Origin of the sequence: Pseudomonas sp. xss_2 (assembly GCF_043104195.1) — a bacterium.
Taxonomy (GTDB): Bacteria; Pseudomonadota; Gammaproteobacteria; order Pseudomonadales; family Pseudomonadaceae; genus Aquipseudomonas; species Aquipseudomonas urmiensis.
Genome location: NZ_JBICKL010000055.1, coordinates 1 through 55,209, shown reverse-complemented (window position 1 = coordinate 55,209; position 55,209 = coordinate 1). Strand labels below are relative to the sequence as shown.

General features: G+C 62.6%; 57 protein-coding genes (1 of these 57 only partly in view). 31 read left to right on the top strand and 26 right to left on the bottom strand.

Features of this window, described 5'->3' with window-relative positions; genetic code table 11:
* Together gatA and gatC are read right to left on the bottom strand one after the other, a co-directional pair.
* On the bottom strand, nt 1-806 hold the 5' portion of the coding sequence (gene gatA, locus ACF8K2_RS13290) for an Asp-tRNA(Asn)/Glu-tRNA(Gln) amidotransferase subunit GatA (RefSeq protein ID WP_368973067.1). Its footprint begins 646 nt before the window's first position; the window shows 806 of its 1,452 coding nt (coding positions 1-806); the start codon lies at nt 804-806; its stop codon lies off the left edge, out of view.
* 15 nt (nt 807-821) lie between these two features.
* A complete protein-coding gene (gene gatC, locus ACF8K2_RS13285) occupies nt 822-1,109 on the bottom strand; it encodes an Asp-tRNA(Asn)/Glu-tRNA(Gln) amidotransferase subunit GatC (RefSeq protein ID WP_186554038.1) in 288 nt (95 codons plus the stop codon).
* A 201-nt stretch (nt 1,110-1,310) separates the two neighbouring features.
* Here gatC and mreB point away from each other — a divergent pair, with 201 nt between their 5' ends.
* From mreB to tldD, 8 genes are all read left to right on the top strand, one after another.
* Nucleotides 1,311-2,348, top strand: a complete 1,038-nt coding sequence (gene mreB / locus ACF8K2_RS13280; protein WP_003255163.1) for a rod shape-determining protein MreB — start codon at nt 1,311-1,313, stop codon at nt 2,346-2,348.
* Between the two features lie 225 nt (nt 2,349-2,573).
* Entirely contained in the window at nt 2,574-3,581 is a 1,008-nt protein-coding gene (gene mreC, locus ACF8K2_RS13275) for a rod shape-determining protein MreC (protein ID WP_392465200.1), read from the top strand.
* A complete protein-coding gene (gene mreD / locus ACF8K2_RS13270) occupies nt 3,581-4,069 on the top strand; it encodes a rod shape-determining protein MreD (RefSeq protein ID WP_186554037.1) in 489 nt (162 codons plus the stop codon). Before mreC ends, mreD begins: the two co-directional genes overlap by 1 nt.
* Nucleotides 4,070-4,102: 33 nt before the next feature.
* Nucleotides 4,103-4,702 (top strand): Maf family protein, encoded by a 600-nt coding sequence (locus tag ACF8K2_RS13265; RefSeq protein ID WP_392465199.1) that lies wholly within the window; start codon nt 4,103-4,105, stop codon nt 4,700-4,702.
* A 66-nt stretch (nt 4,703-4,768) separates the two neighbouring features.
* Complete coding sequence (gene rng, locus ACF8K2_RS13260; RefSeq protein ID WP_186554035.1) at nt 4,769-6,226, top strand: ribonuclease G; 1,458 nt, start codon at nt 4,769-4,771, stop codon at nt 6,224-6,226.
* 73 nt (nt 6,227-6,299) lie between these two features.
* On the top strand, nt 6,300-10,121 hold the full coding sequence (locus tag ACF8K2_RS13255) for a YhdP family protein (RefSeq protein ID WP_392465198.1): 3,822 nt from the start codon (nt 6,300-6,302) through the stop codon (nt 10,119-10,121).
* Between the two features lie 8 nt (nt 10,122-10,129).
* The gene (locus ACF8K2_RS13250; RefSeq protein ID WP_186554033.1) at nt 10,130-10,981 is read left to right on the top strand and encodes a carbon-nitrogen hydrolase family protein; all 852 of its coding nucleotides are present in this window, start codon (nt 10,130-10,132) and stop codon (nt 10,979-10,981) included.
* Nucleotides 10,982-10,983: 2 nt separating this feature from the next.
* The gene (gene tldD / locus ACF8K2_RS13245) at nt 10,984-12,423 is read left to right on the top strand and encodes a metalloprotease TldD (protein ID WP_186554032.1); all 1,440 of its coding nucleotides are present in this window, start codon (nt 10,984-10,986) and stop codon (nt 12,421-12,423) included.
* A 36-nt stretch (nt 12,424-12,459) separates the two neighbouring features.
* Here tldD and yjgA read toward each other — a convergent pair whose 3' ends face one another.
* Nucleotides 12,460-12,981 (bottom strand): ribosome biogenesis factor YjgA, encoded by a 522-nt coding sequence (yjgA, locus tag ACF8K2_RS13240; protein ID WP_186554031.1) that lies wholly within the window; start codon nt 12,979-12,981, stop codon nt 12,460-12,462.
* A 108-nt stretch (nt 12,982-13,089) separates the two neighbouring features.
* Between yjgA and pmbA the strand changes: the two genes are divergently transcribed.
* From pmbA to ACF8K2_RS13210, 6 genes are all read left to right on the top strand, one after another.
* Entirely contained in the window at nt 13,090-14,436 is a 1,347-nt protein-coding gene (gene pmbA / locus ACF8K2_RS13235; RefSeq protein WP_186554030.1) for a metalloprotease PmbA, read from the top strand.
* Between the two features lie 218 nt (nt 14,437-14,654).
* A complete protein-coding gene (locus tag ACF8K2_RS13230; protein ID WP_186554029.1) occupies nt 14,655-15,056 on the top strand; it encodes a FagA protein in 402 nt (133 codons plus the stop codon).
* Nucleotides 15,049-16,425 (top strand): class II fumarate hydratase, encoded by a 1,377-nt coding sequence (locus ACF8K2_RS13225; protein ID WP_392465195.1) that lies wholly within the window; start codon nt 15,049-15,051, stop codon nt 16,423-16,425. The genes ACF8K2_RS13230 and ACF8K2_RS13225 overlap by 8 nt, the downstream gene beginning before the upstream one ends.
* Nucleotides 16,426-16,449: 24 nt before the next feature.
* Entirely contained in the window at nt 16,450-16,911 is a 462-nt protein-coding gene (locus ACF8K2_RS13220; protein WP_186554027.1) for a hypothetical protein, read from the top strand.
* A gap of 1 nt (nt 16,912) precedes the next feature.
* A complete protein-coding gene (locus tag ACF8K2_RS13215; protein WP_392465193.1) occupies nt 16,913-17,524 on the top strand; it encodes a superoxide dismutase in 612 nt (203 codons plus the stop codon).
* 11 nt (nt 17,525-17,535) lie between these two features.
* Nucleotides 17,536-18,429 (top strand): ZIP family metal transporter, encoded by an 894-nt coding sequence (locus tag ACF8K2_RS13210; RefSeq protein ID WP_186554025.1) that lies wholly within the window; start codon nt 17,536-17,538, stop codon nt 18,427-18,429.
* A 45-nt stretch (nt 18,430-18,474) separates the two neighbouring features.
* On the opposite strand, the gene ACF8K2_RS13205 is transcribed toward ACF8K2_RS13210, so the two are convergent.
* From ACF8K2_RS13205 to ACF8K2_RS13160, 10 genes are all read right to left on the bottom strand, one after another.
* Entirely contained in the window at nt 18,475-18,747 is a 273-nt protein-coding gene (locus ACF8K2_RS13205) for an HPr family phosphocarrier protein (protein WP_186554024.1), read from the bottom strand.
* A gap of 20 nt (nt 18,748-18,767) precedes the next feature.
* Entirely contained in the window at nt 18,768-19,622 is an 855-nt protein-coding gene (gene rapZ / locus ACF8K2_RS13200) for an RNase adapter RapZ (RefSeq protein WP_186554023.1), read from the bottom strand.
* A gap of 2 nt (nt 19,623-19,624) precedes the next feature.
* On the bottom strand, nt 19,625-20,089 hold the full coding sequence (ptsN, locus tag ACF8K2_RS13195) for a PTS IIA-like nitrogen regulatory protein PtsN (protein ID WP_186554022.1): 465 nt from the start codon (nt 20,087-20,089) through the stop codon (nt 19,625-19,627).
* 12 nt (nt 20,090-20,101) lie between these two features.
* Entirely contained in the window at nt 20,102-20,410 is a 309-nt protein-coding gene (gene hpf, locus ACF8K2_RS13190; RefSeq protein ID WP_023629086.1) for a ribosome hibernation-promoting factor, HPF/YfiA family, read from the bottom strand.
* 78 nt (nt 20,411-20,488) lie between these two features.
* Nucleotides 20,489-21,982: an RNA polymerase factor sigma-54 gene (locus ACF8K2_RS13185; protein WP_186554021.1), complete on the bottom strand. Its 1,494-nt coding sequence runs from the start codon at nt 21,980-21,982 to the stop codon at nt 20,489-20,491.
* Nucleotides 21,983-22,166: 184 nt separating this feature from the next.
* Nucleotides 22,167-22,892, bottom strand: a complete 726-nt coding sequence (lptB, locus tag ACF8K2_RS13180; protein ID WP_186554020.1) for an LPS export ABC transporter ATP-binding protein — start codon at nt 22,890-22,892, stop codon at nt 22,167-22,169.
* The gene (lptA, locus tag ACF8K2_RS13175; RefSeq protein ID WP_186554019.1) at nt 22,893-23,417 is read right to left on the bottom strand and encodes a lipopolysaccharide transport periplasmic protein LptA; all 525 of its coding nucleotides are present in this window, start codon (nt 23,415-23,417) and stop codon (nt 22,893-22,895) included. It abuts the gene before it with no gap.
* The gene (gene lptC / locus ACF8K2_RS13170; RefSeq protein ID WP_186554018.1) at nt 23,404-23,976 is read right to left on the bottom strand and encodes an LPS export ABC transporter periplasmic protein LptC; all 573 of its coding nucleotides are present in this window, start codon (nt 23,974-23,976) and stop codon (nt 23,404-23,406) included. The genes lptA and lptC overlap by 14 nt, the downstream gene beginning before the upstream one ends.
* 8 nt (nt 23,977-23,984) lie before the next feature.
* Nucleotides 23,985-24,509: an HAD family hydrolase gene (locus ACF8K2_RS13165; RefSeq protein ID WP_186554017.1), complete on the bottom strand. Its 525-nt coding sequence runs from the start codon at nt 24,507-24,509 to the stop codon at nt 23,985-23,987.
* A complete protein-coding gene (locus tag ACF8K2_RS13160; protein ID WP_392465189.1) occupies nt 24,510-25,484 on the bottom strand; it encodes an SIS domain-containing protein in 975 nt (324 codons plus the stop codon). It abuts the gene before it with no gap.
* Between the two features lie 245 nt (nt 25,485-25,729).
* Here ACF8K2_RS13160 and ACF8K2_RS13155 point away from each other — a divergent pair, with 245 nt between their 5' ends.
* The 10 genes from ACF8K2_RS13155 to hisC all read left to right on the top strand — a co-directional run bounded on the left by ACF8K2_RS13155 (nt 25,730) and on the right by hisC (nt 33,668).
* Complete coding sequence (locus ACF8K2_RS13155) at nt 25,730-26,539, top strand: ATP-binding cassette domain-containing protein (RefSeq protein WP_186554015.1); 810 nt, start codon at nt 25,730-25,732, stop codon at nt 26,537-26,539.
* Nucleotides 26,539-27,336, top strand: a complete 798-nt coding sequence (gene mlaE, locus ACF8K2_RS13150; protein ID WP_186554014.1) for a lipid asymmetry maintenance ABC transporter permease subunit MlaE — start codon at nt 26,539-26,541, stop codon at nt 27,334-27,336. The genes ACF8K2_RS13155 and mlaE overlap by 1 nt, the downstream gene beginning before the upstream one ends.
* Nucleotides 27,336-27,830, top strand: a complete 495-nt coding sequence (gene mlaD / locus ACF8K2_RS13145; RefSeq protein ID WP_186554013.1) for an outer membrane lipid asymmetry maintenance protein MlaD — start codon at nt 27,336-27,338, stop codon at nt 27,828-27,830. The genes mlaE and mlaD overlap by 1 nt, the downstream gene beginning before the upstream one ends.
* 9 nt (nt 27,831-27,839) lie before the next feature.
* Entirely contained in the window at nt 27,840-28,493 is a 654-nt protein-coding gene (locus ACF8K2_RS13140) for a phospholipid-binding protein MlaC (RefSeq protein WP_186554012.1), read from the top strand.
* Nucleotides 28,490-28,792 carry a lipid asymmetry maintenance protein MlaB gene (locus ACF8K2_RS13135; RefSeq protein ID WP_186554011.1) on the top strand — a complete coding sequence of 101 codons (303 nt, stop codon included), beginning with the start codon at nt 28,490-28,492 and terminating at the stop codon, nt 28,790-28,792. The genes ACF8K2_RS13140 and ACF8K2_RS13135 overlap by 4 nt, the downstream gene beginning before the upstream one ends.
* A 117-nt stretch (nt 28,793-28,909) precedes the next feature.
* A complete protein-coding gene (locus tag ACF8K2_RS13130) occupies nt 28,910-29,149 on the top strand; it encodes a BolA family protein (RefSeq protein WP_186554010.1) in 240 nt (79 codons plus the stop codon).
* Nucleotides 29,150-29,172: 23 nt separating this feature from the next.
* Nucleotides 29,173-30,438, top strand: coding sequence for a UDP-N-acetylglucosamine 1-carboxyvinyltransferase (gene murA, locus ACF8K2_RS13125; RefSeq protein WP_392465187.1), 1,266 nt, complete (start codon nt 29,173-29,175; stop codon nt 30,436-30,438).
* Between the two features lie 92 nt (nt 30,439-30,530).
* A complete protein-coding gene (gene hisG, locus ACF8K2_RS13120; protein WP_264234866.1) occupies nt 30,531-31,166 on the top strand; it encodes an ATP phosphoribosyltransferase in 636 nt (211 codons plus the stop codon).
* 127 nt (nt 31,167-31,293) lie between these two features.
* A complete protein-coding gene (gene hisD, locus ACF8K2_RS13115; protein ID WP_312152997.1) occupies nt 31,294-32,619 on the top strand; it encodes a histidinol dehydrogenase in 1,326 nt (441 codons plus the stop codon).
* A gap of 2 nt (nt 32,620-32,621) precedes the next feature.
* Complete coding sequence (hisC, locus tag ACF8K2_RS13110) at nt 32,622-33,668, top strand: histidinol-phosphate transaminase (RefSeq protein ID WP_392465185.1); 1,047 nt, start codon at nt 32,622-32,624, stop codon at nt 33,666-33,668.
* A gap of 72 nt (nt 33,669-33,740) precedes the next feature.
* On the opposite strand, the gene ACF8K2_RS13105 is transcribed toward hisC, so the two are convergent.
* A complete protein-coding gene (locus ACF8K2_RS13105; RefSeq protein ID WP_186554005.1) occupies nt 33,741-33,890 on the bottom strand; it encodes a hypothetical protein in 150 nt (49 codons plus the stop codon).
* 143 nt (nt 33,891-34,033) lie between these two features.
* Here ACF8K2_RS13105 and ACF8K2_RS13100 point away from each other — a divergent pair, with 143 nt between their 5' ends.
* From ACF8K2_RS13100 to ACF8K2_RS13085, 4 genes are all read left to right on the top strand, one after another.
* Entirely contained in the window at nt 34,034-34,684 is a 651-nt protein-coding gene (locus ACF8K2_RS13100) for a FadR/GntR family transcriptional regulator (protein ID WP_186554004.1), read from the top strand.
* A 14-nt stretch (nt 34,685-34,698) separates the two neighbouring features.
* Entirely contained in the window at nt 34,699-35,979 is a 1,281-nt protein-coding gene (locus ACF8K2_RS13095) for a CynX/NimT family MFS transporter (protein WP_392465183.1), read from the top strand.
* A gap of 165 nt (nt 35,980-36,144) precedes the next feature.
* On the top strand, nt 36,145-36,615 hold the full coding sequence (locus tag ACF8K2_RS13090; protein WP_312153002.1) for a nuclear transport factor 2 family protein: 471 nt from the start codon (nt 36,145-36,147) through the stop codon (nt 36,613-36,615).
* A gap of 41 nt (nt 36,616-36,656) precedes the next feature.
* A complete protein-coding gene (locus ACF8K2_RS13085) occupies nt 36,657-36,971 on the top strand; it encodes a GIY-YIG nuclease family protein (protein WP_264234872.1) in 315 nt (104 codons plus the stop codon).
* Here the strand turns inward: ACF8K2_RS13085 and yejK are convergent.
* Nucleotides 36,952-37,959, bottom strand: a complete 1,008-nt coding sequence (gene yejK, locus ACF8K2_RS13080) for a nucleoid-associated protein YejK (RefSeq protein ID WP_186554001.1) — start codon at nt 37,957-37,959, stop codon at nt 36,952-36,954. The genes ACF8K2_RS13085 and yejK overlap by 20 nt on opposite strands.
* Before the next feature lie 403 nt (nt 37,960-38,362).
* Here yejK and ACF8K2_RS13075 point away from each other — a divergent pair, with 403 nt between their 5' ends.
* On the top strand, nt 38,363-38,644 hold the full coding sequence (locus ACF8K2_RS13075) for an HU family DNA-binding protein (protein ID WP_186554000.1): 282 nt from the start codon (nt 38,363-38,365) through the stop codon (nt 38,642-38,644).
* 50 nt (nt 38,645-38,694) lie between these two features.
* Here ACF8K2_RS13075 and rlmF read toward each other — a convergent pair whose 3' ends face one another.
* The 5 genes from rlmF to ACF8K2_RS13050 all read right to left on the bottom strand — a co-directional run bounded on the left by rlmF (nt 38,695) and on the right by ACF8K2_RS13050 (nt 45,163).
* Nucleotides 38,695-39,651, bottom strand: coding sequence for a 23S rRNA (adenine(1618)-N(6))-methyltransferase RlmF (gene rlmF, locus ACF8K2_RS13070; protein ID WP_392465180.1), 957 nt, complete (start codon nt 39,649-39,651; stop codon nt 38,695-38,697).
* 109 nt (nt 39,652-39,760) lie between these two features.
* Complete coding sequence (locus ACF8K2_RS13065; protein WP_264234874.1) at nt 39,761-42,607, bottom strand: valine--tRNA ligase; 2,847 nt, start codon at nt 42,605-42,607, stop codon at nt 39,761-39,763.
* A gap of 209 nt (nt 42,608-42,816) precedes the next feature.
* Nucleotides 42,817-43,188, bottom strand: coding sequence for a DNA polymerase III subunit chi (locus ACF8K2_RS13060; protein ID WP_368973574.1), 372 nt, complete (start codon nt 43,186-43,188; stop codon nt 42,817-42,819).
* Between the two features lie 5 nt (nt 43,189-43,193).
* Nucleotides 43,194-43,622: a DNA polymerase III subunit chi gene (locus ACF8K2_RS13055; RefSeq protein WP_264234876.1), complete on the bottom strand. Its 429-nt coding sequence runs from the start codon at nt 43,620-43,622 to the stop codon at nt 43,194-43,196.
* Between the two features lie 50 nt (nt 43,623-43,672).
* Nucleotides 43,673-45,163 (bottom strand): leucyl aminopeptidase, encoded by a 1,491-nt coding sequence (locus ACF8K2_RS13050; protein ID WP_392465178.1) that lies wholly within the window; start codon nt 45,161-45,163, stop codon nt 43,673-43,675.
* A gap of 284 nt (nt 45,164-45,447) precedes the next feature.
* On the opposite strand from ACF8K2_RS13050, the gene lptF reads away from it, so the two are divergent.
* A complete protein-coding gene (gene lptF, locus ACF8K2_RS13045; protein WP_264234878.1) occupies nt 45,448-46,563 on the top strand; it encodes an LPS export ABC transporter permease LptF in 1,116 nt (371 codons plus the stop codon).
* Nucleotides 46,556-47,617 carry an LPS export ABC transporter permease LptG gene (gene lptG / locus ACF8K2_RS13040; protein WP_368973560.1) on the top strand — a complete coding sequence of 354 codons (1,062 nt, stop codon included), beginning with the start codon at nt 46,556-46,558 and terminating at the stop codon, nt 47,615-47,617. The genes lptF and lptG overlap by 8 nt, the downstream gene beginning before the upstream one ends.
* A 210-nt stretch (nt 47,618-47,827) precedes the next feature.
* On the opposite strand, the gene ACF8K2_RS13035 is transcribed toward lptG, so the two are convergent.
* The 6 genes from ACF8K2_RS13035 to gcvH form a co-directional block, all read right to left on the bottom strand.
* On the bottom strand, nt 47,828-48,316 hold the full coding sequence (locus tag ACF8K2_RS13035) for an RDD family protein (RefSeq protein ID WP_186556448.1): 489 nt from the start codon (nt 48,314-48,316) through the stop codon (nt 47,828-47,830).
* Nucleotides 48,317-48,409: 93 nt separating this feature from the next.
* Complete coding sequence (locus ACF8K2_RS13030; protein ID WP_186556447.1) at nt 48,410-48,622, bottom strand: cold-shock protein; 213 nt, start codon at nt 48,620-48,622, stop codon at nt 48,410-48,412.
* Between the two features lie 347 nt (nt 48,623-48,969).
* On the bottom strand, nt 48,970-50,094 hold the full coding sequence (gcvT, locus tag ACF8K2_RS13025) for a glycine cleavage system aminomethyltransferase GcvT (RefSeq protein WP_392465211.1): 1,125 nt from the start codon (nt 50,092-50,094) through the stop codon (nt 48,970-48,972).
* A 23-nt stretch (nt 50,095-50,117) separates the two neighbouring features.
* Nucleotides 50,118-51,494, bottom strand: a complete 1,377-nt coding sequence (locus ACF8K2_RS13020; protein ID WP_392465175.1) for an L-serine ammonia-lyase — start codon at nt 51,492-51,494, stop codon at nt 50,118-50,120.
* Between the two features lie 158 nt (nt 51,495-51,652).
* Nucleotides 51,653-54,508 (bottom strand): aminomethyl-transferring glycine dehydrogenase, encoded by a 2,856-nt coding sequence (gcvP, locus tag ACF8K2_RS13015; protein WP_392465173.1) that lies wholly within the window; start codon nt 54,506-54,508, stop codon nt 51,653-51,655.
* 9 nt (nt 54,509-54,517) lie between these two features.
* Complete coding sequence (gene gcvH, locus ACF8K2_RS13010; protein WP_312156567.1) at nt 54,518-54,901, bottom strand: glycine cleavage system protein GcvH; 384 nt, start codon at nt 54,899-54,901, stop codon at nt 54,518-54,520.
* Nucleotides 54,902-55,209 lie beyond the last annotated feature (308 nt).

Genomic DNA, 55,209 nt, shown 5'->3' with positions numbered 1-55,209 from the left:
AGGCCGGCACCGAAATATTCTTTCGGCAGGCCGATGCGCAGGCCTTCGAGCGGCGCATTGAGGTTGGCGCTGTAGTCCGGCACCGGCTCATCGATGCTGGTCGAGTCCTTGGCGTCGAAGCCGGCCATGCCTTGCAGCAGCAGTGCGCAGTCTTCGGCGGTGCGCGCCAGTGGGCCACCCTGGTCGAGGCTCGAGGCGTAGGCGATCATGCCCCAGCGCGAGACGCGTCCGTAGGTCGGCTTGAGGCCGGTGAGGTTGGTCAGCGCCGCCGGCTGGCGGATCGAGCCGCCGGTGTCGGTGCCGGTGGTTACCGGCAGCAGGCGTGCGGCCACGGCAGCGGCGGAGCCACCCGACGAGCCGCCAGGCACGTGCTCGAGGTTCCACGGGTTTTTCACCGGGCCATAGTGGCTGGATTCGTTGGCCGAACCCATGGCGAACTCGTCCATGTTGGTCTTGCCCAGGGTGACCATGCCGGCTTCGGCCAGCTTGGCGACCACGGTGGCGTCATACGGCGCCTTGAAGTTGTCGAGCATCTTCGAGCCGCAGCTGGTGCGTACGCCGTTGGTGCAGAACAGGTCCTTATGGGCGATTGGCGCGCCCAGCAGCGCACCGGCTTCACCCGCGGCGCGGCGGGCGTCGGCGGCACGCGCCTGGCCCAGGGCCAGGTCTTGGGTGACGCTGATGAAGCTGTTCAGTTGTGGGTCGAGTTGCTTGATCCGCGCCAGCAGGGCGCCGGTCAGCTCTTCGGAGGAAAACGACTTGTCGGCGAGTCCGCGGGCGATCTCGGCCAGGGTCAATTGATGCATGGCAGGTGCTATCCCTTACTCGATGACTTTCGGAACCAGGTACAGACCGTTTTCGGTCGACGGGGCGATGGCCTGATAGCTATCGCGCTGATTGCTTTCAGTGACCTGGTCGGGGCGCAGGCGTTGGCTGGCCTCCAGGGGGTGGGCCAGAGGCTCGATACCGCTGGTGTCGACGGCTTGCATCTGGTCGACCAGCCCGAGAATACTGTTCAAGGCATCGGTGATGCGTGGCAGTTCGCCTTCATTCAGGCCCAGTCGGGCCAGATGGGCGATCTTTTCCACGTCGGAGCGTTGAAGCGCCATTGGGGATCTCCAGGGAAACAAAACGGATTAGGTCCGCGATCAGGAACATGCCAGCATTTTGGCGGTCAAAGGGCCGCGATCATCTGCAGGCTTGCTCGGAAAAACTGCCAATTTAACATATTGGCTCCTTGCCCAAAATCCCTGCCATTGTTAGAGTTTGCCGCACTTTTTTACCCACGCTTTCCCCAGGGTCACTTTCCCATGTTCAAGAAACTGCGTGGCATGTTTTCCAGCGATCTTTCCATCGACCTGGGTACTGCCAACACCCTTATTTACGTGCGTGAGCGCGGTATCGTCCTGAATGAGCCCTCGGTTGTTGCCATCCGTACCCACGGCAACCAGAAAAGCGTCGTCGCCGTCGGTACCGAAGCCAAACGCATGCTGGGCCGTACGCCTGGCAACATTGCTGCCATTCGTCCGATGAAGGACGGCGTGATCGCCGACTTCAGCGTTTGTGAAAAAATGTTGCAGTACTTCATCAACAAGGTCCACGAAAACAGCTTCCTGCAGCCCAGCCCACGTGTGCTGATCTGCGTGCCGTGCAAATCGACCCAGGTCGAGCGCCGTGCCATCCGTGAGTCGGCCCTCGGCGCCGGTGCACGTGAAGTGTTCCTGATCGAAGAGCCAATGGCTGCCGCTATCGGTGCCGGCCTGCCGGTCGAAGAGGCGCGTGGTTCGATGGTCGTCGATATCGGTGGTGGTACCACTGAAATCGCCCTGATCTCGCTCAATGGCGTGGTCTATGCCGAGTCCGTTCGCGTTGGCGGCGACCGCTTCGACGAAGCGATCGTGACCTACGTGCGTCGTAACTACGGCAGCCTGATCGGCGAATCCACCGCCGAGCGCATCAAGCAGGAAATCGGCACCGCCTACCCAGGTGGCGAAGTGCGTGAAGTCGACGTACGCGGCCGTAACCTGGCCGAGGGCGTGCCACGCGCCTTCACCCTCAACTCCAACGAAGTGCTCGAAGCCCTGCAAGAGTCGCTGGCGACCATCGTTCAGGCGGTCAAGAGCGCCCTGGAGCAGTCGCCGCCTGAGCTGGCCTCGGACATCGCCGAGCGCGGCCTGGTGCTGACCGGTGGTGGCGCCCTGCTGCGCGACCTGGACAAGCTGCTGGCGCAGGAAACCGGCCTGCCGGTGATCGTCGCCGAAGACCCACTGACCTGCGTCGCCCGTGGCGGCGGTCGTGCGTTGGAAATGATGGACAAACACGCCATGGACCTGCTCTCGAGCGAGTGATCCACGGCGTTGTCCAACGTTCGGTAATGATCGCCCGGTTTACAGGTGGCACGTGCAGTGCTACCTGTATGCGCTGGGCTGGCGTCCGTTGGGCGCTGTTTCCGTCAACCCGCAGCAGGCCGGTGCATTGCTCCATGTCCAATGACCTCCTGAATCGTCGTCCACGAGGAACGGCCCATTAAACCGCTTTTCTCCAAGGGCCCTTCGCTGGGCGTTCGCCTGCTGGTGCTGGTGGTCCTGTCGGTCGCGCTGATGGTGGTCGACTCGCGCTTTGCCTTGCTCAAACCGGTACGCAGCCAGATGGGGCTGGTGCTGATGGAATCCTATTGGCTGACCGACCTGCCGCAGCGCGTGTGGCAAGGCGTGGCCAGCCAGTTTGGCAGCCGCACCGAGCTGGCCGCCGAGAACGAGAAGCTCAAGACCGAGGCCCTGCTGCTGCAAGGGCGGCTGCAGAAGCTGGCCGCGCTGACCGAGCAGAACGTGCGCCTGCGTGAACTGCTCAACTCCTCGGCACTGGTCAACGAGAAGGTCGAGGTCGCCGAGCTGATCGGTGTCGACCCCAACCCCTTCACCCACCGCATCCTGATCAACAAGGGCGAGCGCGACGGCGTGTTCCTCGGCCAGCCGGTGCTCGATGCCCGTGGCCTGATGGGCCAGGTGGTCGAGTTGATGCCGTACACCTCGCGGGTCCTGCTGCTGACCGACACCACCCATAGCATTCCGGTGCAGGTCAACCGCAACGGCCTGCGCGCCATCGCCAGTGGCACCGGCAACCCGGAGCGCCTGGAGCTGCGGCATGTCGCCGATACCGCCGACATCAAGGAAGGCGACCTGCTGGTGAGCTCGGGCATGGGCCAGCGCTTCCCGGCAGGCTACCCGGTGGCCACGGTCAACGAAGTGATCCACGACTCCGGCCAGCCGTTTGCCATTGTCCGCGCCATCCCTACCGCCGCGCTGAACCGCAGCCGCTACATGCTGCTGGTGTTCAGTGACCGGCGCACACCGGAAGAGCGTGCCACCGAGGCGGCGATCGCCCAGGAGGAAGCCGACCGTAAAGGTGTGGCACCCGCTCCGCTTAGCGGTAGCCCGTCCACGGCGCCCGCTGCTACCTCGGCCCCGGCTGCGCCGACAGGCGCCGCACCGGCCACTCCGGCCGCACCTGCTACCCAGGGCGCAGCCCCCGTCAATCCGGCAGCGGCGCCTGTGGCGCCGAGCCAACCTGGGAGGCATTGATGGCCAGTTCGCGCAGTAAGAACGGTTGGTTCATCTGGCTGACCTTCGTCATTGGCCTGCTGCTCAGCGTTTCGCCGATGCCGCAGTTCATGGAAGTCTTCCGCCCGATGTGGCTGGCCATGCTGGTGTCGTTCTGGGCGCTGGCAGTGCCGAACAAGGTCGGCATGACCACCGCGTTCATCCTCGGCCTGGCCGAGGACGTGCTGTATGGCACGCTGTTGGGGCAGAACGCATTGATCCTGACCCTGATCACCTTCTTGGTGCTGTCGCTGCAACAGCGCCTGCGTATGTTCCCCATGTGGCAACAAAGCCTGGTGATCCTGGTGATCTTCGGCATCGCCCAGCTGATCCAGCTGTGGTTGAGCGCGCTCACCGGCAATCGCCTGCCGACCCTGGCGCTGGTCTGGTCAGCGGTGATCAGTGCCTTGCTCTGGCCGTGGATCAGCTTTGCCTTGCGCGATATTCGCCGTCGCTTGCACATCCACTGACCGGCAACGCCGCGACTGACAGGGAGCTGTCCCATGACCCCGCTGTACCTAGCCTCCGGCTCGCCGCGCCGTCGTGAACTGCTGACCCAGATCGGCGTGCCGTTCACCACGATCAGTGCCCCCATCGATGAAACCCCGTTGCCTGGTGAAACTGCTCCGGCCTATGTCGAGCGCTTGGCGCGGGCCAAGGCCGCCGCAGGTCTTGGCCAGGTGTCAGGCCCGGCGGTAGTGCTCGGTGCAGATACAGCAGTGGTGCTCGATGGGCGCATCCTGGGCAAGCCTGAGAGCCGTGAACATGCCATGGCCATGCTCGCCGACCTTGCAGGCCGTGAGCATCAAGTGCTCACTGCGCTAGCGCTGAACGATGGCCAGCGTTGCTTGAGCGTGTGTGTCAGCAGCACTGTGCGCTTTCGCCCGATCAGTAGCGACGAAGCGGCCCGCTACTGGGCCAGCGGCGAACCGCTGGACAAAGCCGGTGGCTACGCCATCCAGGGGCTGGGCGCGGTGTTCGTCACCGGCCTGGTCGGCAGCTACTCGGCAGTGGTCGGCTTGCCCCTGAGCGAAACCGCCGATCTGCTCGGTCAATTCGCCATTGCCTGCTGGCAACTGCCGGCGGCTCAGCCAGAGGATTGAACGCTTCGCTAGCCAGGGATCGGTCAGCGATCCATCATTATCCAAGACCTTTGACGAGAGCCTGCCATGAGTGAAGAGATCCTGATCAACATCACCCCGATGGAATCGCGCGTGGCAGTGGTGGAAAACGGTGTCCTGCAAGAGGTGCATGTCGAGCGCACCCAGCGCCGCGGCATTGTCGGCAACATCTACAAGGGCAAGGTGGTGCGGGTGTTGCCGGGCATGCAGGCGGCCTTCGTCGACATCGGCCTGGAGCGCGCAGCGTTCATCCATGCCTCGGAGATCTCCCAGCGCGAAGGCTCGGCGGTGGAAACCATCACGGCGCTGGTGCATGAAGGCCAAGCCTTGGTGGTGCAGGTGACCAAGGACCCCATCGGCACCAAGGGCGCTCGGCTGACCACCCAGCTGTCGATTCCCTCGCGCTACCTGGTGTACATGCCGCGTAGCAGTCATGTCGGGATTTCCCTGAAGATCGAAGACGAAGCCGAGCGCGAGCGCCTCAAGCAGGTGGTCAGCAACTGCGTCGAGCAGGAGAACATCAAGGACGCCGGTGGCTTCATCCTGCGCACCGCCGCCGAAGGCGCGCGCCAGGAAGACATCCTCCAGGACATCCGCTATCTGCGCCGCCTGTGGGAGCAGATCGGCAGCCAGATCCAGACCTGCGGCGCGCCGACCGTCATCTACGAAGATCTCGGCCTGGCCCTGCGGACCCTGCGCGACCTGGTCAACCACAAGATCGAGAAAATCCGCATCGACTCGCGGGAAACCTTCCAGAAGACCACCCAGTTCGTCGGCGAGCTGATGCCTGAGATCGCAGATCGTCTGGAGCATTATCCTGGCGAGCGACCGATCTTCGATCTGTACGGCGTCGAGGACGAGATCCAGCGAGCCCTGGAGCGCAAGGTACCGCTCAAATCCGGTGGTTACCTGGTAGTCGATCCGGCCGAGGCGATGACTACCATCGACGTCAATACCGGCGCCTTCGTCGGTCATCGCAATCTTGAGGAAACCATCTTCAAGACCAACCTGGAGGCGGCCACCGCCATTGCCCGGCAACTGCGCCTGCGCAATATCGGCGGGATCATCATCATCGACTTCATCGACATGGAAGACGAAGAGCATCAGCGCCAGGTCCTGCGCACTCTGGAAAAGCAGCTCGAACGTGATCACGCCAAGACCAACATCATCGGCATCACCGAGTTGGGCCTGGTGCAGATGACCCGCAAGCGCACCCGTGAAAGCCTTGAGCAGGTCCTGTGCGAGCCATGCGCCGGCTGCCAGGGGCGCGGCAAGCTGAAAACCCCTGAAACCATCTGCTACGAGATCTTCCGCGAGATCCTCCGGGAGGCGCGCGCCTACCAGGCCGAGGGCTATCGAGTGCTGGCCAATCAGAAGGTGGTCGACCGCCTGCTCGATGAAGAATCGGGCAATGTCGCCGAGCTTGAAGCCTTCATCGGTCGAACCATTCGCTTCCAGGTCGAGTCCATGTACTCCCAGGAACAATACGATGTGGTGCTCCTCTGACGCGTTCTGAAACCCTTCGCCAGCTGGCGAAAACCAGGCTTGGGGCCATAGTTAAGGCACGACTTGGAGGGCCATGGCCATGGGACGTCTGACCCGCGTTCTGAGCGCCTTGACCCGCTGGGGGCTGGGCCTGTGCGCCCTGTTGGCGGTGCTGGTGGCGCTGTATGTCAGCCTCGGTCGGCAACTGGTACCGCTGGTAGCCGAATACCGCGCTGATGTAGAGAGCAAGGCCGAGCAGGCCTTGGGCTTGCCTGTGCACGTAGGTGCGCTGGAAGGGCGCTGGAGCGGCCTGGCACCGGTGTTGCGCGTGCGTGATCTGCAATTGGGCGAGGGCGCTGACGCCCTGCGTCTGGACGATGTGCGGGTGGTGCCTGATCTGTGGGCCAGCCTCAAGGCCCGCGAAATACGCCTGGCACGGATTCAACTGGGCGGCCTGCAACTGATTCTGCGCGAGGACGAGCAAGGCGCCTGGGTGCTCGAAGGCCTGCCGAAAAAAGACGATAGCCCGCTCGATCCTGCGCAAGCGCTGCAACGCTTGCAGCAGCTGGGCCGTATCGATGTGTTCGACAGCCAGGTGACCCTGCACCCCTGGCAGCGCGACCCGCTGACCCTCACCTACGTAAGCCTTGGCCTGCAGGCCGGCGCCTCGCGCCAGGCCGTCGACCTGCGTGCCACCTTGCCGGACGGCCAGCCGCTGGCAGTCAATCTGCGCAGTCGCGCCAGCGCCAGTACGTGGCGTGAGGGTTCGTTGCAAGGTTACCTGAGCTTGCCGCAGAGCGATTGGGCGCGCTGGTTGCCGCCGCGCTTGCTCGGCCAGTGGCAGGCCAATGCCCTCAAGGCCGGCGGCGAACTGTGGATCGACTGGCGCAATGGCCAATTGCAGCAGGCGGCGGTTCGCCTCAATGCCCCGCAGTTACGCGGCGCCTATGGCCAGCGCAAAGCGGTAAGCCTGGAAGACCTGGCGCTTTCGGCGTGGGTCCAGCGCGATAAAGAGGGTTATGCAGTCGTCCTCGACTCGCTGGCGGCGAGCATCGGCAAGACCCGCTGGGAAACTCACCTGCAAGCACGCCAGCAGTTGGGCCAGACGCCTGCCGATGAAACCTGGTCCGTCCAGGCCGACCGCCTCAACCTGACCCCACTGACACCGCTGATCAATGCCCTGGCACCGCTACCGGAAAAAGTCATGGCGGTAGTCGATGGCCTGAACGTGACAGGTGCCTTGCGCAATGTGCATTTGGATATCCGGCCCAAGGCCGAAGGTGATCAGCGTTTGCAGTTTGCCGCCAACCTGGAGCGAGTCGGTTTCGATGCCTATCACGGTGCTCCAGCGGCCGGGAATGTCAGTGGCAGCATCGCCGGCGACCTGGGCCAAGGCGAACTGCGCCTGGACACCGATGCCTTCATGCTGCACCTGTACCCGATCTTCGCCAAACCCTGGCATTACCAGAAGGCCAACGCCCAGCTGAACTGGCGCCTGGACAAAGAAGGCTTCACCTTGATCGCGCCGTATCTGAAGGTGCTGGGCGAGGAGGGCAAGATCGCTGGCGACTTCCTCATCCGCCTGCTGTTCGAAGAAGGGCGCGAAGACTACATGGACCTGCGCGTCGGCTTGACCGAAGGCGACGGGCGCTATACCGCCAAGTACCTGCCTGAAGTGCTCAGCCCGGCACTCGATGAATGGCTGCGCAGCGCCATCGTCAAAGGCACGGTCGATGAGGGTTATTTCCAGTATCAAGGTTCGCTGAACCACGGCGCGACGCCTGAGGCGCGCAGCATCAGCCTGTTCTTCAAGGTGCGCGATGCAGCGCTGGACTTCCAGCCTGGCTGGCCGCAGGTGCAGCACGTTGCCGGTGATGTACTGATCGAAGACAGCGGCGTGCGCATCAAGGCCCAGCGCGGCCAGCTGCTCGATACCCAAGTCAGCGATGTCAGCGTCGATATTCCTCATGTCGAAGAAGGCCAGCACAGTCATCTGTATCTGGATGGCGACTTCGATGGCGGCCTGGGCGACGGCCTGAAGATCCTCCAGCAAGCTCCGATCGGCACTGGCGAGATCTTTGCGGGCTGGGAAGGCGAAGGGCCGCTCAAGGGCAAGGTCAAACTGGATATTCCCTTGGCACGCGGCGAACGGCCGAAAGTGCGGGTGGATTTCACCACTGCTGATGCGCGCTTGAAAGTCGCCCCGCCAACCCTGGAATTGAACAAGCTCAAAGGCGATTTCAGCTTCGACTTCGACAAAGGCCTGAGCGGCAAGGACATCACCTTGCAGGCCTTCGGCAAGCCGGTCAGCGCGCAAATCAGCGCCGAAGGTCAGCCTGGCCAGATGCAGACCCGGATCAATGCCTCCGGCCAGGTGGCGCTCAAGGCCCTGACCGACTGGCTGCAATTCAAGCAGACCTTGCCAGCCAGTGGTGAGCTGCCTTATCAGCTGCAGTTGAGCCTGGGCAGCCGGGACAATCGCCTGAGCGTCAATTCGTCACTCAAGGGGCTGGCCATCGATTTGCCGGCGCCGTTTGGCAAGACGGCCCAGCAGACGCGTGATAGCCGCTTCAGCATGACCCTGCAGGGCGCCGAACGACGATTTGATGCCGCTTACAGCGATCTTGCCCGCTTTGCCTATGCCGCGCCTGGCGACAAGCTGGATCAGGGCCGCGGTGAGCTGCTACTGGGCACGGGCGAGGCGCAAGTGCCTTCTGGTCAGGGTCTGCGCGTGCGCGGCCGGCTGGAAACGTTGGACCTGGAGCCCTGGCAGCAGCAGGCGCAACGCTTCGCCGGACAAGACCCTGGCGGCAGTGCCCGGCAGAATCTGCAAGGGGTTGACCTGAGCATCGGCAAGCTCAAGGCCTTCGGCATGGACTTGAACCAGGCCGTGGTGCGCCTGGCCCGCGCTGCTAATGCCTGGGACCTGCGCCTGGACAGCCGCGAAGTGATGGGCAACGCACGCATCCCCGACGCCAAGGCGCAGCCGATGGTGGTCAAGTTGCAGACTTTGCGTCTGCCGCCTGCCGATCCTGCCGAAACCCAGAGCGAGGATGGCCCCGATCCGCTGGCCACGTTCGACCCGCGCAAGGTGCCCGCGCTGGACCTGACCATCGACAAGCTGTACCGCGGCGACGATCTGTTCGGCAACTGGGCGTTGAAATTGCGCCCCACCCCGCGCGGCGTTTCTTTCGATGATATCGACATCGAAATCAAAGGCCTGCACATCGATGGCAGCGGCGGCTGGGAAGGCGATCCAGGTGCTACCGGCAGTTGGTACAAGGGCCGGTTGGACGGCAAGAACCTGGCTGATGTGCTCAAGGGCTTTGGCTTTGCGCCAACGGTCACCAGCCGAGATTTTCGCCTGGATGTCGACGGGCGCTGGCCTGGCTCGCCGGCTGCAGTGGGGCTGAAGAGCTACTCCGGCAGCCTCGATGCCGCGCTGCGCACCGGCCAGTTCGTCGAAGTCGAGGGCAGTGCCCAGGCCTTGCGGGTATTTGGCCTGTTGAACTTCAACTCGATCGGCCGGCGCCTGCGCCTGGACTTTTCCGACCTGTTCGACAAGGGCTTGGCCTATGATCGGGTCAAAGGCCTGCTGGTGGGCAGCGAGGGGGTCTACGTGACCCGTGAGCCGATCACTGTTACCGGGCCGTCGAGCAACTTCGAGCTTGATGGCACCCTGGACATGGTCCGCGACCGGGTCAACGCTAACTTGCGAGTGACCCTGCCGGTGACCAATAACCTGCCACTGGCAGCGCTGATTGTCGGGGCACCGGCCATCGGTGGCGCACTGTTCCTGGTCGATCGGTTGATCGGTGACCGGGTAGCGCGGTTTGCCAGCGTGCATTATCGCGTCGAGGGGCCATGGAAAGAGCCTAAAATCACCTTTGTGAAACCTTTCGAAAAGTCGCGCTAGGAGCTGGGATGAAGTCAGCGGTGATTCAGATGGTCAGCCAGGATGACATTTTGGCCAACCTGCAGCGTGCCCAGGCCCTGCTCGAACAAGCCGCTGAGGGCGGGGCACGGCTGGCCGTGTTGCCGGAGAACTTCGCCGCCATGGGTCGCCGTGACGCCGCAGCCATCGGTCGCGCCGAGGCATTCGGGCAAGGGCCGATCCTGCCCTGGTTGAAACGCACCGCCCGCGACCTCAAGTTATGGATTGTCGCCGGTACTTTGCCGTTGCCGCCGGTCGGCCAGCCTGAGGCCAAGTCGCATGCCTGCTCGCTGCTGATCGACGAGCACGGGGAGGTGGCCGCTCGCTATGACAAGCTGCACCTGTTCGATGTCGATGTTGCGGACAACCGCGGCCGCTATCGCGAGTCCGATGACTATGCCCACGGCAGCCAAGTGGTGGTTGCCGATACGCCGGTGGGACGCGTGGGCCTGTCGGTGTGCTACGACCTGCGGTTTCCCGAGCTGTACAGTGCCTTGCGTGCAGCCGGAGCGGAGCTGATTACCGCGCCGGCGGCTTTTACCGCCGTGACCGGTGCGGCGCACTGGGAGGTGCTGATTCGCGCGCGGGCGATCGAAACCCAGTGCTACCTGCTCGCTGCGGCGCAAGGTGGCACGCATCCCGGACCCCGGGAAACCCACGGTCATGCGGCGATTGTCGACCCCTGGGGGCGAATCGTTGCGCAGCAGGCGAGCGGCGAAGCCGTCCTGCTGGCAGAACGTGACAGCGATGAACAAGCGTCCATACGGGCGCGGATGCCGGTGATCAAGCACCGGCGCTTTTTCTCGCAGGACGCCTTGCGGCCTGCGCACACCTCGGAGTGACTATGAGCGAGATGTTAACCACTGTCAGCGATCATCTGCTGGCGCCGGGCGGTCTGACCCTCGACAGCCTGCAATCAGTGCTGGGCGAGCTGGCCGGGCCAGGCATCGATGCCGCCGACCTGTACTTCCAAGGGCAGATCTCGGAAACCTGGGCCCTTGAAGACGGTATCGTCAAGGAAGGCAGCTTCAACCTTGACCAAGGCGTGGGCGTGCGTGCCCTGTCCGGTGAGAAGACCGGCTTCGCCTACAGCAACGCGATCAACCTCGAAGCGCTGACTTCGGCCGCCCGTGCCGCCCGCTCGATCTCCCGCGCCGGCCAGAACGGCACGGTACAGGCCTTCCGCAGCCAGGACGTCGCTGCTTTGTATGCGCCGAACAACCCGCTGGATGTGCTCAGCCGGGCGGAGAAAGTCGAGCTGCTCAAGCGCGTCGATGTCGCCACGCGTGCGCTCGATCCACGTATCCAACAGGTCAGCGTGAGCATGGCTGGGGTCTGGGAACGCATCCTGGTCGCCGCCGCTGACGGCAGCCTGGCCGCCGACGTGCGCCCATTGGTGCGCTTCAATGTCAGCGTGATCGTCGAGCAGAATGGCCGTCGCGAGCGCGGCGGGCAGGGCGGTGGCGGTCGTACCGACTACCGCTTCTTCACCGACGAGCGAGTCATGGGGTATGCCCGCGAGGCCTTGCGTCAGGCGCTGGTCAACCTCGAAGCGCAGCCTGCGCCAGCAGGCACCTTGCCTGTGGTGCTGGGGCCGGGCTGGTCCGGGGTGCTGCTGCACGAAGCCGTAGGGCATGGCCTGGAAGGTGACTTCAACCGCAAGGGCAGCTCGGCCTACAGCGGCAAGATCGGCCAGAAGGTCGCCTCCAGCCTGTGCACCATCGTCGATGACGGCACCCTGCAAGATCGCCGTGGCTCGCTCAGCGTCGACGACGAAGGCACGCCGACCGAGTGCACCACGCTGATCGAGAACGGCATCCTCAAAGGCTATATGCAGGACAAGCTCAACGCACGCCTGATGGGCATGGCCGTCACCGGCAATGGCCGGCGTGAGTCCTACGCCCACCTGCCGATGCCGCGCATGACCAACACCTACATGCGTGCGGGCGAGAGTGATCCGGCGGAGATCATCGCTTCGGTCAAGAAGGGCATCTACTGCGCCAACCTGGGCGGTGGCCAGGTCGATATCACCAGCGGCAAGTTCGTCTTCTCCACCAGCGAGGCGTACTTGATCGAAGACGGCAAAATCACCGCGCCCGTCAAAGGTGCGACGTTGATTGGCAATGGTCCGGAGGCGATGAGCCGGGTGTCGATGGTCGGCAATGACCTGGCCCTGGACAGTGGTGTCGGGACCTGTGGCAAGGATGGCCAGTCGGTGCCGGTCGGCGTTGGGCAGCCGACGCTGAAACTGGATGCGATTACCGTTGGCGGAACCGGCGGGTGATTTCTGGGGCTGCGCTGCAGCCCCAAATGACGTTACTCAGCGCAGGCCGCGCTGGGTTTCGTCGAGCTCGCGGATGTATTTGAACACCTTGCGCGCAGCGGCCGGCGGTTTGTTCCGGGCCTTTTCGTGCTGGGCATGACGGATCAGCGAACGCAGGTGCTGACGGTCGGCCTCGGGGTACTCGTTGATGAAACGCTCCAGGTCTTCGTCAGTGCCGTCGACCAAGCGATCACGCCAGCGCTCCAGGCCGTGGAAACGCTCGTTGTACTGGCGGGTCGAACTGTCGATCTGATCGAGCAGAGCGAGGATCGCGTCAAGGTCCTGGTCGCGCATCAGCTTGCCGACAAACGACATGTGACGTTTGCGGGCGCCGTGCGCGGTGTGCTTGCTCGATTCGGCCAGCGCTTTGCGCAGGCCATCGGTCAGGGGCAGTAGAGCCAGGGTATCGGGCTTGAGCGTGGTCAGGCGCTCGCCCAGTTCGACCAACGCATGCAGCTCGCGCTTGATCTGGGTTTTGCTTTTTTCGCCGTCGAAGGCGTCGTCGTATGAATCAACCATGGTGGCAGTCCGCTGGAAAACGCCGCCATGATAACCAGTCGGGGGCCGCTTGTCCGGCCCGGTCGTAGAATGACCCTCGCCGTAAGCAGAATTTGAGTGGAGAAGACCATGAGTGCAGTCCAGAGCATAGGCCCCAAGGACCTGCCGGCATTGCAGGAGCAAGTCGAAGCGATCGTTGCCGAGGCGCGTCGCCAAGGCGCCAGCGCTTGCGAGGTCGCGGTGTCGCTGGAGCAGGGGTTGTCCACCACGGTGCGCCAGCGCGAAGTGGAAACGGTCGAGTTCAACCGTGACCAAGGCTTTGGCATCACCCTCTATGTTGGCCAGCGCAAGGGCTCGGCCAGCACCTCGGCGAGTGGCCCGGAGGCGATTCGCGAAACGGTTGCAGCGGCCTTGGCGATTGCCAAGCACACCTCTGAGGACGAGTGCGCAGGTTTGGCCGATGCCGCGCTGATGGCCCGGGATATCCCCGAGCTTGATCTGTACCACGACTGGGACATCGATCCGGAGCAAGCCATTGAAAAGGCCCTGGCCTGTGAAGCGGCTGCGTTCGAGGCCGATGCGCGGATCAAGAACGCCGATGGCACCACCCTCAATACCCACCAGGGTTGCCGGGTCTATGGCAACAGCCATGGATTCATCGGTGGCTATGCCTCCACGCGGCACAGCCTCAGTTGCGTGATGATCGCCGAAGGCGACGGGCAGATGCAGCGCGATTACTGGTACGACGTCAACCGCCAGGGCGAGCTGTTGGCCGACCCCCGCAGCATCGGCCTGCGTGCCGCGCAGCGTGCGGCCAGTCGTCTGGGCGCGCGGCCGGTGCCGACCTGTGAAGTGCCGGTGCTGTTCTCGGCAGAGCTTGCCGGTGGCTTGTTCGGCAGCTTCCTGGGGGCGATTTCCGGCGGCAACTTGTATCGCAAGTCGTCGTTCCTGGAAGGCGCGATTGGCCAGCGCTTGTTCCCCTCCTGGCTGACCCTCGACGAGCGCCCGCACCTGCCGCGAGCGTTGGGCAGTGCTGCCTTCGATGGTGATGGCCTGGCAACCTATGCCAAGCCGTTCGTCGAAAACGGCGAGCTGGTGTCCTACCTGCTGGGCACGTACTCCGGGCGCAAGCTGGGTTTGCCCAGCACCGCTAACTCGGGAGGGGTGCACAACCTGTTCGTTACCCATGGCGAGGAAGACCAGGCGGCGTTGATCCGGCGCATGGGCCGTGGCTTGTTGGTGACTGAGCTGATGGGGCATGGCCTGAACATGGTCACCGGTGACTACTCACGCGGTGCGGCGGGCTTCTGGGTCGAACATGGCGAGATCCAGTTCCCGGTGCAGGAGGTGACTATCGCCGGCAATATGAAAGACATGTTCCAGCAAATTGTAGCGATTGGCAGCGATATCGAAACGCGCAGCAACATTCACAGCGGCTCGGTACTGATCGAGCGCATGACAGTAGCAGGCAGCTGAGTTTAGCTCGTGGGAGCGGGCTTGCCCCGCGATGGCGTCCGCTCAAACGACCTCGTCAGCAAAGCGTTCACTATCGCGGTGGCAAACCCGCTCCCACGTTTTCCTTGAGTATCAGACCCTAACCCGGCCATCGCGCCGGGTTTTTTGTTTATCGCTCTGCACTTGAAGTGATTCTATTTATCACTTAATAATGAATATCATTATCCAAGCACCCGGCGATGATGTTCATGAAAACCGTCCTCCACGAGTTGCCCTACCTGGAAAACTGGCGCTGGCTCAGCCGGCGTATTCGCTGCGCCCTCGAACCCGACGAGCCGCGTCTGATCGAGCACTACTTGGCCGAAGGTCGCTATCTGGTGTGCTGCACCGAGACCTCGCCATGGACGGTCGCCCTGACCTCATTCCGCCTGCTGCTCGATACCGCCTGCGATCGCATGCTGCCATGGCATTGGCGCTGCCAGTGCCTGGACCAGGCCTGGCGACCACTGCTCGACCTGCGCAACCTCGACCGCCGCGAGCAAAACCTCAGGTGGCAACCTTATGCCCTGCAATTGGCCAATTGTGTGTTGCTACCTTCGATTTCTCCCGATGAACTGATGCAAGGATTTGATGATGAGTGATACCCGTATCGAGCGTGACAGCATGGGTGAACTGCAGGTGCCGGTTCAGGCCCTGTACGGCGCCCAAACCCAGCGCGCGGTCGACAACTTCCCGATCAGCGGCCAGCGCATGCCGGCTCAGTTCATCCGCGCGCTGCTGCTGGCCAAGGCCGCGGCGGCCAAGGCCAACGTCGAGCTGGAACAGCTCTCCCCGGCGCAAGGCCAGGCCATCGTCAAGGCCGTCGAGCAACTGCTGACCGAGGACTTCATCCAGCACTTCCCGGTCGACGTCTACCAGACCGGCTCCGGCACCAGCTCGAACATGAACGCCAACGAGGTGATCGCGACCTTGGCCAGCCGTGTGCTGGGCGAGCAGGTCAATGCCAACGACCACGTCAACTGCGGGCAGAGCAGCAACGACATCATCCCCACCACCATCCACGTCAGCGCGGCACTGGCCCTGCATGAGCAGCTGTTGCCAGCCTTGCGCCACCTGGTCCAGGTGATCGATGCCAAGGCCGCTGAGGTACACCAGTACGTCAAGACCGGCCGGACCCACCTGATGGACGCCATGCCGGTGCGCATGAGCCAGGTGCTCGGCGGCTGGGGCGCGCAAGTCAAAGCGGCCCAGGCGCATATCGAAGCCACCCTGCCGAGCCTGCAAGCGCTGGCGCAAGGCGGCACCGCCGTGGGCACCGGGATCAACGCCCACCCGCAGTTCGCGGCAGGTTTTGCCCGCCAGCTCAGCGGCCTGACCCACGTTGAATTCACCCCAGGTGACAACCTGTTCGCACTGATCGGCTCGCAGGATACTGCCGTCGCCCTGTCTGGCCAGCTCAAGACCACTGCCGTGGCGCTGATGAAGATCGCCAACGACCTGCGCTGGATGAACTCCGGCCCCCTGGCTGGCCTCGGTGAGATCGAGTTGGAGGCGCTGCAGCCGGGCTCCTCGATCATGCCGGGCAAGGTCAATCCGGTGATTCCGGAAGCCACTGCCATGGTCGCCGCGCAAGTGATCGGCAACGACGCCACCATCGCCGTCGCCGGCCAGTCAGGCAACTTCGAGCTGAACGTGATGCTGCCGGTCATCGCCCGCAACCTGTTGGAAAGCATCGAGCTGATGGCCAACGCCAGCCGCCTGCTGGCCGACAAGGCCATTGCCAGTTTCAAGGTCAACGACGCCAAGCTCAAGCAAGCGCTGTCGCGCAATCCGATCCTGGTTACCGCGCTGAACCCGATCATCGGTTACCTGAAGGCCGCCGAGATTGCCAAGACCGCCTACAAGCAAGGTCGACCGATCATCGATGTGGCGCTGGAGCACACCGACCTGTCCCGCGATCAGCTCCAAGCGCTGCTCGATCCGGAAAAACTCACTGCTGGCGGCATCTGATCAGAGTCGCCCTGGAGGCACGTCATGCAGCACTGGAAACGCACCACGGATTACGCCAATCGCTTGTTCGAACAAGGCGAGCTGGTCGATGCCCGGGAACATTACCTACAAGCCCTGGCCCTGGCCCAGGTGCTGCTCGAGCGCTGGCATGACGTCGACGAAGCGGTCGCCGCTTTCGTCATCGCCCACCACAACCTGGCCGATTTGCACCTGCGCCTGAACCAGCCGCACGAGAGCGCCGATTACCTGTGCGCCGCGCATCAGCGGCTGCTCCAGGCCAGCCAGGAGGCGCGCCTGCCCCAGGCCTTGCGTGACGCAGCGCTGCGTCACAGCGGGCGTACCTACACCGAGCTGCTGAACTTCATTGCCGAGTACGGCCAGTACCCGCGCACCGAGCGCCTGCTCAATCGCCACGCACCTGAGGCGAGCGAACTGGCTGCCCAGGTGGACGTCACTCATCGCCCATTAGCCTATGGAATCCACTGACATGCCGCATACCTTGCCTGCCTTGCCTTACGCCTACGATGCGCTGGAGCCGCACATCGATACCCAGACCATGGAGATCCACCACAGCAAGCACCACCAGACCTACATCAACAACCTCAATGCCGCCATCGAAGGCACCGAGTGGGCCGAATGGCCGGTTGAGCAACTGGTGGGTGCGGTCAAGCAACTGCCGGAAAAGCTGCAGGGCGCAGTGATCAACCAGGGCGGTGGTCATGCTAACCACAGCTTGTTCTGGACGGTGATGTCGCCCAAGGGCGGCGGTTTGCCACAGGGTCAGGTGGCCAAGGCCATCGATGAGCAGCTAGGTGGTTTCGAGGCATTCAAAGACGCCTTCACCAAGGCCGCCCTGACCCGCTTTGGCAGCGGCTGGGCCTGGTTGAGCGTGACCCCCGGGAACACGCTGGTCGTGGAAAGCAGCGGCAACCAGGACAGCCCGCTGATGTACGGCAACACGCCGATCCTCGGCCTGGACGTCTGGGAGCACGCTTACTACCTCAAGTACCAGAACCGCCGTCCGGAATACATCGGTGCGTTTTACAACGTCGTCGATTGGGCTGAAGTGGAACGCCGTTACCTTGAAGCCCTGAAGTGAGTTGACCCGGTATGCGCTCAGAGGTGATGTCTGTCAGCAGTGTGCGCCTGTTTCGACTGGCGCTAGGGACTTTGCTGTTGCTGGTCGGCACCGCGCTGCTGGTTGCGCGTGGCATCGACTGGTTGGACCTGGAACCGCGCATGCTGCGGGCCCTGGAGGGCGGCGCATTGTGTGCATTGGGCACGGCGCTGGGCGCAGTACCGGTGTTGGTCATCCGCAACATGCCGGTTGCCCTGGCGGACACATTGCTTGGTTTTGGCGCCGGGGTGATGCTGGCGGCCACTGCATTCTCGCTAATTATCCCCGGCCTGGATGCGGCCCAGGCCATCGGTTTCAGCCCTTGGGGCGCCGGTGGCGTGATCAGTTTTGGCCTGTTGTTCGGTGCTTTGTGCCTGTTTCTGGTCGACCTGAAAGTCTCCGGCGCATCGCCGGAAGCCTTGGTCGGCAGCGACAATCAGCCGGTGATCGCCGCGCGGATCTGGCTGTTCGTCATCGCCATCATTGCCCACAACATTCCCGAAGGCATGGCCATTGGCGTGTCGGCGGGGGGCGGTATGGCCGATGCCGACAGCCTGGCCATGGGCATCGCCTTGCAGGATGTGCCTGAAGGGCTAGTGATCGCCTTGGTCTTGGCGGGGGCGGGGATGTCGCGGTTCAAGGCGTTCTTGATCGGCGCCGCTTCTGGGCTGGTCGAGCCATTGGCGGCGGTGATTTGCGCCTGGCTGGTCAATGTCGCTGAACTGCTGTTGCCGTTGGGCCTGGCCTGCGCGGCGGGGGCGATGTTGCTGGTGGTGACCCAGGAGATCATTCCGGAATCGCGCAGCAATGGCCATCATCGTCTGGCCAGTTTGGGGCTGTGTATTGGCTTCTGCCTGATGATGGTGATGGATACGGCGATGGCGTGATTTAGTTCTTGGGGCCGCTTTACGGCCCCGACGTTCTTCAGCGTCTTACTCGCCTTCGTCGAAATAGTTGTTGATCAGCGCCACCAGCGCTTCAAGGGCATCGTGGTCCTGCTCGCCCTCGGTATGCAGGTGCACTTGGGTGCCTTTACCTGCGGCGAGCATCATCACGGCCATGATGCTTTTGCCATCGACCAGTTTGTCTGGCGCGCGGCCAACCCTCACCTGGCACGGGTAGCGCCCGGCCACGCCGACGAACTTTGCCGCCGCCCGGGCATGCAGCCCCAGCTTGTTGATGATGGTGATTTCGCGGGCGGGCATCGTTGGGTGGATCCTGTGGGCTAGAGGTCGCGGTGGCGGACCTGGACGTTTTTCAGGGTTTGCTGCAGCGACTGGCCGAGGCGTTCGGTCAGGTACACCGAGCGGTGATGACCACCCGTGCAGCCGATAGCGATAGTGACATAGGCGCGGTTGCTGGCGGCGAAGCGTGGCAGCCATTTGAGCAAGTAGCTGGAGATATCCTGGTACATCTCCTCGACATCGGGCTGTGCAGCCAAATAATCGATCACCGGCTGTTCGAGGCCGGAATGCTCACGCAGCTCTGGCTTCCAGTACGGGTTAGGCAGGCAGCGCACATCGAACACCAGGTCGGCATCAACCGGCATGCCCCGCTTGAAGCCAAAGGACTCAACCAAAAAAGCCGTGCCAGGCTCGGGTTGGTTGAGCAGGCGCAGCTTGATCGAGTCACGCAGCTGGTAAAGGTTGAGGTTGGTGGTGTCGATCTTCAGGTCGGCCAAGTCGGCGATCGGCCCGAGCAGTTCGCTTTCAACCCGGATCGCTTCAGCGAGAGAGCGATCGGCGTTGGTCAGCGGATGGCGTCTGCGCGTCTCGGAGAAGCGCTTGAGCAGCGTGTCTTCGTCGGCGTCCAGATACAGTACGTCGCATTGAATGTGCCGCGCGCGCGCCTCTTCGAGCAGCTCTGGGAAGCGCGACAGATGGCTGGGCAGGTTACGCGCGTCGATCGACACGGCAACCTTGGGTTGCATCAGTTCGGTGTTGATCAGCGCATTTTCCGCCAGCTGCGGCAGCAACCCGGCGGGGAGGTTGTCGATGCAGTAATAGCCGTTGTCTTCCAGCACGGCAAGGGCAGTGCTCTTGCCGGAACCGGAACGGCCGCTGACGATGATCAGGCGCATGTTCAGCTCCCGTTTTGTACGTCCAGGACGACCTGGTAGAGGGCCTCGTTGCTGTCAGCAGCACGCAGGCGCTTACGAACGTCCTCGCGATCGAGCATGCTGGCAATCTGGCGCAGCAGCTCAAGGTGGGCATCGGTGGCAGCTTCGGGTACCAGCAGGACGAACAGCAAGTCCACTGGCGCACCATCGATGGCATCGTAGTCGATAGGGGCATCCAGGTGCAGCAGCGCACTGACCGGCGCCGTGCAGCCTTCGAGGCGGCAGTGAGGAATGGCGATGCCATTGCCAAATCCGGTGGAGCCAAGCTTTTCGCGGGCGATAAGCTTCTCGAAGACGTCCTGCATCTCCAGCTCGGGGATTTGCTCGGCAATCACGTTGGCGACCTTTTCCAGGGCGCGCTTTTTACTGCCGCCCGGCACGTTCACGAGGGAACGGCCGGGGGTCAGGATGGTTTCAAGTCGGATCATGGATGAGGGGGATCAGCGGGCGGCTGCACCTTGCAGCAGGCTTTGCTGTTTTTCCTTATGTTTTTTCAATTGGCGGTCGAGCTTGTCAGCCAGAGCATCGATCGCTGCATACATGTCTTGGTGTTCGGCATTGGCAACCACTTCGCCGCCGGGAATCTGCAGGGTCGCTTCAATTTTCTGCTGAAGCTTTTCAACCTTCATGATCACCGTCACGTTGGTGATCTTGTCGAAGTGACCCTCCACGCGGGCGAGCTTTTCAAGCACATAGTCGCGAAGAGGTTGGGTAACTTCTACATGCTGTCCACTGATGTTGACTTGCATACAGCTTCTCCTTTGTTGCCCGTGCATAAAGAGGCAGGTATTGCACCTGCCACACAAACGCTGTGGCACATCCCGGGGCTACATCAGTCGCTTGCGTTCACTCGACGGTGCGATGCCGAGCGACTCGCGGTACTTGGCGACGGTGCGACGGGCTACCTGGATGCCTTGTGCCTCCAGTAAACCAGCGATCTTGCTGTCACTCAATGGCTTTTTCTGATTTTCCGCCGCAACCAATTTCTTGATGATCGCGCGGATCGCCGTAGACGAGCATTCGCCGCCTTCGGCGGTGCTCACGTGGCTTGAGAAAAAGTATTTCAGTTCGTAGATGCCACGCGGGGTGTGCATGTATTTCTGGGTGGTAACCCGGGAAATCGTCGACTCGTGCATGCCCACCGCTTCGGCGATGTCATGCAGAACCAACGGTTTCATCGCCTCGTCGCCATGGTCGAGGAAGCCGCGCTGGTGCTCGACGATCTGCGTGGCGACCTTCATCAGGGTCTCGTTGCGGCTTTGCAGGCTCTTGATGAACCAGCGCGCTTCCTGCAGCTGATTGCGCATGAAGGTGTTGTCGGCGCTGGTGTCGGCGCGGCGCACGAAACCTGCGTACTGCGGGTTGACCCGCAGGCGTGGGATGGCTTCCTGGTTCAGCTCGACCAGCCAGCGCTCGCTGTCCTTGCGCACGATCACGTCGGGCACCACGTACTCAGGTTCGCTGGATTCGATCTGCGAGCCTGGGCGTGGGTTGAGGGTCTGTACCAGTTCGATGACCTGGCGCAGCTCGTCTTCCTTGAGCTTCATGCGGCGCATCAGCTGGCTGTAGTCGCGGCTGCCGAGCAGGTCGATGAAGTCGGTGACCAGACGCTGGGCCTCGGCCATCCACGGCGTGTTGCCGGGCAGTTGGCGCAGTTGCAGCAGCAGGCATTCGCCCAGGGTGCGCGCGGCGACGCCGGCTGGCTCGAACTGTTGGATGCGGTGCAGAACTGCCTCGACCTCATCGAGTTCGATATCCAGCTCCGGGTCGAACCCTGCGCAGATTTCCTCGAGGGTGTCTTCCAGGTAGCCCTGCTGGTTGATGCTGTCGATCAGGGTGACCGCTATCAGGCGGTCGGTGTCGGACATCGGCGCCAGGTTCAGTTGCCACAGCAGGTGGCTTTGCAGGCTTTCGCCAGCAGAGGTGCGAGTGGTGAAATCCCACTCGTCGTCATCGTTGCTGGGCAGGCTGCTGGCACTGGTCTGGTAGATATCTTCCCAGGCGGTGTCGACCGGTAATTCGTTGGGGATGCGCTCGCTCCATTCGCCGTCCTCGAGGTTCTCGGTGGAGACGGTGCTTTCCTGGAAACTGTTGTCCTGAGCTTCGGCAGCCGGCTTGCTCTCGGCGTTATCGGCCATCGGGTCGCTGTTGTCGAAGTCCTCGCCGTCTTCCTGACGTTCGAGCATCGGGTTGGATTCCAGCGCCTCCTGGATTTCCTGTTGAAGGTCCAGGGTGGAGAGCTGAAGCAGACGAATGGCCTGTTGCAACTGAGGGGTCATCGTCAGTTGCTGGCCCATTTTTAGGACGAGCGATGGTTTCATGGCTGGGGCTTAATACCTTGTTCGCCGGCGCGCATGCGCCATCCACTACACGAAGGGCGCCGCGGCGCCAATTTCAAGCAAGTTATATGCCTTAATTTGTAGCGTTTGCCTAGAGCACTGTAGCACTTAAGCCGGGCAGAGGCCGTTTTACTGGCGTCTGACAGTGCTCAGGCAAGCCTGGGCGTCAGAGTCGGAACTCGTGACCCAGGTAAACTTCCTTGACCAGATCGTTGGCCAGGATGGTCTCGGCATCGCCTTCGGCGATCAGTTGGCCATCGTTGACGATGTACGCGGTTTCACAGATATCCAAGGTCTCGCGGACGTTGTGGTCGGTGATCAGTACACCGATACCCTTGGCCTTGAGGTGATGGATGATCTGCTTGATGTCGCCCACGGAAATCGGGTCGACACCGGCGAAGGGTTCATCGAGCAGGATGAACTTCGGCGCGGTCGCCAGGGCGCGGGCAATCTCGACCCGGCGACGTTCGCCACCGGAAAGGCTCATGCCGAGGTTGTCGCGGATGTGGCTGATGTGGAATTCCTGCAGCAGGCTTTCCAGCTCCTTGCGCCGGCCATCACGGTCGAGTTCCTTGCGGGTCTCGAGAATGGCCATGATGTTGTCGGCCACCGACAGCTTGCGGAAGATCGAGGCTTCCTGCGGCAGGTAGCCAATGCCGGCGCGTGCGCGACCGTGCATGGGCTGATGGCTGACATCGTTGCTGTCGATCAGCACGCGGCCCTGGTCGGCCTGGACCAGGCCGACGATCATGTAGAAGCAGGTGGTCTTGCCGGCGCCGTTAGGCCCCAGCAGACCGACGATCTGGCCGCTGTCGATCGACAAGCTGACATCGCGAACCACCTGGCGGCCCTTGTAGCTCTTGGCCAGGTGCTGGGCTTTGAGGGTTGCCATTTACTCGGCCTTCTTCTTCGGCTGGATCACCATGTCGATACGCTGACGTGGCGTGGACACATTGCCGCCACGGCCGGCGGTCGCCACCTGGGACTTGGTGTTGTAGACGATCTTCTCGCCTTCGGTGGTGTTGCCTTCGTTCTCGACCTTGGCGCGGTCGGTGAGGATCACCGTGTCTTTCTGCGCCTGGTACTGGATGGTCACAGCCCAGCCTTTCATCTTGTCGGGCTTGGCGGCGCTCTGCTGCTGTTCGAAGTAGGCCAGGTTGCCCACCGAGGTCACCACGTCGATGTCGCCATTGGCGGCACGGGTCATGGTCACGGTGTTGCCTTTGATCATCATCGAGCCTTGGGTGATGATCACATCGCCCTTGTAGGTAGCTACGCCTTGCTTGTCATCCAGGTGAGCGTCGTCGGCCTGGATACGAATTGGCTGGTCACGATCGTTCGGCAGGGCCAAGGCGCTCGCGCTTCCCAGTGCTGCGCTCAGGCTGAGCAAAAAGGGGAGGGTTTTAACGAGCCTCATACTGTCCTCTTACGTTGGACAGCAGGTCCATCCTGCCGTCTTTCAAATACGCTTTCATTCCTTTGCCCGTAGTTGTGCCACCGGCGCCGTCGATTCTAACGGCTTGCTCGGTCTGCGCATATTGCTTCTGCGGGAACACCGTCATGCGGGTGGTAGTGATGATGGTCTCGCGCTGCTTTTCGTCAGTGCGGGCCACTCGAACCTGGTCGATCAGTTCGACCTCGCTGCCATCCGGATTGACCTCGGCGCGCACGCTCTGCACGTGCCATGGGTAGGCGGTGCCACGGTACATGTGCAGGTCTGGGGTGGTCACCAAGGTGACTTCGCTGGCCTTGAGGTGCTCGACCTTGTCGGCAGTCATTTCGTACTGCATCTTGCCGTCAGGCAGGAACTGCACGCTATGGGCGTTGATCGCGTAATAGTCGATGGCGTTTTCATCGACCTGGGTCACCGGCTTGTCGAGAAAGCTCTCGGGGCTGATGTTCCAGTAGCCGACCGCCACCAGCAGCGCGGCGATCACGCTGAACAGTGCGATGTTTTTGGCTTTCTTGCTGAACATGTGCGGCCTTACAGGTAATTGGCGTTGGCAGCGTCCAGGGTGCCCTGGGCCTGCATGATCAGTTCACAGAACTCGCGGGCGGCGCCTTCGCCACCGCGCGCCTGGGTCACCCCATGGGCGTGCTGGCGAACGAACGGTGCGGCGTTGGCCACGGCCATGCCCAAGGCTACCCGGCGGATCACCGGCAGGTCAGGCAGGTCATCGCCCAAATAGGCGACCTGTTCATAGCTTAGGCCCAGTTCTGCCAGAAGGCCGTCGAGAACCACCAGTTTATCTTCCCGGCCCTGATACAGGTGGGGGATACCCAGGTTCTTGGCGCGGCGCTCGACCACCGGGGTCTTGCGGCCACTGATGATCGCCGTGGTCACGCCCGAGTTCATGAGCATCTTGATGCCCTGGCCGTCGAGGGTATTGAAAGTCTTGAATTCGCTGCCGTCTTCAAGGAAGTACAGGCGCCCGTCGGTCAATACGCCATCGACGTCAAACACCGCCAGCTTGATGGCTTTGCCGCGTTGCAGCAGATCTTGGCTCATTCACATTACTCCAGCGCGCAGCAGGTCATGCATGTTCAGGGCGCCGGTTGGGCGGTCATCCTGATCGACCACGACCAGCGCGCCGATCTTGTGGTCTTCCATGATTTTCAAAGCCTCGGCGGCGAGCATCTCGGCGCGGGCGGTCTTGCCGTGCACGGTCATGACGTCGTCGATCAGCGTGGTGTGCACGTCAATGTTGCGGTCCAGGCTGCGGCGCAGGTCACCGTCGGTGAACACCCCGGCCAGTGTGCCGTCACGTTCGACGACCACGGTCATGCCCAAGCCTTTGCGGGACATTTCGAGGAGCGCTTCCTTGAGCAGGGTGCCGCGTTGCACCTGGGGCAGTTCGTCCCCCGAGTGCATGACGTTCTCGACCTTCAGCAGCAGGCGACGGCCAAGCGCGCCACCAGGGTGCGAGAAGGCGAAGTCCTCGGCGGAGAAGCCGCGCGCCTCAAGCAGGGCGATCGCCAGCGCATCGCCCAGCACCAGGGCAGCGGTGGTCGATGAGGTTGGCGCCAGGTTCAACGGGCAGGCTTCCTGCTCGACCCGCGCGTCGAGGTTGACCTCGGCGGCCTGGGCCAGCGGCGAGTCGGGGTTGCCGGTGAGGCTGATCAGCTGGATGCCCAGGCGCTTGATCAACGGCAGCAGGGTGACGATTTCAGCGGTGCTGCCGGAATTGGACAGGGCCAAGATGACATCGTCGCGGGTGATCATGCCCATGTCGCCATGGCTGGCTTCGGCCGGATGGACGAAGAACGATGGCGTGCCGGTGCTGGCAAGGGTGGCAGCAATTTTGTTGCCGATATGCCCGGACTTGCCCATGCCGACCACCACGACCCGGCCTTTGCTGGCCAGGATCAGCTCGCAGGCCTTGACGAAATTGGCGTCGATGCGGGCCAGCAGGCCCTCGACGGCCTCGAGTTCCAGGCGCAAGGTACGCTGGGCGGATTGGATCAGCTCGCTGGATTGGCTCATGTTCGGGAAGCAATGCCTGATGAAAAGGCGGCGATTATAGCCCTAATGTGCGAAAGGCTCATCCTTCGATTGTCATACGGATGTTGCACAACCCTGTCGTTGGCCTGAACCACTGCGTGGATGGCCTTGGGGCGGGCCTGTCTGCGGTGCTATAGTTCGCCGCTATTCGGCCCGCGGGGGGCGCGTGTGCCTTCACGATGAGGGCAGGCGTCCATTGAGACGAGGCTGTTTTGCAAGGAGTCTAGATGAGTGTGGATAGCGCCTACGCGGTCGAGTTGAAGGGGCTTACCTTCAAGCGCGGTTCGCGCAGCATTTTCAGCAATGTCGACATCCGCATCCCGCGCGGCAAGGTCACTGGCATCATGGGGCCATCGGGGTGCGGCAAGACCACCCTGTTGCGCCTGATGGGCGCGCAGCTGCGGCCTTCGAGTGGCGAAGTCTGGGTGGCCGGGCAGAACCTGCCGAGCTTGTCGCGCGGCGATCTGTTCGATGCGCGCAAGCAGATGGGCGTGCTGTTCCAGAGCGGTGCGCTGTTCACTGACCTCGATGTGTTCGAGAACGTCGCCTTCCCGCTGCGGGTGCATACCCAGCTGTCGGAAGAGATGATCCGCGATATCGTCCTGATGAAGCTGCAGGCCGTGGGCTTGCGCGGCGCCATCGACCTGATGCCCGATGAACTGTCCGGTGGCATGAAGCGCCGGGTAGCCCTGGCCCGGGCTATTGCCCTGGATCCGCAGATTCTCATGTACGACGAGCCGTTCGTCGGCCAGGACCCGATCGCCATGGGCGTATTGGTGCGCCTGATCCGCCTGCTCAACGATGCCCTGGGCATCACCAGCATCGTCGTCTCCCATGACCTGGCCGAGACCGCGAGCATTGCCGACTACATCTACGTGGTCGGTGATGGCCAGGTGCTGGGGCAGGGCACGCCGGACGAACTGATGGGCTCGGACAATCCGCGTATCCGCCAATTCATGAAGGGCGACCCTGACGGCCCGGTACCTTTCCACTTTCCTGCGCCTGACTACCGCGCCGATCTGCTGGGGACGCGTTGATGCGCAGAAGATCCTTACTCGAACGAATCCGCCTGCTCGGGCGCTCGGCCATCGACGTGGTGGCGGTGCTGGGGCGCTCTTGCCTGTTCCTGTTTCATTCTCTGATTGGTCGTGGCGGCATTGGCGGCGGCTTCCAGCTGCTGGTCAAGCAGCTGTATTCGGTGGGCGTGCTGTCGCTGGCGATCATCGTCGTCTCCGGCGTGTTCATCGGCATGGTGCTGGCGCTGCAGGGCTACAGCATCCTGACCAAGTACGGCTCCGAGCAAGCGGTAGGGCAGATGGTTGCGCTGACCTTGCTGCGCGAGCTGGGGCCGGTGGTCACCGCCTTGCTGTTCGCCGGGCGTGCCGGTTCTGCGCTGACTGCCGAGATCGGCAACATGAAGTCCACCGAGCAACTGTCGAGCCTTGAAATGATTGGCGTCGACCCGCTCAAGTACATCGTTGCGCCACGCCTGTGGGCTGGCTTCATCTCGCTGCCGTTGCTGGCGCTGCTGTTCAGCGTGGTCGGCATCTGGGGTGGTTCGTGGGTCGCGGTCGACTGGCTGGGCGTCTACGAGGGCTCGTTCTGGGCCAACATGCAAAACAGCGTTTCCTTTACCGACGACGTGCTCAATGGCCTGGTGAAAAGCCTGGTGTTCGCCTTCGTCGTGACCTGGATTGCCGTATTCCAGGGGTATGACTGCGAGCCCACCTCAGAAGGGATCAGCCGTGCCACCACCAAGACCGTGGTCTATGCCTCGTTGGCAGTCCTGGGTCTGGACTTTATTCTGACCGCCTTGATGTTTGGAGATTTCTGATGCAAAACCGCACCCTGGAAATCGGTGTCGGCCTGTTCCTCCTGGCCGGGATCCTGGCGTTGCTGCTGCTGGCCCTGCGTGTCAGCGGGCTGTCCGCCAGCCCGAGCAGCGATACCTATAAAGTTTATGCCTACTTCGACAATATCGCCGGTTTGACGGTCAGAGCTAAAGTGACCATGGCCGGTGTGACCATCGGCAAGGTCACGGCCATCGATCTGGACCGTGATTCCTATACCGGTCGGGTGACCCTGCAGCTGGACAAGAATGTCGACAACCTGCCAGTCGACTCCACTGCCTCGATCCTGACCGCAGGTTTGCTCGGTGAGAAGTACATCGGCATCAGCGTGGGCGGTGAAGAAGAGGTGCTCAAAGATGACAGCACTATCCATGACACCCAGTCGGCGCTGGTCCTGGAAGATCTGATTGGCAAGTTCCTGCTCAATACGGTTGGCAAAGAACCGAAAGAAGCCACCCCAGCTAATCCAGCTAATTAAGGAGTTTCCATGATCTCGATCCTGCGACGCGGCCTGTTGGTCCTGCTGGCGGCCTTCCCCCTGCTGGCCCTGGCTGCCCCCGGGCAGTCTGCCCGTGAGGTGATCCAGACCACCACCAATCAACTGCTGAGCGATCTGAAGGCCAACAAGGAGCAGTACAAGGCCAGCCCCCAGGCCTTCTACGACGCGCTCAACAGCAACCTTGGCCCGGTAGTCGATGCTGACGGCATCTCCAAGAGCATCATGACCGTCAAGTACTCGCGCAAGGCCACGCCTGAGCAGATGCAGCGCTTCCAGGAAAACTTCAAGCGCAGCCTGATGCAGTTCTATGGCAATGCCTTGCTCGAATACAACAACCAGGGCATCACCGTTGACCCGGCCAAGGGTGAAGAGGGTGATCGCACCAGCGTTGGCATGAAGGTCACTGGCAACAATGGCGCGGTCTATCCCGTCCAGTACACCATGGTCAAGCTGGGCGGCGAGTGGAAAGTGCGTAACGTCATCGTCAATGGCATCAACATAGGCAAGCTGTTCCGTGACCAGTTCGCCGATGCCATGTCGCGCAACGGCAACAATCTGGACAAGACCATCGACGGCTGGGCTGGCGAAGTCGCCAAGGCCAAGCAGACCGCCGACAGCTCGCCGGATAAGGAAGTGCAATGAGCGAAGCCGGCGTGAGCATGACCGAACCAGGCGTTCTGCGCCTGGCCGGGGTGCTGGATTACCGCAGCGGCCCGGCCCTGCGCAAGGAAGGCAAGGCGCTGATCGTCGCCAGTGGCGAGCAACGCCTGGTCCTGGACTGCTCGCAAGTGGTCAAGTCCAGCAGCGTTGGCTTGTCCCTGCTGCTGGCGTTCATGCGTGATGCCCAGGCGGCTGGCAAGTCCTGGGAGCTGCGCGGCATGCCCGATGACATGCGCGAAATCGCCGAGGTCTATGACCTGGATGAAGTATTGGCGGGCTGATTGCCCGACAAGGTGAAAGGCCCCTCGGTCAGCGTGTCCGTTCATGGGCTTCGCAGGCGAGGGGCTTTTTTGTATGATGGCCGACCCGCGCGCACAGGGCGCCGATTGAGGTTGAGCATGCAGGCCGTAGAAGTTAAGAGTTTTCTTGAAGAGAAATTGCCGGGAACCCAAGTCGAAGTTGAGGGTGAAGGCTGCAACTTCCAGTTGAACGTGATCAGCGACGAGCTGGCCGGCCAGAGCCCGGTAAAGCGTCAGCAGGCGATCTATGCTCACCTGAATCCGTGGATTGCCGATGGCAGTATCCACGCGGTAACCATGAAATTTTTCAGCAGCGCAGCCTGGGCTGAGCGCACCTGAGCCTACTTGGCGGCGAGATTCCTATGGACAAACTGATTATTACTGGCGGCGCTCGTCTTGATGGCGAGATCCGCATTTCCGGGGCGAAGAACGCCGCCCTGCCGATTCTTGCAGCGACCCTGCTGGCCGATGGCCCGGTCACCGTCGGCAACCTGCCGCACCTGCACGACATCACCACCATGATCGAGCTGTTCGGTCGCATGGGCATTGAGCCGGTGATCGACGAGAAGCTGGCGGTGGAAATCGATCCACGCACCATCAAGACCCTGGTCGCGCCGTACGAGCTGGTGAAGACCATGCGCGCCTCGATCCTGGTGCTGGGCCCGATGGTCGCCCGTTTCGGCGAGGCCGAAGTGGCCCTGCCTGGCGGTTGCGCGATTGGCTCGCGTCCGGTCGACCTGCACATCCGCGGCCTGGAAGCCATGGGCGCGAAGATCGAAGTCGAAGGCGGCTATATCAAGGCCAAGGCGCCTGAAGGCGGCCTGCGTGGCGCGCACTTCTTCTTCGATACCGTCAGCGTCACCGGTACCGAGAACATCATGATGGCCGCCGCCCTGGCCAAGGGGCGCAGCGTGCTGCAGAACGCCGCGCGCGAGCCGGAAGTGGTCGACCTGGCCAACTTCCTGATCGCCATGGGCGCCAACGTCCAGGGCGCTGGCACCGACACCATCACCATTGATGGCGTCGAGCGCCTGCACCCGGCCACCTACCGGGTCATGCCTGACCGTATTGAAACCGGCACCTACCTGGTGGCCGCTGCGGTCACTCGCGGCCGGGTCAAGGTCAAGGACACCGATCCGACCATCCTCGAAGCGGTCCTTGAGAAACTCAAGGAAGCTGGCGCCGACATCACCACCGGTGAAGACTGGATCGAGCTGAACATGCACGGCAAGCGGCCCAAAGCCGTCAACCTGCGCACCGCGCCGTACCCAGCGTTCCCAACCGACATGCAGGCGCAGTTCATCTCGCTCAACGCCATTGCCGAAGGCACGGGCGCAGTGATCGAGACAATCTTCGAAAACCGCTTCATGCACGTCTATGAAATGCACCGCATGGGCGCCCACATCCAGGTCGAGGGCAACACCGCCATCGTCACTGGCGTGCCAGCGCTCAAGGGTGCACCGGTGATGGCTACCGACCTGCGCGCTTCCGCCAGCCTGGTACTGTCGGCCCTGGTCGCCGAAGGCGATACCCTGATCGATCGCATCTACCACATCGACCGTGGTTATGAGTGCATCGAGGAAAAACTGCAGATGCTCGGCGCCAAGATCCGCCGCGTTCCGGGTTAATCTGTGACAGGCGCAGGGATGCGCCTACCGAATTTCAAGCAGCCAGGTCACCGACCTGGCTGGCTATAGCCGCTTAAGGACCGACGTTTTCCATGTTGACCATCGCGCTATCCAAAGGCCGAATCCTCGACGATACCCTGCCATTGCTGGCTGAGGCCGGTATCGTGCCGACCGAGAATCCGGACAAGAGCCGCAAGCTGATCATCCCCACGACCCAGGACGACGTGCGCCTGCTGATCGTGCGCGCCACCGACGTGCCGACCTATGTCGAGCATGGTGCCGCCGACCTCGGGGTGGCCGGTAAGGACGTGCTCATGGAGTACGGTGGCCAGGGTCTGTACGAGCCGCTGGACCTGCAAATCGCCCGCTGCAAGCTGATGACCGCTGGCGTGGTCGGTGCGCCCGAGCCCAAGGGCCGTCTGCGTGTGGCCACCAAGTTCGTCAACGTAGCCAAGCGCTACTACGCCGAGCAGGGCCGGCAGGTCGATATCATCAAGCTGTACGGTTCGATGGAGCTGGCCCCGCTGATCAACCTCGCCGACAAGATCATCGACGTGGTCGACACCGGTAATACCCTGCGTGCCAACGGCCTGGAGCCCCAGGACCTGATCGCCACGGTAAGCTCGCGCCTGGTCGTCAACAAAGCCTCCATGAAGATGCAGCACGCACGTATCCAGGCGCTGATCGACACGCTGCGCAAAGCGGTCGAATCGCGACACCGCGGCTGATTCCTGCGCGCGACCTTCGCTGTCGCGCCCGTCTATCCGCGTCATAGCCAATTTTTCTCAGGTGCCCGCGCGGATCGACTGGTAGCCTAGGGCGCCTGAGCATTCGCTAATAATCGAGGCCCTCGCCATGACCGTGTCCACTGCTATTGCCCGTCTCAACGCCGCTGATCCGGATTTCGCCCGACATCTGGATCATCTGCTGAGCTGGGAGAGTGTGTCCGATGACGCGGTCAACCAGCGTGTGCTCGACATCATCAAGGCGGTGCGCGAACGCGGTGACGCCGCGCTGGTGGAGTTCACCCAGCGTTTCGACGGCGTCAATGCCACCTCCATCGATGACCTGATCCTTGGCCGCGAGCGCCTGGAGCTGGCCCTGACCCGCATTACCCCGGCCCAGCGCCAAGCGCTGGAAAAGGCCGCCGATCGCGTGCGTATGTACCACGAGCGGCAGAAGCAGGACTCCTGGCAGTACACCGAAGCTGACGGCACTGTGCTCGGCCAGAAAGTCACGCCGCTGGACCGCGCAGGCTTGTACGTGCCAGGTGGCAAGGCTTCGTACCCCTCGTCGGTGCTGATGAACGCCATCCCGGCCAAGGTTGCAGGCGTTGCCGAAGTGGTGATGGTGGTGCCGACTCCGCGCGGTGAGCTCAATGAGCTGGTGCTGGCTGCGGCCTGCATCGCCGGCGTCGACCGGGTGTTCACCGTCGGCGGCGCCCAAGCGGTAGCGGCGCTGGCCTATGGCACCGAGAGCGTGCCGCAGGTCGACAAGATCGTTGGCCCCGGTAACATCTATGTCGCCACCGCCAAACGGCATGTGTTCGGCCAGGTCGGTATCGACATGATTGCCGGCCCGTCGGAAATTCTCGTGGTCTGCGATGGCCAGACCGATCCGGACTGGATCGCCATGGACCTGTTCTCCCAGGCCGAGCACGATGAAGACGCCCAGGCCATTCTGGTTAGCCCCGATGGCGAGTTCCTTGACCGCGTGGCGGCGAGCATCGACAAACTGATGCCGACCCTGGAGCGCGCCGAGATCATCGAGAAATCGATCAACGGCCGTGGCGCGCTGATTCAAGTGCGCGACATGCAGCAGGCGATTGAAGTGGCCAACCGCATCGCGCCTGAGCACCTGGAGCTGTCGGTGGCCGACCCGCAGGCCTGGCTGCCGCAGATCCGCCATGCCGGCGCGATCTTCATGGGCCGTCACACCAGCGAAGCCCTGGGCGACTACTGCGCAGGCCCCAACCACGTCCTGCCAACTTCCGGCACTGCGCGCTTTTCCTCGCCGCTGGGGGTGTATGACTTCCAGAAGCGTTCATCGATCATCTTCTGCTCCGAGCAGGGCGCATCCGAGCTTGGCCAGACGGCTTCGGTGCTGGCCCGTGGCGAGTCGCTGACTGCCCACGCCCGTAGCGCCGAATACCGCATCCTTGCCGACAAGAAGGGGAACTGAGCATGAGTAAATTCTGGAGCCCCTTCGTCAAGGACCTGGTGCCTTACGTGCCGGGCGAGCAGCCGAAGCTGACCAAGCTGGTCAAGCTCAACACCAACGAGAACCCGTACGGCCCATCGCCGAAGGCGCTGGAGGCCATGCGTGGTGAGTTGAACGACAACCTGCGCCTGTACCCGGACCCTAATGGCGACCGGCTCAAGCAGGCGGTCGCCGAGTACTATGGGGTCAAGCCGCAGCAGGTGTTCGTCGGTAACGGTTCGGACGAGGTGCTCGCGCACATCTTCCACGGCCTGTTCCAGCACGGCGCGCCGCTGTTGTTCCCCGATGTCAGCTACAGCTTCTATCCAGTTTACTGCGGCTTGTATGGCATCCCCTTCGAGCAGGTGCCACTGGATGAGCAGTTCCAGATCCGCATTGAGGACTACAAAAAGCCCAACGCCGGAATCATCTTCCCCAACCCCAACGCGCCAACCGGCTGCTTGATGCCGCTGGCAGTGGTTGAGCAGCTGCTGATGGCCAATCCCGACTCGGTAGTGGTGGTCGATGAGGCCTACATCGATTTTGGCGGCGAGACTGCCATCAGCCTGGTCGACCGCTACGACAACCTGCTGGTCACCCAGACCCTGTCCAAGTCGCGTTCGCTGGCAGGCCTGCGGGTTGGTCTGGCGGTTGGCCACCCGGACCTGATCGATGCGCTGGAGCGGATCAAGAACAGCTTCAACTCCTATCCGCTCGATCGCATGGCGATTGTCGGTGCGGCGGCAGCGTTCGAAGACCGTGCTTATTTCGAACAAACCTGCCGCAAGGTGATCGACAGCCGCGAACAGCTGGTCGAGCAATTGCAGGGCAAAGGCTTCGAAGTGTTGCCATCGGCGGCCAACTTCATTTTCGCCCGTCATCCGCAGCAGGACGCTGCAGAACTTGCGGCACGTTTGCGCGAGCAAGGCGTGATCGTGCGGCACTTCAAGCAAGCGCGCATCGCCCAGTTCCTGCGGATCACCATCGGCACGCCGGAAATGAACCAGGCGCTGATCGATGCCTTGAGCTGATCGCGCGCCCGCTCTACCTACCGGCCTGTTAACGGCCGGTAGGGTTGTTACTGCCTTTGTCCCGCCTTCATTTCATCGCTCAAGCTCAGCGCCATCCATGCCGATGAATAGCGTTTTCGGCGACCTTGTCTGTGCGGGTTGGCCTTGTATCACCAGGCTGAACACCAGCGCGGTCACGGCCACCAAAGCAATCACTATGGCCAGGCCTCTGTGGTCACGCATCACTCATTTCTCGCTGACGAACGGTAGGCGAAGCGTCACAAAGCCCTTCCGGCCGCGCAACTAGCAAAATTACCAGGTGGTTTTCAGTGGTTAGCGTGCTGGAGTAGACTGTAAAAATTCGTAGGATGATTGGGTGAGTGGGCATGGCAACTGAATTAGTCCGTCGCTCCTTGGTGGAAATGGCCGTGGAGCAACTGCGTGAACGCATCCTCGACGGCGTATGGACGGTGGGTCAACGTCTGCCGACCGAACCTGAGTTGGCCGCCGAGCTGGGCATCAGCCGCAATACCGTGCGCGAGGCGATGCGGGTGTTGGCGTTCAGTGGCTTGGTGGAAATTCGCCAGGGCGATGGCAGCTACCTGCGCACCGCCCAAGACCCATTGCAGGCCGTGCAGGCGATGTCCCGCTGCACGCCGGAGCAGGCCCGTGAGACGCGGCATATTCTGGAGGCCGAAGCCATTGGCCTGGCGGCCCTGCGCCGCAGCGAAGCGGATTTGCAAGGTCTGCGCGAGGCGCTCAAGGGCAGCGAGGCGCACTTTCATGCCGACCTCGACGCCTACATCGCCTGTGACCTGGTGTTCCACCAGCGCCTGGTCGACGCTGCGCACAACCCAGCGCTGAGTGAGCTGTACCGCTATTTCTCTGGCGTGGTCGCGGCAGCGTTGCAGCGCAACATGAGCGCCGTCCCCCGCTGCCAGTCGGTGTTCGACCTGCATGAGCAGATCCTCGACGCCATCGAGCAACGTGATCCGGAGCGGGCCAAGCGCCTGAGCCGGACCCTTATCGAATCCTGAAAACGAGAAGCCCCATGGCCGAACAACTGACGCGCACTTCCCCTGCCCATGAGCCGGAACTCGATGAACTGCTGATCGACGCCGAGGCCGATGATGAGCAGGTTCAACAGCAACCGGTGGTGCTGCGGCGCCCCTGGCTCCTGCTGTTGGGCCTGGTCCTGGTGGCCCTGAACCTGCGCCCGGCCTTGTCGAGCATGGCGCCGGTGCTGGGGCAGGTGTCCGAGGGGCTCGGTCTGAGTGCTTCGGCAGCAGGTTTGCTGACCACCTTACCGGTGCTGTGCCTGGGCCTGTTCGCGCCGCTGGCACCTGTGCTGGCACGCCGCTTTGGCAGCGAGCGGGTGATCCTTGGCATTCTCCTGACCTTGGCCTTGGGGATTGTAATACGCAGCGCTTTTGGCGCGATCGGGGTGTTCCTCGGCAGCCTGATGGCCGGCGCCAGCATCGGCATTATCGGGGTATTGCTGCCTGGCATCGTCAAGCGCGATTTCCCTCAGCAGGCCGGGACACTGACCGGCGTCTACACCATGGCGCTGTGCCTGGGCGCGGCCATGGCCGCCGGCGCCACGGTGCCGTTGAGCCAGCATTTTGCTGGGAGCTGGGCAATGGGCCTGGGCTTCTGGATGATCCCGGCGTTGTTGGCCATGCTGGTCTGGTTACCGCAGGCACGCCAGGGCCATGGCGCCCACAAGGTGGCCTATAAGGTGCGCGGCCTGTGGCGCGACCCGCTGGCCTGGCAGGTCACGCTGTACATGGGCCTGCAATCGTCGTTGGCGTACATCGTCTTCGGTTGGTTGCCGTCGATCCTGATCGGTCGTGGCCTGAGCCCGACCGAGGCCGGGTTGGTGCTGTCGGGATCGGTGATCGTGCAGTTGATCAGTTCGCTGAGCGCGCCGTGGCTGGCGACGCGTGGCAAGGATCAGCGGCTGGCCATCGTGATCGTCATGTTGGTGACCTTGGCGGGCCTGTTCGGCTGCCTGTATGCGCCGCTGTCAGGACTGTGGGGCTGGGCGGTGCTACTGGGCCTGGGGCAGGGCGGTACTTTTGCCTTGGCGCTGACGCTGATCGTGCTGCGCTCAAAAGACGCGCACGTCGCTGCCAACCTGTCGAGCATGGCCCAAGGCGTCGGTTACACCCTGGCCTCGATGGGGCCGTTCGCGGTGGGCCTGGTGCATGATCTGACCGGCGGCTGGGCGGCGGTGGGGTGGATCTTTGCCGTGCTGGGCACCGGGGCGATTGTATTTGGCCTGAAAGCCGGGCGTGCGCAGCATGTGCAAGTGGTCAGCGAGCGGGTTTAGCGGTTGTCGGTACCGGCCTTATCGCGGGACAAGCCCGCTCCCACGTAGAGCGGGCTTGTCCCGCGATAGGGGCGACGCAGAAACCATTCATGACTCAAATGGGCATGGCATTGCGCCGCAACGCAGATTATCGTTCAGCTCTTGAGCCCCAGGACGGACACACCCATGAGCGACGCCAACCAAGCCCTGATCACCCGTTTCTACCAGGCCTTCCAGCGCCTCGATGCCGAAGCGATGGTGGCCTGCTACAGCGCTGATGTCGAATTCAGCGACCCGGTCTTTGGCACCTTGCGCGGCCAGGATGCCGGCGACATGTGGCGTCTGCTCACCACTCGCGCCAAGGATTTCAGCCTGACCTTCGATCAAGTGCGTGCCAACCAGGACAGCGGCTGCGCGCATTGGGTGGCCACCTACCTGTTCAGCCAGACCGGCCGGGTGGTGATCAACGATATCCAGGCACGCTTCGTCATTCGCGACGGCTTGATCAGCCAGCACCACGACAGCTTCGACCTGTGGCGCTGGTCACGCCAGGCCCTGGGCATGCCCGGGGTGCTGCTGGGCTGGTCGCCGATGTTGCAGAACAAGGTTCGCCAACAGGCGTTCAAGGGTTTGCGGGCGTTTCAGCAGGCGCGTTGAGCGGGTAAGCTTGGCGCCTTTCCGTTGGCTTGAATACAACCGTGAGCGAGACTGCTATCCCCCAGCCCGGCATCCCCCCGTCTGCCAAGCCCTGGTACGTCTACTTGGTGCGCGCCGCCAATGGCTCGCTGTACTGCGGCATCAGCGATGATCCACAGCGGCGTTTTCTCAAACACCAGAAAGGCCAGGGCGCGCGCTACTTCAAGACCAGCCCGGCGCAGGCGCTGGTGTATGTCGAGCAATGGCCAGACAAGGCCGAAGCGTTGCGCCAGGAGCGGCTGGTGAAGAAGCTGCGCAAGTCTGCCAAGGAGGCGCTGGTGGCCTCCTGGCCAGGTCTTAGTCGGTGCGACGCTTGAGCTGATCGATCAGCTGGGTCGGTAGGCCCTTGATGATCAGCGTGCCTGCTTCTTCGTCATATTCCACTTTCGAACCCAGCAGGTGAGCCTCGAAGCTGATCGACAGGCCCTCGGCGCGCCCGGTGAAGCGGCGGAATTGGTTGAGCGTGCGTTTATCGGCGGGAATCTCCGGCGACAGGCCGTAGTCCTTGTTGCGGATGTGATCGTAGAACGCCTTGGGGCGGTCTTCGTCGATCAGGCTGGAAAGCTCTTCCAAGGTGACCGGCTCGCCCATCTTGGTCTGGCTGGTGGCGTAGTCGACCAGGGTCTGGGTCTTCTCGCGCGCCGACTCCTCAGGCAGGTCTTCGCTTTCGACGAAGTCGCTGAATGCCTTGAGCAGGGTACGGGTCTCGCCGGGGCCATCGACGCCCTCCTGGCAGCCGATGAAGTCGCGGAAGTATTCCGAGACCTTCTTGCCGTTCTTGCCCTTGATGAACGAGATGTACTGTTTGGAAGCCTGGTTGTTCTGCCATTCGGACAGGTTGATCCGGGCCGCCAGGTGCAGTTGGCCCAGGTCCAGATGGCGAGAGGGGGTCACGTCGAGCTCGGCGTTGACCGCCACGCCGTCGCTGTGGTGCAGCAGGGCGATGGCCAGGTACTCGGTCATGCCTTGCTGGTAGTGAGCGAACAGCACATGGCCACCGGTGGAGAGGTTGGACTCTTCCATCAGTTTTTGCAGGTGCTCGACGGCGATCCGGCTGAAGGCGGTGAAGTCTTTTTCTTCACTCAGGTACTGCTTGAGCCAGCCACTGAACGGGTAGGCGCCGGACTCGCCGTGGAACAACCCCCACGCCTTGCCTTGCTTGGCGTTGTAGCTGTCGTTGAGGTCGGCCAGCAGGTTTTCGATGGCGTCCGATGCGCCCAGCTCGTTATCCCGTGCATGCAGCACGGCGGGGCTGCCATCAGGCTTCTTGTCGATCAGGTGAACGATGCAATGACGGATTGGCATGGAAATCTCGGAGGTTGGAGCACGCGTGGCGATGGCCAAGGGTGCGCTGTGCAAAGTCGATCAGTTTAACCCAGAGATTGGGTGATGCAGTGGCCAGAAGTTGGCGTAAATGGCGGTTGTTCGTTTTTTGTTCGATTTTTTGCGTTTTCGGGGTAAACCCCCGAAAAACCTGCATAAAAACCAAGCTGGCAGCGGATATTTATCTATTCCTGTGGTAGCTTTGCGCGGTCTTGCGCCCCTTGAATGGCGCATTGCTGGCAGATCGCTTGCGTCGTGTCGAACCAAACGCCGATTTTCGTATCTACATACGCGATTGGCGCGGCCCGCCGGACAGTTTCGGGCTGGCCCGATAACGACGTAGCACGCTGCATAACCTCTGAATTTTTAGGGAAGGAACACCACAATGGCACTGACCAAAGACCAACTGATTGCCGACATCGCCGAAGCAATCGACGCGCCAAAAACCACCGCTCGCAATGCTCTGGAGCAACTGGGCCAGATCGTTGCTGACCAGCTGGAAAACGGCGCTGAGATCACCCTGCCAGGCATCGGCAAGCTGAAAGTCACCGAGCGTCCTGCCCGTACCGGCCGCAACCCTTCGACTGGCGCTGCCATCGAAATCGCTGCCAAGAAAGTCGTCAAGTTCGTACCTGCCAAGGTCCTGACCGACGCCGTCAACAAGTAATTGTCGACGCTTGCGTAAAACCGCGCCCGGCTTGCCCGGACGCGGTTTTTTTACGCCTGCGTTTTACCCTGGCGCTGGGCATGCCAGGCCTGGCGCGCGGCATCGTCGTGAAAGCTCCAGGCAACCATGCGGCTCTGCTTCTGGCCTTGGCCCATCTCGATGACCCGCACCGCTTTGGCGGCAGCTTTCTTCAGGGCCGCTTCGATGCCTGGCAGATTGCTCGCCTTGGACACCAGGCTGGTGAACCACAGTACCTGATGGCCACAGGCAGCGCTCTCGGCGATCAACTGGGTGACGAAGCGAATCTCGCCCCCTTCGCACCACAGCTCATTGTTCTGCCCACCAAAATTGAGCACCGGCAGCTTGCGCTTGGGGTCCTGCTTGCCGAGGTTTTTCCATTTGCGTTGACTACCGCGGGTGGCTTCGTCGCGCGAGCTGTGGAAGGGCGGATTGCTCAGGGTGATATCGAAGCGTTCGTCGGCCTGCAGCAAGCCGCTGAGGATGTGCTTGCTGTTGCTCTGCTGGCGCAGGCTGATGGCTTTATTGAGACCGTTGGCCTGGACGATGGCTTTGGCCGAGGCCAGGGCTATCGGGTCGATGTCCGAGCCGAGGAAGCGCCAACGGTAGTCGCTGTGGCCGAGCAGCGGATAGATGCAGTTGGCACCTACGCCAACGTCCAGGGCACGTACCTGGGCGCCACGCGGGATCTCGCCGGCATTGTCTTCGGCAAGCAGGTCGGCCAGTACGTGGATGTAATCGGCGCGGCCTGGAATCGGTGGGCACAGGTAGTCGGCTGGGATGTCCCAGTGCTGGATGCCGTACTGGGCCTTGAGCAGGGCGCGGTTGAACACCCGTACCGCTTCAGGGTTGGCGAAGTCGATGCTGGGCTTGCCGTAGGGGTTGGTGATGGTGAAGCGGGCCAGGTCCGGGTGCGCCTTGATCAGGCTGGGGAAGTCATAGCGGCCCTGGTGGCGGTTGCGCGGGTGCAGGGTGGGTTTGTCGGTCATAGGGGTGTCCTGTGTAAAACATCGCGGGGCAAGCCCACTCCCACGCCTTCACTCCATACCGGAGCGGGTGCGTGGGAGCGGGCTTGCCCCGCGATGGCTTCACTGAGGTTTAGAGCGCGGCAATCCGCGCATGCTGCTCGGTGAAGTTGGCCAGCGCCTGCTCGGCTTCAGCCAGCTTGGCGCGTTCCTTGTCGATTACCGCAGGCGGTGCCTTGTCGACGAAGGCGGCGTTGGACAGCTTGCCGCCAACCCGTTGCACTTCACCTTGCAGACGCTGGATTTCCTTGTTCAGGCGAGCCAGCTCGGCGTCCTTGTCGATCAGGCCGGCCATTGGCACCAGCACCTGCAGATCGCCAACCAGTGCGGTGGCCGACAGTGGCGCTTCGTCCTGTTCGCCGAGCACGGTGAACGACTCGACCTTTGCCAGCTTCTTGAGCAGCGCTTCGTTTTCTTGCAAGCGACGCTGGTCGTCGGCATTGGCGTTCTTGAGGAACAGCGGCAGCGGTTTGCCTGGGCCAATGTTCATCTCGGCGCGAATGTTACGCAGACCGACCATCAGCTGTTGCAGCCACTCGATGTCACCTTCGGCCGCTACGTCGATGCGGCTGTCATTGGCCACGGGCCACGGTTGCAGCATGATGGTCTTGCCGTCGATGCCTGCCAGCGGCGCGATGCGCTGCCAGATCTCTTCGGTGATGAACGGCATGAACGGGTGTGCCAGGCGCAGGGCCACTTCCAGCACGCGTACCAGCGTGCGACGGGTGCCGCGGGCGCGCTCGACCGGGGCGTTTTCGTCCCATAGTACCGGCTTGGACAGCTCCAGGTACCAGTCGCAGTACTGGTTCCAGATGAACTCGTACAGCGCCTGGCTGGCCAGGTCGAAGCGGAACTGCTCGAGCTGACGGGTCACTTCGGCTTCAGTGCGCTGCAACTGCGAGATGATCCAGCGGTCGGCCAGCGACAGCTCGTAGGCCTCGCCGTTCTGCCCGCAGTCTTCGCCTTTGTCCAGCACGTAGCGGGCGGCGTTCCAGATCTTGTTGCAGAAGTTGCGGTAGCCTTCGACGCGGCCCATATCGAACTTGATGTCGCGACCGGTGGACGCCAGCGAGCAGAAGGTGAAGCGCAGGGCGTCTGTGCCGTAGCTGGCGATGCCTTCGGGGAACTCGGCCTTGGTCTGCTTGGCGATCTTCTCGGCAAGCTTGGGTTGCATCATGCCGCTGGTGCGTTTTTCCAGCAGGGCCTCGAGGGTGATGCCATCGACGATGTCCAGCGGGTCAAGCACGTTGCCCTTGGACTTGGACATCTTCTGGCCTTGTCCGTCGCGCACCAGACCGTGGACGTAGACGGTCTTGAACGGAACCTGCGGGGTGCCGTCTTCGTTCTTCACCAGGTGCATGGTCAGCATGATCATCCGGGCGACCCAGAAGAAGATGATGTCGAAACCGGTGACCAGCACGTCGGTGGAGTGGAATTTCTTCAGGAACTCGGTCTGCTCTGGCCAGCCGAGGGTGGAGAAGGTCCACAGGCCGGAACTGAACCAGGTGTCGAGCACGTCGTCGTCCTGGCGCAGGACTACGTCGCTGCCCAGGTTGTGCTTGGCGCGCACTTCTTCCTCGTTGCGGCCAACGTAGACCTGGCCGGCCTCGTCGTACCACGCCGGGATCCGGTGGCCCCACCACAGCTGACGGCTGATGCACCAGTCCTGGATGTCACGCATCCACGAGAAGTACATGTTTTCGTACTGCTTGGGCACGAACTGGATGCGACCGTCTTCCACAGCGGCGATGGCAGGTTCTGCCAGCGGCTTGGTGGAGACATACCATTGGTCGGTCAGCCACGGCTCGATGACGGTGCCGGAGCGATCGCCTTTCGGCACTTTCAGCGCGTGGTCATCGACGCTGACCAGCAGGCCCTGGGCATCGAGGTCGGCAACGATCTGCTTGCGGGCAACGAAGCGGTCGAGGCCGGCGTATTGCGCCGGCAGGCTGGTGTCGATCTGCTCGTTGACGCTGCCGTCGAGGTTGAAAGCCTGGGCACTGGCCAGTACCAGGGCGTTCTTGTCGAAGATGTTCAGCAGCGGCAGGTTATGGCGCTTGCCGACTTCGTAGTCGTTGAAGTCGTGGGCTGGGGTGATCTTCACGCAGCCGGTGCCGAATTCCGGGTCGCAGTAATCGTCGCCGATGATCGGGATCAGGCGGCCGACCAGCGGCAGCTTGACGAACTTGCCGATCAGGGCCTGGTAGCGCTCGTCATTTGGGTTGACCGCGACCGCAGCGTCACCCAGCAGGGTCTCCGGACGGGTGGTGGCGACGACCAGGTAGTCTTTGCCATCGGCGGTCTTGGCGCCATCGGCCAGCGGGTAGCGCAGGTTCCACAGGTGACCTTTCTCGTCGTGGTTTTCCACTTCCAGGTCAGAGATGGCGGTGTGCAGCTTGGTGTCCCAGTTGACCAGGCGCTTGCCGCGGTAGATCAGGCCGTCTTCGTGCAGGCGGACGAAGGCTTCCTTGACCGCGTCGGACAGGCCGTCGTCCATGGTGAAACGCTCGCGGCTCCAGTCGACCGACGAACCCAGGCGGCGGATCTGCCGGCTGATGTTGCCACCGGACTGCTCCTTCCACTCCCAGACCTTCTCCAGGAACTGCTCGCGGCCCAGGTCATGACGGTTCTGGCCCTTGGCCTCGAGCTGGCGCTCGACCAGCATCTGGGTGGCGATACCGGCGTGGTCGGTGCCTGGCTGCCACAGGGTGTCGCGACCCTGCATGCGGCGGAAACGGATCAGGGCGTCCATGATCGCGTTGTTGAAACCGTGACCCATGTGCAGGCTGCCGGTCACATTTGGCGGCGGGATCATGATGGTGTAGGACTCGCCTGCACCTTGTGGGGCGAAATAGTTCTCGGACTCCCAGGTGTTGTACCAGGAAGTTTCGATGGCGTGCGGCTGGTAGGTCTTATCCATGCGCGGCGGGACCCTTAGGCATTAATTCGGGAAAGCCGAGAAGTATAACGGAGCGGCGGGATTCAGGCGACAAGCTGCTGGGGTCTTGTTGAGCAGGTCCGGCCTCATCGCGGGGCAAGCCCGCTCCCACGCCTTGCCAATGGACAAGCCTGCGTGGGAGCGGGCTTGCCCCGCGATAGGGTCACAACGGACACATTCAGGTTCGAGGCTTACTCGGGGCGCTTGAGCAGGCGCTCCATACGCGCATCGAGGCGGCGCTTGATCTCGGTTTCGATATGCGGGGTGAAGTCGTTGATCACGTCTTGCATGATCAACTGGGCAGCGGCACGCAGTTCGGCGTCCAGGCGCAGCAGGGTGTCCTGGCGGCGAGTCTGCGGGTCTTCTTCTTCGGCAGCGGGAGGGGCTACCGGCTGCGCTACAGCCGGTGCATTGCCGGCGGGTTCGTCCAGCAGCAGGGGAATCTGTTCGACCGTATCGGTCAGCAGTGGTGGTTGCAGGTCGGCATCACCCAACAGCTCGCGGATCGACTCCAGGTCGTCGAGCAGATGGGCAGAATCGGGCAGGGGAGAGTGCTTGTCCATCGTCGTTAAAGTCGCTGTAGGCGGTGATCTTGCAGAGCATAGCCCCGTTCACGGTAGAAACGGAACCGCTCTCGTGCGGCAAGGCGAATGCTGGGCTCCTCGACGACGATCTCGGCCACCCGGGCGAACTGCTCGACAAACCCCGGAACGTCGCCGCCCAGGTTGATCAGCAAGTCGCGATGGTCACCGGCGTCACTCCCCAAACCCAGGACCACTGCAGCGTCGGCGTGGGCCTCGGCCAGGTCGTGGGGTATGAAGGCCTCGCCCTTGAAGTGCCACAGACGCTGGTTGAGTTGTTCGCGCTGTTCGCCGTCCTGGCAATGCAGGTAGACCCGGTGGCCGAGGCGCCAGGCTTTCTCACACAGCTTGCAGGCGAAATCCAGCCGCGCCGACAGCGAGTCGGTGGGCAGGATATAGAAATCTACTTGGCTCATGGTTCAGTCCGTTGGCGGGTGGCCGCGAGCGGCGCACCCGCCGTGCGGGGTCAGGCGTTGGCGCGGTCGAGCAGGTATTGGGTCAGCAGGGGCACGGGGCGGCCAGTGGCGCCTTTGTCCTTGCCGCCGCTGATCCAGGCGGTGCCGGCGATGTCCAGGTGCGCCCAGTTGTAGGCCTTGGCAAAGCGCGACAGGAAGCATGCCGCGGTGATGGTGCCGGCCTTCGGCCCGCCGATGTTGGCGATGTCGGCGAACGGGCTGTCCAGCTGCTCCTGGTACTCGTCGAACAGCGGCAGCTGCCAGGCGCGGTCGTCGGCCCGCTTGCCAGCGCTGAGCAGTTGCTCGAGCAGATCGTCGTTGTTGCCCAGCAGGCCGGTGGTGTGGCTGCCCAGGGCGACGATGCAGGCGCCGGTCAGGGTGGCGATGTCGATCACCGCCTGCGGCTTGAAGCGTTCGGCGTAGGTCAGGGCATCGCACAGCACCAGACGGCCTTCGGCGTCAGTGTTGAGGATTTCCACGGTTTGCCCGCTCATGGTAGTGACGATGTCGCCAGGACGGGTGGCGTTGCCACTTGGCATGTTCTCGGCGCAGGCCAGGATGCACACCAGGTTGATCGGCAGCTTGAGCTCGAGCACCGCACGCAGGGTGCCGAACACGCTGGCCGCGCCGCACATGTCGTACTTCATTTCATCCATGCCGGCGCCTGGCTTTAGGCTGATGCCGCCGGTGTCGAAGGTGATGCCTTTACCCACCAGTACGAACGGTTTTTCGCTCTTCTTGCCGCCCTGGTATTGCATGACGATCAAGCGTGGTGGCTGTTCGCTGCCTTGGCCAACGGCGTAGAACGCGCCCATGCCCAGGTCTTTGATCTTCTTCTCGTCGAACACTTCGACCTTCAGGCCTTTGTTGGCCTTGCCCAGTTCCTTGGCTTGTTCGGCCAGGTAGCTTGGGTGGCAGATGTTCGGCGGCAGGTTGCCCAGGTCGCGGGTCAAGGACATGCCGCTGGCGATCGCGCTGGCGTGCTTGACGGCACGCTCGACCTCGGCCAGGCCGGCCTTGTCGGCCAGCAGGGTGATTTTCTTGAGCACGCGCGGCTCGGCCTTCTGGCTCTTGAAGCGGTCGAACAGGTAGTCACCGTCAAGCAGGGTTTCGGCCAGCAGGCGGTATTTGCCGTAATGCGCGTCGCGGCCAGTGACGGCGATATCGTCCAGGGCCAGTACCGCGTCGCTGCCACCCAGGCTCTTCAGCACGCCGGCCACGCTCACGGCCAGTTTGCGCCAGCTGCGATCGCCCAGGGCGTCCTTGCCGCTGCCAACCAGCAGCACGCGCTCGGCCTTCAGGCCCGGCAGGCTGTGCAGCAGCAGGGTCTGGCCAGGCTTGCCAGCCAGGTCGCCACGCTTGAGCACGGCGGAGATGGCGCCATTGGATGCTTCATCGACGGCCTTGGCGATGTTGCCGAGTTTGCGCCCCTCGCCGACGGCCACTACCAGCGTGGCGGTTTTCAACGATGCAGCAGCTACGCTTTTTACAACCAGTTCCATGTCAGGACCCCGTAGATCTGTGAGTTGGCGCAATGGGTGCGCGCTCGAAGCGGGCTTGGCCGCGTGGTCGCGTGCCAGCGGAAAAGCTGCCAGTTTGAGCCTGGGGCAAGGCCGCTGACAACCCCGATATGTACTGTCATGCGCGGCCAAGTGACAGGCGAGGTCAATCACAGGATAATGCGCGCACTTTACATGGAGGTTCGCCGTTGGCGAACCGGCATAGGTCTTGGCTGTCCGAAGCCATTAATTGGCTGTTCGCCCCTGACAACCCAGGAGTGTCTGGTTTGATCGTCTTTCGTTATCTGTCCCGCGAGGTCCTGCTGACCTTGAGCGCCGTCAGCGCTGTGCTGCTGGTGATCATCATGAGCGGGCGTTTCATCAAATACCTGGCACAGGCCGCCCAGGGCGTGCTCGACCCGAGCGTGCTGTTCCTGATCATGGGCTTCCGGCTGCCGGGTTTCTTGCAGCTGATCCTGCCGTTGGGCTTGTTCCTGGGCATTCTGCTGGCTTATGGCCGGTTGTACCTGGAGAGCGAGATGACCGTGCTCTCGGCGACCGGCATGAGCCAGCAACGCCTGCTGGCGATGACCATGGCCCCAGCGGCCCTGGTCGCCCTGCTGGTCGCTTGGCTGAGCTTGAGCCTGGCGCCACAAGGTGTGTCGCAGGTGCAGCAGATTATCAATCAGCAAGATGCCCTGACCGAGTTCGACACCCTGGTACCTGGGCGTTTCCAGACCCTGCGCGATGGCTCACGGGTGACCTACACCGAGCAGCTGTCCGATGACCGGGTCAATCTGGCGGGCGTGTTCATTTCCGAGAAGCGCTTTAACGCCGACAAGACCAAGGACCGCGCGCCTTCGGTACTGGTTGCCGAAAAAGGCCACCAGGAAGTGCAGGCCGACGGCAACCGTTACCTGATCCTGGAAAACGGCTACCGCTACGACGGCAACCCTGGCCAGGCCGACTACCGGGCGATCAAGTACGACACCTACGGCGTGCTGCTGCCCAAGCCTGAAGTCAGTGAAGAAGTCACCGAGCGTGAAGCGATCCCCACGTCCGAGCTGATCGGCCATAAAGGCCTGCGTGAGCGTGCCGAGCTGCAATGGCGGCTGTCGCTGCCGCTGCTGGTGTTTGTCGTGACCTTGCTGGCAGTCCCGCTGTCGCGGGTCAATCCTCGCCAGGGCCGCTTCCTCAAGCTGCTGCCGGCGATCCTCCTCTACATGGCTTACCTGACAATGCTGATTTCCGTACGCGGCGCCCTGGAGAAGGGCAAGCTCCCGATCGCCCTGGGCATGTGGTGGGTGCACGGGCTGTTCCTGCTGATCGGCCTGGGCCTGATGTACTGGGAGCCAATGCGCCTCAAACGTGCTGCGCGGCGTGCGGGGGTGGCTCATGGTTAAGCTGGATCGCTATATCGGCATGAGCGTGCTGCTGGCCATCCTGGCTGTGCTCGGCATCATTCTTGGCTTGGCCTCGCTGTTCGCCTTCATCGATGAGATGGGCGACCTGAGCGATACCTACACCGTGCTCGACGCCGGTTACTTCGTCTTGATGACCGCGCCTCGCCGGCTCTACGAGATGCTGCCGATGGCGGCCTTGATTGGCTGCCTGATCGGCCTGGGTAGCCTGGCCAGCAGCAGCGAACTGACCATCATGCGCGCTGCCGGCGTGTCGATCGGGCGGATCGTCTGGGCGGTCATGAAACCGATGCTGGTGCTGATGCTGGTCGGTCTGCTGATCGGCGAGTACGTCGCCCCGGTTACCGAAAACAAGGGTCAGGCCGAGCGCTCGCTGGCACAGGGCGGTGGCGAGGCGCAGAGCTCCAAGCGCGGCATGTGGCACCGCCAGGGCGAAGAGTTCGTGCACATCAACTCGGTGCAGCCTAACGGCCTGCTGTTGGGGGTGACCCGCTATCGCTTCGACGATGAGCGCAAGATCGTCACCTCCAGCTTTGCCCGCCGGGCCAAGTACAACGAAGACCACTGGGTGCTCAACGATGTCACCACCACCCACTTCCGTGGCGACCACACCGAAGTGGTCAAGGCCCCGGAAGAGCGCTGGGATGTATCGGTAACCCCGCAGTTGCTCAATACCGTAGTGCTGGCGCCCGAGTCGCTGTCGATTACCGGGCTGTGGGACTACATCCATTACCTGTCTGACCAAGGCCTGAACAATGCCCGCTACTGGCTGGCGTTCTGGACCAAGGTGCTGCAGCCGGCGGTGACTGCGGCGCTGGTGCTGATGGCGATTTCGTTCATCTTCGGCCCACTGCGTTCGGTGACCCTGGGGCAACGTGTGTTCACCGGTGTATTGGTGGGCTTTGTGTTCCGGATTGCCCAAGACCTGCTTGGCCCATCCAGCCAGGTGTTTGGCTTCCCGCCGCTGTTGGCGGTGGTGATACCGGCGGGCGTTTGTGCGCTGGCTGGGGTGTGGTTGTTGCGTCGAGCGGGCTGATGGCCTGGGCGATGTGAAAAAGCCGACCTTAGGGTCGGCTTTTTCATGGGCAATTTTCTGTAGGAGCTGGCTTGCCTGCGATGGGCTGCAAGGCAGCCCCAAAAATTGCAGGCCTCGCGCAGACTTGGTGTCTTATCCAGATTTATTGGGGCCGCTTCGCAGCCCATCGCAGGCAAGCCAGCTCCTACAGGGGCTGATCCACTGGGCAGGTTATTTCTTCTGTTTCGGAACCCGCACCAGTTGGGTCTCGGAGTAGATGTCATGCCAGCTGCGCTTGCGCTTGTCGATCAACGACCAGACAAACCCCATCCCCAAGCACAGCCAGGACGCGATCGACACCACAAAACGCAGCAGCGCCTGCCACAGGCTGATCGCGCTGCCATCGGCGTTCTGCACGCGCACGCCCCACACTTGCATGCCCAGGGTCTGGCCGCCATGGGTCCAGAACTTGGCAAAAAAGCCAAACAGCGCAAACACCAGGATCGTCGACAGCAGCGGATCACCATCCAACGCACCGGCATCGGTCAGCTCGCGCATGCGCGCCTCACCGATGATCGCCATCTGGATCATCTTGTAGACCCCGGCAGTGACGATCAGTAGGGCGGTGCACAGCAGGAAGTCATAGAACATCGCCGCCAGGCGACGGCCCAGGCCAACAGGCGGGAAATCACCCTGGGGAGAGAGGGAATGCTTGGGCATGCAGGGCAACTCCAGATGGCAAAGGCCCATTCTATGGAATTGCAGGCATAAAAAAGCCCCTGCGGATCAATGCAGGGGCTTTTTTAACGCAGATCAGCCTTCGGCTTGAACTTCGTCAGCCTGCATGCCTTTCTGGCCCTGGACGGCAACGAAAGTCACCTTCTGGCCTTCTTTGAGGCTCTTGAAACCGTTGCCTTGAATGGCACGGAAGTGAACGAACAGGTCAGCACCGCTCTCTGGGGTGATGAAACCGTAACCTTTTTCGTCATTGAACCACTTGACGGTACCGTTCTGACGCTCAGCCATTGTCTTATTTCCTATGAATCTTTAGAGAGTAATAACAGTTTCTTTCGTATCGAATAGACGAAAGCGTACTGGGCTGGGTTGCAGGAAAGTAAGAGACGTCGAACGGGTTGTAGCAGATTGCAGCTACTGGCCCAGGTCACGAACTGTTGCGACCCATGCAAACACAGTGAGCTGAATGTACGCCAACTCCCAAGACAAAAACAAGCCCTGCCGATTCGCCGATTTCGGCCTTTTTCCGATAACCGCCCCGTTTGTCTGCAGGCGGCATGGCGCCTGGGCTGGCGCCATGTTCAAAAGTTATAGGGAAGGTTCGAAAACGAATATTGCCCGCCTGCTCGAAACGGCTTTCAACCGCGATAGTAACGTTGCGCGACAAAAGGCATTTTGCTGACTTTCAAGGCAACTCGTTTGCCCCTGACCAGGGCATACAGCGAGGTATCGAGTGCGGCATGTTCGCTATCGACATAACCCATTGCCAGTGGTGCACCGAGTGTCGGGCCGAAGCCGCCGCTGCACACTGCGCCGACAATGTTGCCGGCCTCGTCGACAATCTCGGCGGCCTCACGCACCGGAGTACGTTCTTGCGGCAACAGGCCGACTCGCTTGCGTGCCACGCCTTGCTGCTGCTGGGCAAAGATCGCAGCGGCGCCGGGGAAGCCACCTGCGCGCGCACCATCGGCCCGACGCACTTTGGAAATGGCCCAGAGCAAGCTGGCCTCGATCGGTGTGGTGGCGCGGTTCATATCGTGGCCATACAAGCACAGGCCGGCCTCCAGGCGCAGCGAGTCGCGCGCGCCCAGGCCGATGGCCTGGACTTCAGGCTCAGCCAGCAGGCGACGGGCCAGGGCGTCGGCAGCGGCTGCTGGCACGGAAATCTCGTAGCCGTCTTCGCCGGTGTAGCCCGAGCGGCTGACGTAGCAGTCCTGGCCGAGCAATGTGAGGGGACGGAACTGCATGAAGGTCATCCCAGCTACTTCGGGTGCCAGGCGCTCCAGCACCGTGACCGCCGCTGGGCCTTGCAGGGCGAGCAGGGCGCGCTCTTCGAACAGCGGCTGGACCTCGCAGCGGTTGCCGAGGTGCTGTTGCAGGTGGGCCAGGTCCTGCTCTTTACAGGCGGCGTTGACCACCAGGAACAACTCATCGTTACCCAGGTTGGCGACCATCAGGTCATCGAGGATGCCGCCGCTTTCATTGGTGAACATGGCGTAGCGCTGCATTCCCACCGGCAGGTCGACGATATCCACCGGCACCAGGGTTTCCAGGGCACGGGCGGCGTCGGCGCCGAGCAGGCGGATCTGACCCATGTGCGAAACATCGAACAGGCCGGCCTGTTCGCGGGTGTGCAGGTGCTCCTTCATCACCCCCAGCGGGTACTGCACGGGCATGTCAAAGCCGGCGAACGGCACCATGCGTGCGCCCAGTTCCACGTGCAGGGCGTGCAGTGGGGTCTTGTGCAGTGTTTCGGACATCAGCAACTCCTTGATTTGTTGTTGGCTCAACATTCGATGATGTTGACGGCAAGACCGCCGCGGGCGGTCTCCTTGTATTTGCTTTTCATGTCGGCGCCGGTCTGGCGCATAGTGCGGATCACCTTGTCGAGCGAGACGAAGTGCTGGCCGTCACCGCGCAAGGCCATGCGCACGGCGTTGATCGCCTTCACCGAGCCCATGGCGTTGCGCTCGATGCAGGGCACCTGAACCAAGCCGCCGATGGGGTCGCAGGTCAGGCCCAGGTTGTGTTCCATGCCGATTTCGGCAGCGTTCTCGACTTGCTGCGGGGTGCCGCCCATGACTTCGCACAGCGCCCCGGCGGCCATCGAGCACGCCACCCCGACCTCGCCCTGGCAGCCCACTTCGGCGCCGGAGATCGAGGCGTTTTCTTTGTACAGGATGCCGATAGCGGCGGCGGTCAGCAGAAAACGCACTACGCCGTCGTCACTGGCACCCGGCACGAAGCGCATGTAGTAGTGCAGAACCGCCGGGATGATCCCGGCCGCGCCATTGGTCGGCGCGGTGACTACGCGCCCGCCGTTGGCATTTTCTTCGTTGACCGCCAGGGCATAGAGGTTGACCCAGTCGAGCACCGACAAGGCGTCGCGCAGGCTCGCCTCCGGGTGCTGGCTGAGCTGCCGGTACAACGCCGGCGCCCGGCGCTTGACCTTCAGCCCGCCCGGCAAGATACCCTCATGGCGACAGCCGGCCGCGACACAGTCCTGCATCACTTGCCAGATCCGCAGCAGGCCGGCACGGGTCTCGCTTTCCGGGCGCCAGGCGGCTTCGTTGGCCAGCATCACCTGGCTGAACGACAGTTGCTGGGCGCTGCAATGGGCGAGCAGTTCCTTGCCGGTGGTGAAGGGGTAGGTCAGTGGCGTGCGGTCCTCGACGATGCGATCGTGCCCGGCCGCCTCTTCGTCGACCACGAAACCGCCACCGACCGAGTAGTACTCGCGGCTGCGGATTTGCAAACCGGCTGCGTCGAAGGCGCGGAAGATCATGCCGTTGGGGTGGTAATCCAGCGGTTTGCGGATCATCGCCAAGTGCTGTTTTTCGACGAAGCCAATCGGCTGTTCGCCGAGCAGGCGCAACTGGCCGCTTTCGCGGATTGCCTGCAGGCGGGCGGGGATGGATTCGGTGTCGACCGTATCGGGCTGCTCGCCTTCCAGGCCGAGCAACACCGCCTTGTCACTGCCGTGGCCTTTGCCGGTGGCGCCCAGCGAGCCGTACAGCTCGGCTTTGACGCTGACGGTTTGGCTCAACAGGTGATCGCGCCGCAGTCCTTCGGCGAAGCGCGCAGCGGCGCGCATCGGGCCGACGGTGTGAGAACTGGAAGGACCAATGCCGATCTTGAACAGGTCGAAGACGCTCAGTGACATTAGCTTGCTCCTCGGTTCGGTGGGCTTGGCGCAGCAGCAGGACCGCTTTGCGGCCCCTCGCAGGCAACGCCCGCTCCTACAGGGCTATGAGTGTTGCTGGTGTGGGAGCTGGCGGAGCCTGCGATGGGCTGCAGCGCAGCCCCCGCATGTGGCTGGGCTCAGACGTCCTGATAGCTCTCGATCGACGGGCAAGCGCACACCAGGTTGCGATCACCAAACACGTTGTCGACGCGGCCCACCGGTGGCCAGTACTTGGCTTCGATCAGGCTGGCCAGCGGGTACACCGCCTGCTCACGGCTATAACCATGGCTCCACTCGCCGACCAGCTCTGCGGCGGTGTGCGGCGCGTTCTTCAGCGGGTTGTCGTCCTTGTCCAGGCTGCCGGTCTCGACTGCGCGAATCTCTTCACGAATCTTGATCATCGCCTCGCAGAAACGGTCCAGTTCTTCCTTGGACTCACTTTCGGTCGGTTCGATCATCAGCGTGCCGGCGACCGGGAAGGACATGGTCGGAGCGTGGAAGCCGAAGTCGATCAGGCGCTTGGCCACGTCATCGACGCTGATGCCGCTGGTGTCCTTGAGCGGGCGCAGGTCGAGGATGCATTCGTGCGCTACCAGGCCATTGCCGCCGGTGTACAACACAGGATAGTGCTCTTCCAGGCGACGGGCGATGTAGTTGGCATTGAGGATGGCCATCTGCGAAGCCCGGGTAAGACCCGCACCACCCATCATTCGAATGTACATCCAGGTGATCGGCAGAATGCTGGCGCTGCCGAACGGTGCCGCGCAAACGGCGCCGCTAGTGTTTTCCAGCGCGGCGTGGCCTGGCAGGAACGGCGCCAGGTGCGACTTGACGCCGATCGGGCCGACGCCCGGGCCGCCACCCCCGTGGGGGATGCAGAAGGTTTTGTGCAGGTTCAGGTGCGACACGTCGCCACCGAACTTGCCGGGGGCACACAGGCCGACCATGGCGTTCATGTTGGCGCCATCGATGTACACCTGGCCGCCGTTGTCGTGGATGATCGCGCAGATCTCGCCGATCGCTTCCTCGAACACGCCATGGGTCGATGGGTAGGTGATCATGATCGCCGCGAGCTGCTCGCGGTGTTCGAGGGCCTTGGCGCGCAGATCGTCGATGTCGACGTTGCCACGTGCGTCACACGCGGTGACCACCACGCGCATACCGGCCATGTGCGCGGTAGCGGGGTTGGTGCCGTGGGCCGAGGAGGGGATCAGGCAGATATTGCGATGCGCCTCGCCGCGGCTGCGGTGGTAGGCACGGATCGCCAACAGGCCTGCGTATTCGCCCTGGGAGCCGGCGTTGGGTTGCAGCGACACGGCGTCGTAGCCGGTGGCGGCGCAGAGCATGGCTTCCAGCTCAGTGGTCATCTGCAGGTAGCCCTGGCTCTGCGCGGCAGGCGCGAACGGGTGCAGATTGCCGAACTCGGCCCAGGTCACTGGGATCATTTCGCTGGCGGCGTTGAGCTTCATGGTGCACGAGCCCAGCGGGATCATGCTGCGGTCCAGCGCCAGGTCCTTGTCGGCCAGGCGGCGCAGGTAGCGCATCAGCTCGGTTTCGCTGTGATAGCGGTTGAATACCGGGTGTTCGAGAATTGCCGATTGGCGCAGCAGCGCGGCCGGCAGGCGCGAGGCGCTGGCGGCGGCAACGGCGGCGAACTCAGGCACAGGCTGGTCGCCTGCGAACAACTGCCAGAGGGTTTCGACATCGGCCTGGGTGCTGGTTTCGTCGAGCGACAGGCCCAGATGATCGGCGTCGACCTGGCGCAGGTTGATGCGCTGGGCGCGCGCCTTGTCGTGCAGGGCGGCGGTCGCTTGGCCGGTGGCCAGGGTCAGGGTATCGAAATAGGCTTGGGTGACGACCTTGGCGCCCAGTTGCTCAAGACCTGCGGCCAGGATCGCGGTCAGTGCATGGGTGCGCTCGGCGATGCGCTTGAGCCCGGCCGGGCCGTGGTACACGGCGAACATGCTGGCGATGTTGGCCAGCAGGACCTGCGCGGTGCAGATGTTGCTGGTGGCCTTCTCGCGGCGGATATGTTGCTCGCGGGTCTGCATGGCCAGGCGCAGGGCGGTCTTGCCGAAGCGGTCGATCGACACGCCGACCAGACGCCCCGGCATGTCGCGCTTGAACGCGTCGCGGGTGGCGAAGTAAGCCGCGTGCGGGCCACCGAAGCCTAGCGGCACGCCGAAACGCTGGGCGCTGCCGATGGCCACGTCGGCTTCGAACTCACCCGGCGGGGTCAACAGGGTCAGGGCCAGCAGGTCGGCAGCGACTGCGACCAGGGCGTTGGCAGCATGGAAACGCTGCACCAGTTCGCGGTAATCGAACACGTCGCCATTGCTCGCCGGGTATTGCAGCAGCGCGCCGAAGAAGGCACTGACGTCGGTCAGTTCACGCTCATCGCCAACCACCACGTCGATGCCCAGCGGTTCGGCGCGGGTGCGCAGTACGTCGAGGGTTTGCGGGTGGCAATGGGCCGAGGCGAAGAAGGCATGGCTGCCCTTGTTCTTCGACAGGCGTTTGCAGAAGGTCATGGCCTCGGCGGCCGCGGTGGCTTCGTCGAGCAGGGAGGCGTTGGCGATCGGCAGGCCGGTCAGGTCGCTGATCAGGGTCTGGAAGTTGAGCAGCGCTTCCAGGCGGCCTTGAGAGATTTCTGGCTGGTACGGGGTGTAGGCGGTGTACCAGGCCGGGTTTTCCAGCAGGTTGCGCAGGATCGGTGCCGGGGTATGGGTGTTGTAGTAACCCTGGCCGATCAGGCTCTTGAACAGTTGGTTCTTGCCGGCGATGGCTTTAAGCGCGGCGAGCGCATCAGCTTCGCTCTGGCCGTCGCTGCTGCCCAGGACGCTGGTGCCCTTGATGCTGTCGGGGATGACGGCGGCGCTCATCGCCTCGAGCGAGTCGAAGCCCAGGGTGGCGAGCATGGCGTGCTCGTCAGCGCTGCGTGGGCCGATATGGCGGGCGATGAATTCGTTGGCGGTGCCGAGGTTGATGGTCATGGCAGTTCCTCAGGCGTCGGCGTTGGCTTTGATCAGGCGGTCGTAGGCGTCCTGGTCGAGCAGGGCAGCCACGGCGTTGGCATCGGCGGGGATGAAGCGGAAGAACCAGCCTTCGCCCAGCGGATCTTCGTTGACCAGTTCGGGATTATCGGCAAGCTGCTGGTTGACCGCGACTACTTCACCGGTCAGTGGCATGTACACGCCGCTGGCGGCTTTGACCGATTCGACGGTAGAGGCTTCTGCACCTTGCTCGTAGCGTTGCAGCTCCGGCAGTTGCACATAGACCACGTCACCCAGGGCGTTCTGGGCGAAGGCGGTGATGCCTACGGTGACGCTGCCATCGGCTTCAGTACGCAGCCATTCGTGATCTTCGGTGAAACGCAACTCGCTCATGGGAATTCCTCAGGGAAGCTGGGGCGTGGGCGCGGTGGGCCGCGCTCTTGGGTGGGACTTCCCTAAGCAATATTGTGGCCAGTTAGATAAATCACTTATAAATCAATGACTTGATAAAGAACGTAAATATTCGGCTGTGAAGAATGGAATGAAATCGCTACAGAGATGGAGGCCTCAAAAGGTTCGAAGGATCAAACCCTTGGCCGTTATGGGTGAATTCGCCATGTATTGAATTCGATACGATGTATTTAAATCGATACAGAAAGCTTTTCAGGGCCTCATCGCGGGGCAAGCCCGCTCCCACGCAG

Bases quoted from the DNA above. Each gene is read 5' to 3' on its own strand.
- gatC (WP_186554038.1), bottom strand. From the start codon at position 1,109: ATGGCGCTTCAACGCTCCGACGTGGAAAAGATCGCCCATCTGGCCCGA.
- mreB (WP_003255163.1), top strand. From the start codon at position 1,311: ATGTTCAAGAAACTGCGTGGCATGTTTTCCAGCGATCTTTCCATCGAC.
- mreD (WP_186554037.1), top strand. From the start codon at position 3,581: ATGGCCAGTTCGCGCAGTAAGAACGGTTGGTTCATCTGGCTGACCTTC.
- ACF8K2_RS13265 (WP_392465199.1), top strand. From the start codon at position 4,103: ATGACCCCGCTGTACCTAGCCTCCGGCTCGCCGCGCCGTCGTGAACTG.
- rng (WP_186554035.1), top strand. From the start codon at position 4,769: ATGAGTGAAGAGATCCTGATCAACATCACCCCGATGGAATCGCGCGTG.
- ACF8K2_RS13255 (WP_392465198.1), top strand. From the start codon at position 6,300: ATGGCCATGGGACGTCTGACCCGCGTTCTGAGCGCCTTGACCCGCTGG.
- ACF8K2_RS13250 (WP_186554033.1), top strand. From the start codon at position 10,130: ATGAAGTCAGCGGTGATTCAGATGGTCAGCCAGGATGACATTTTGGCC.
- tldD (WP_186554032.1), top strand. From the start codon at position 10,984: ATGAGCGAGATGTTAACCACTGTCAGCGATCATCTGCTGGCGCCGGGC.
- yjgA (WP_186554031.1), bottom strand. From the start codon at position 12,981: ATGGTTGATTCATACGACGACGCCTTCGACGGCGAAAAAAGCAAAACC.
- pmbA (WP_186554030.1), top strand. From the start codon at position 13,090: ATGAGTGCAGTCCAGAGCATAGGCCCCAAGGACCTGCCGGCATTGCAG.
- ACF8K2_RS13230 (WP_186554029.1), top strand. From the start codon at position 14,655: ATGATGTTCATGAAAACCGTCCTCCACGAGTTGCCCTACCTGGAAAAC.
- ACF8K2_RS13225 (WP_392465195.1), top strand. From the start codon at position 15,049: ATGAGTGATACCCGTATCGAGCGTGACAGCATGGGTGAACTGCAGGTG.
- ACF8K2_RS13220 (WP_186554027.1), top strand. From the start codon at position 16,450: ATGCAGCACTGGAAACGCACCACGGATTACGCCAATCGCTTGTTCGAA.
- ACF8K2_RS13215 (WP_392465193.1), top strand. From the start codon at position 16,913: ATGCCGCATACCTTGCCTGCCTTGCCTTACGCCTACGATGCGCTGGAG.
- ACF8K2_RS13210 (WP_186554025.1), top strand. From the start codon at position 17,536: ATGCGCTCAGAGGTGATGTCTGTCAGCAGTGTGCGCCTGTTTCGACTG.
- ACF8K2_RS13205 (WP_186554024.1), bottom strand. From the start codon at position 18,747: ATGCCCGCCCGCGAAATCACCATCATCAACAAGCTGGGGCTGCATGCC.
- rapZ (WP_186554023.1), bottom strand. From the start codon at position 19,622: ATGCGCCTGATCATCGTCAGCGGCCGTTCCGGTTCCGGCAAGAGCACT.
- ptsN (WP_186554022.1), bottom strand. From the start codon at position 20,089: ATGATCCGACTTGAAACCATCCTGACCCCCGGCCGTTCCCTCGTGAAC.
- hpf (WP_023629086.1), bottom strand. From the start codon at position 20,410: ATGCAAGTCAACATCAGTGGACAGCATGTAGAAGTTACCCAACCTCTT.
- ACF8K2_RS13185 (WP_186554021.1), bottom strand. From the start codon at position 21,982: ATGAAACCATCGCTCGTCCTAAAAATGGGCCAGCAACTGACGATGACC.
- lptB (WP_186554020.1), bottom strand. From the start codon at position 22,892: ATGGCAACCCTCAAAGCCCAGCACCTGGCCAAGAGCTACAAGGGCCGC.
- lptA (WP_186554019.1), bottom strand. From the start codon at position 23,417: ATGAGGCTCGTTAAAACCCTCCCCTTTTTGCTCAGCCTGAGCGCAGCA.
- lptC (WP_186554018.1), bottom strand. From the start codon at position 23,976: ATGTTCAGCAAGAAAGCCAAAAACATCGCACTGTTCAGCGTGATCGCC.
- ACF8K2_RS13165 (WP_186554017.1), bottom strand. From the start codon at position 24,509: ATGAGCCAAGATCTGCTGCAACGCGGCAAAGCCATCAAGCTGGCGGTG.
- ACF8K2_RS13160 (WP_392465189.1), bottom strand. From the start codon at position 25,484: ATGAGCCAATCCAGCGAGCTGATCCAATCCGCCCAGCGTACCTTGCGC.
- ACF8K2_RS13155 (WP_186554015.1), top strand. From the start codon at position 25,730: ATGAGTGTGGATAGCGCCTACGCGGTCGAGTTGAAGGGGCTTACCTTC.
- mlaE (WP_186554014.1), top strand. From the start codon at position 26,539: ATGCGCAGAAGATCCTTACTCGAACGAATCCGCCTGCTCGGGCGCTCG.
- mlaD (WP_186554013.1), top strand. From the start codon at position 27,336: ATGCAAAACCGCACCCTGGAAATCGGTGTCGGCCTGTTCCTCCTGGCC.
- ACF8K2_RS13140 (WP_186554012.1), top strand. From the start codon at position 27,840: ATGATCTCGATCCTGCGACGCGGCCTGTTGGTCCTGCTGGCGGCCTTC.
- ACF8K2_RS13135 (WP_186554011.1), top strand. From the start codon at position 28,490: ATGAGCGAAGCCGGCGTGAGCATGACCGAACCAGGCGTTCTGCGCCTG.
- ACF8K2_RS13130 (WP_186554010.1), top strand. From the start codon at position 28,910: ATGCAGGCCGTAGAAGTTAAGAGTTTTCTTGAAGAGAAATTGCCGGGA.
- murA (WP_392465187.1), top strand. From the start codon at position 29,173: ATGGACAAACTGATTATTACTGGCGGCGCTCGTCTTGATGGCGAGATC.
- hisG (WP_264234866.1), top strand. From the start codon at position 30,531: ATGTTGACCATCGCGCTATCCAAAGGCCGAATCCTCGACGATACCCTG.
- hisD (WP_312152997.1), top strand. From the start codon at position 31,294: ATGACCGTGTCCACTGCTATTGCCCGTCTCAACGCCGCTGATCCGGAT.
- hisC (WP_392465185.1), top strand. From the start codon at position 32,622: ATGAGTAAATTCTGGAGCCCCTTCGTCAAGGACCTGGTGCCTTACGTG.
- ACF8K2_RS13105 (WP_186554005.1), bottom strand. From the start codon at position 33,890: ATGCGTGACCACAGAGGCCTGGCCATAGTGATTGCTTTGGTGGCCGTG.
- ACF8K2_RS13100 (WP_186554004.1), top strand. From the start codon at position 34,034: ATGGCAACTGAATTAGTCCGTCGCTCCTTGGTGGAAATGGCCGTGGAG.
- ACF8K2_RS13095 (WP_392465183.1), top strand. From the start codon at position 34,699: ATGGCCGAACAACTGACGCGCACTTCCCCTGCCCATGAGCCGGAACTC.
- ACF8K2_RS13090 (WP_312153002.1), top strand. From the start codon at position 36,145: ATGAGCGACGCCAACCAAGCCCTGATCACCCGTTTCTACCAGGCCTTC.
- yejK (WP_186554001.1), bottom strand. From the start codon at position 37,959: ATGCCAATCCGTCATTGCATCGTTCACCTGATCGACAAGAAGCCTGAT.
- ACF8K2_RS13075 (WP_186554000.1), top strand. From the start codon at position 38,363: ATGGCACTGACCAAAGACCAACTGATTGCCGACATCGCCGAAGCAATC.
- rlmF (WP_392465180.1), bottom strand. From the start codon at position 39,651: ATGACCGACAAACCCACCCTGCACCCGCGCAACCGCCACCAGGGCCGC.
- ACF8K2_RS13065 (WP_264234874.1), bottom strand. From the start codon at position 42,607: ATGGATAAGACCTACCAGCCGCACGCCATCGAAACTTCCTGGTACAAC.
- ACF8K2_RS13060 (WP_368973574.1), bottom strand. From the start codon at position 43,188: ATGGACAAGCACTCTCCCCTGCCCGATTCTGCCCATCTGCTCGACGAC.
- ACF8K2_RS13055 (WP_264234876.1), bottom strand. From the start codon at position 43,622: ATGAGCCAAGTAGATTTCTATATCCTGCCCACCGACTCGCTGTCGGCG.
- ACF8K2_RS13050 (WP_392465178.1), bottom strand. From the start codon at position 45,163: ATGGAACTGGTTGTAAAAAGCGTAGCTGCTGCATCGTTGAAAACCGCC.
- lptG (WP_368973560.1), top strand. From the start codon at position 46,556: ATGGTTAAGCTGGATCGCTATATCGGCATGAGCGTGCTGCTGGCCATC.
- ACF8K2_RS13035 (WP_186556448.1), bottom strand. From the start codon at position 48,316: ATGCCCAAGCATTCCCTCTCTCCCCAGGGTGATTTCCCGCCTGTTGGC.
- ACF8K2_RS13030 (WP_186556447.1), bottom strand. From the start codon at position 48,622: ATGGCTGAGCGTCAGAACGGTACCGTCAAGTGGTTCAATGACGAAAAA.
- ACF8K2_RS13020 (WP_392465175.1), bottom strand. From the start codon at position 51,494: ATGTCACTGAGCGTCTTCGACCTGTTCAAGATCGGCATTGGTCCTTCC.
- gcvP (WP_392465173.1), bottom strand. From the start codon at position 54,508: ATGACCATCAACCTCGGCACCGCCAACGAATTCATCGCCCGCCATATC.
- gcvH (WP_312156567.1), bottom strand. From the start codon at position 54,901: ATGAGCGAGTTGCGTTTCACCGAAGATCACGAATGGCTGCGTACTGAA.